A 55830-nucleotide genomic window follows, 5' to 3' on the forward strand; every position below is an offset into this window, starting at 1 on the left:
CGTCATATCCCGCGAAAGCGGGGTATCCAGTACGCCGCGGCTTCTCGGTTCGAAACGAGCTGCTCTGGAATACTGGTTCACCCGCTTTCGCGGGTGATGACAGTGGTGGATGGATCGACGCAGCGCCTGCAAGGGCAGCAACAGGACAACGGCATTGTTCGACAATCTGTCGGAAAAGCTTGGTGGGATACTCGATCGGCTGACGGGCCGCGGTTCGCTGTCGGAAGCCGACGTTGACGCCGCGATGCGCGAGGTGCGCCGCGCGCTCTTGGAAGCCGACGTTGCGCTCGAGGTGGTCAGAAGCTTCACCGAGCGCGTCCGCGAGCAGGCGGTCGGCGCCACCGTCGTCAAGTCGGTCACGCCCGGCCAGATGGTGGTCAAGATCGTCCACGACGAACTGATCGCCACCCTTGGCGCGGACGGTCAGACCATCGATCTCAATGCGGTGCCGCCGGTCGCCATCATGATGGTCGGCCTGCAGGGCTCCGGCAAAACCACCACCACCGCAAAACTCGCCCGCCGCATGACCCAGCGCGACAAGCGCAAGGTGCTGATGGCCTCGCTCGATATCTACCGCCCGGCGGCGATGGAGCAATTGGCCGTGCTGGGGCGTGACCTCGACATTCCGACGCTGCCGATCGTGACGGGGCAAAAGCCGGCGCAAATTGCCAAACGCGCACTCGAAGCCGGCAAGCTCGGCGGCTACGACGTGGTGCTGCTCGACACCGCAGGCCGCACCACGCTCGACGAAGAGATGATGAGCGAGGCAGCCGAGATCAAAGCCACGGCCAATCCGCATGAAGTGCTGCTGGTCGCGGATTCCCTGACCGGCCAGGACGCGGTCAACCTCGCGCGGTCGTTCGATCAGCGCGTCGGCCTGACCGGCATTGTGCTGACGCGCGTCGATGGCGACGGCCGCGGCGGCGCCGCGCTCTCGATGCGCGCGGTGACCGGCAAGCCGATCAAGCTGATCGGCACCGGCGAAAAGACCGATGCACTGGAAGATTTTCACCCGAGCCGCATCGCCGGCCGCATCCTCGGCATGGGCGACGTGGTGTCGCTGGTCGAACGGGCGGCCGCGAACATCGACGCCGAAAAGGCTGCGCGCACCGCCGAACGGATGCGCAAGGGTCAGTTCGACCTCAACGACATGCGCGAGCAGTTGCTGCAGATGGCGAACATGGGCGGCATCAGCGGCTTGATGGGCATGATGCCCGGTATCGCCAAGATGAAGAACCAGATTGCGGCTGCCGGGATCGACGACAAGATCCTCAAGCGCCAGGTCGCGATCATCGATTCGATGACGCGGGCCGAGCGCAAGAACCCGGACATTCTGAAAGCCAGCCGCAAGAAGCGCATCGCCGCCGGCGCCGGCCAGAATGTCGAGCAGGTCAACAAGCTCCTGAAGATGCACCGGAACATGGCCGACATGATGAAGGCGATGGGTTCGGGCAAGCGTGGTCCGCTCGCCGGCATCGCGCAGGCGATGGGTTTTGGCGGCGGCATGAAGCCGCCCTCGCCGGAAGAGATGAAGGCGCTGGCGGACAAGATGCAGGGCGGCGCTGGTCCGGGCGGCCTGCCGAATTTGCCGAAGGATCTTCCCGCCGGCCTGCGTCAGGGATTGCCGAATCTGCCGGGACTTACCGGGCTGAGCGGCAAGCCGACACTGCCGGGCCTCGGCGGCTTTCCAGGAAAGAAGAAATGAGGACACCGTCATTGCGAGCCAACGGGTCCGGCCTTCGGCCGGCCCGATGACAGGCTCCGCGAAGCAATCCATCGATCCGCGAAAAGAAGAATGGATTGCCGCGTCGCTTCGCTCCTCGCAATGACGAACTAAACAACTACCAGGCTTTCAATTAAACCCACACTCAGGAGAACTAAATGTCAGTCGTTATCCGCCTTGCTCGCGCAGGCACCAAGAAGCGCCCGGTCTATCACGTCGTCGTCGCCGACTCGCGCTTTCCCCGCGACGGCCGCTTCATCGAGCGTCTCGGCTATTTCAATCCGCTGCTGCCGAAGGACAATGAATCGCGCCTGAAGCTCGACATGGACAAGGTGAAGTCCTGGCTCGCCAAGGGCGCGCAGCCGTCGGACCGCGTGACGCGCTTCCTGGATGCGGCCGGTGTCGTCAAGCGCGCGCCTCGCAACAACCCGGAAAAGGCCGTGCCGCGCAAGGAGCGCAAGGCCGCCGAAGCCGCCGCGAAGGCGTAAGGCGTAGCGGCGCACGACGGTGAAAACACCGATTTGCGTCGCCCGTATCGGCGCCGCGCATGGCGTGCGCGGCGCGGTGAAACTGTGGACGTTCACCGAGGATCCGCTGGCCGTAAGGCATTACGGCCCGCTGATGACCAAAGACGGCGCGCGCCAGTTCGAGGTGACGCATGTCCGCGAGGCCAAGGATCATCTGGTGGCGACGCTGAAGGGCATCACCACCCGCGAGGACGCCGAACGGCTCAACGGGCTCGAGCTCTATATCGCCCGCGACAAATTGCCTGAGACCGACGAGGACGAGTACTATCACGCCGACCTGATCGGGCTTGCGGCGGTCAACGCCGCCGGCGAGCGGCTCGGCCGCGTGATTGCGATCCATAATTTTGGCGCCGGCGACATTATCGAAATCGCGCCGGACAAGGGCGCGACCATACTGCTGCCGTTCACCAATGCGGTGGTGCCGACAGTCGACCTCGCCAGCAGCCGCGTGGTGATCGAACTGCCGCAGGAAATCGAAGGCGACGACGCCCCGACGCTCACGTGATGGGTTTTGTATGATCTGGCGCGCCACGGTTCTCACGCTCTTCCCCGAGATGTTTCCCGGACCGCTCGGCGTCAGCCTGGCGGGCAAGGCGCTGGGGTCTGGCGTGTGGGCGCTTGAGACGCGCGATATCCGGGCTTCGACGACCGACAAGCATCGCAGCGTCGACGATACACCGGCCGGCGGCGGCCCAGGCATGGTGCTGCGGGCCGACGTGCTGGCCGCGGCGATCGACGCCGCGGAGATCGCTCCCGATCGGCAGCGCCTTCTGATGAGCCCGCGGGGTCGGCCATTGACCCAGTCCATGGTTGCCGAACTGGCAGCGGGGCCTGGCCCCCTGATCGTCTGCGGCCGGTTCGAAGGCGTCGACCAGCGGGTCATCGAGGCCCGGAACCTCGAAGAGGTCTCGGTCGGCGACTACGTGCTGTCAGGGGGTGAGATCGCCGCGATGGCCCTCATTGACGCCTGCGTACGGCTGTTGCCGGGGGTGATGGGCAAGCAGGCCTCGGGCGTAGACGAAAGCTTTTCCGAGGGACTACTGGAATACCCCCAATACACCCGCCCGCAGGAGTTCGAGGGCCGGACGATCCCGGAAGTCCTCGTCTCCGGCGACCACGCCAAAGTGGCGGCCTGGCGGAGGGCCGAGGCCGAAGCCCTGACCCGGGCGCGCCGACCGGATTTGTGGGCGGCGAGGGGCGGCCAAAAAGGCACAAAAAGCACGACAGACGGGTGACAAGCGCGGTCCGATGCCTTATACGGGCGCCAAATCCGCACACGCGCAGGATAGATGGACGTTTGCGCAGCCCCCGAAAGGCTGGGCGCGCCGCCGATGGAGATTTCAATGAACCTCATTCAACAGCTCGAAAAAGAGCAATTCGAAAAACTGTCGGCGACCAAGTCGATCCCGGAATTCGGCCCCGGCGATACCGTGATCGTCAACGTCAAGGTGGTCGAAGGCGAGCGCACCCGCGTGCAGGCCTATGAAGGCGTCTGCATCGGCCGTTCCGGTGGCGGGCTCAACGAGAGCTTCACCGTCCGCAAGATTTCCTACGGTGAAGGCGTCGAGCGCGTGTTCCCGGTGATGTCGCCGATGATCGACTCGATCAAGGTGGTGCGCCGCGGCAAGGTGCGCCGCGCCAAGCTGTATTACCTGCGCAGCCTGCGCGGCAAGTCGGCCCGCATCGTCGAGAAGCAGGATCGCGCCGCCGCCGTCGGCGAGTAATTCGTCCCGGACGGGATGTGACGAAAAGGCGCGGGGTTTGGCCCCGCGCTTTTTTGTTGCGGCCCTCGTCATTGCGAGAAGCCAACGGGTCGCGCCAATGCGCGCCCCGTTGGCTTCTCGCAATGACGGCTGGTTACAAACGCATATCGCGCTTGGATACCTCATGTGCTATGAGGCTGGAATGGTTCTAGATCGTACCAGCGCCGCCTTCGGCACCGCCCCGCGAATCGTCATCGACGATCGCTCGCGCCTGCCCGGCCGCTTTTTCGGACGGTTCGCGACGTCGGCCACGTCCGAGCTTGCGCGCGCGGCTTGACGCTGCGCTGACGTCCGCTGCTTGCGCATTTGCGCTTGACCGCTCACACAGAAATTCTTTTTGGAGCTTACGCTCATGTCCAAACCGACCACGCTGTACGACAAGATCTGGAACGACCATCTGGTGCACGAAGCCGAAGACGGCACCTGCCTGCTCTATATCGACCGCCATCTGGTGCATGAAGTGACCTCGCCGCAGGCGTTCGAAGGCCTGCGCGCGACGGGACGCAAGGTTCACGCGCCGGAGAAGACGCTCGCCGTCGTCGATCACAACGTTCCGACCACCGACCGCACAAAACCCAATCCCGATCCTGAAAGCGCCGAGCAGATCAAGGCGCTGGCTGAGAACGCCAGGGAATTCGGCATCGAATATTACAACGAGTTCGACAAGCGCCAGGGCATCGTGCACGTGATCGGTCCCGAGCAGGGCTTTACCCTGCCCGGCACCACCATCGTCTGCGGCGACAGCCACACCTCGACCCACGGCGCTTTCGGCGCGCTGGCGCACGGCATCGGCACCTCGGAAGTCGAGCACGTGCTGGCGACGCAGACGCTGATCCAGAAGAAGGCGAAGAACATGCGCGCGGTGGTCGACGGCAAGTTACCCGACGGCGTCACCGGCAAGGATATCATCCTGGCAATCATCGGCGAGATCGGCACCGCCGGCGGCACCGGCTACGTGCTGGAATATGCCGGCGATGCGATCCGCGCGCTGACGATGGAAGGCCGCATGACGGTCTGCAACATGTCGATCGAAGGCGGCGCCCGCGCCGGCCTGGTCGCGCCGGACGAGAAGGCGTTCGAGTTCCTGAAAGGCCGCCCGAAATCGCCGACGGGCGCCGATTGGGATGCCGCGATGCGCTATTGGGAAAAGCTGCGTTCCGACGAGAGCGCGCATTTCGATCACGAGATCCGGCTGGATGCGGCGAAGCTGCCGCCGATCGTGACCTGGGGCACCTCGCCCGAGGACGTGGTGTCGATCTCGGGCTTCGTGCCCGATCCCGACAAGATCGAGGACGAGGCCAAGCGGCTTTCGAAACATCGCGCGCTGAAATATATGGGCCTGACCGCGGGCACCAAGATCACCGACATCAAGCTTGACCGCGTCTTCATCGGCTCCTGCACCAACGGCCGCATCGAGGATCTGCGCGCAGCCGCAAAGATCGCCGAGGGCAAGACGGTCAACGCCAACGTCAACGCGATGATCGTGCCGGGCTCCGGCATCGTGAAGGATCAGGCGGAAGCCGAAGGCCTCGACAAGATCTTCATCAAGGCGGGCTTTGAGTGGCGCGAGCCGGGCTGCTCGATGTGTCTTGCCATGAACCCGGACAAGCTGGCGCCGGAAGAGCGCTGCGCCTCGACCTCGAACCGCAATTTCGAGGGCCGCCAGGGTTTCAAGGGCCGCACCCACCTGGTGTCGCCCGCGATGGCCGCGGCTGCGGCGATTGCCGGGCACTTCGTTGACATCAGGGAATGGCGTTAACGCTTCCTTTGTTTAGATAGCGAGACGTTCCGGAAACGCCGCGTTAACAGGCAAAGCGCACACTGGTCCCTTGCGAGGCGCTTCGCGAGGGACTTTGGCCGTGACCGACAAGTCTGAATTCGTCGATATGATCAGCGAGGCCACGCGGCAGGTGAGGCGCCGCACGACGCCGCGCATCGTCGACCTGCAGCCGGTCGCCACCAGGGAAGCTTCGCGCCTCAGCCACTGGCCGCCGGAACACTGGCAGCAATGGCGGATGGAGAAGCTCACGCCGTGGAAGATCAAGCCTTGGGAAGGCAAGGACTGGTAGTCCGCAGCATTCCCTGCCGTTCGAGAATACAGGCACCCGATTGGGGCGCCTGTTTCGCTTTTGCTCTCACCAGTAACCGTAGTAGCCGGCGCGCCAGTAAGGCCGATACCAAGGTCTGCAGATCCTGCGCGGCCCGTAATAGGTCCAAATCACGCGGCAACGGCGCGGATAATAGTAGGCCGGATACGTGTAGTAGGCCGGCGCGTAGTAGAATCGACGATGGAAGTGACGCCGGTGGCCGAAGTGAGGCCGATGGAAGACGTGAGGCCGGTGGAACGCATGACGATGTACGAAGCGGTGTCCGCCGCCATGGAAGACGGGCCCCCTGCGAAACCCGCCGCCATGAAAGGCGGGGCCTGCGCGAAAGCCGCCACCGCGGTGAATTGCCATGCCACCGCCCCTGAACCCACCGCCGTGAAAGGCCGCGCCGCCTCCACGGAAGCCGCCACCATGAAATGCCGCTCCGCCGCCGCGGAAGCCGCCGCCTCCACCGCCGCGAAAGCCGCCGCCGTGGAAACCGCCACCACCGCCGCCGCCGCGAAAGCCGGCGCCGCCCATCCCACCGCGGTGTTGAACCTCGGTCGTCAGTCCGTCCGTTGCGTATTTCGCTGACGGCGCCGTGCCGGGGGTCGCTAGCGAAAGCGCCTCGGCGCGCTGTTGCGAGGCCGCTGCAAGCGCGAATACCGCCGCAGCCGTAACGCCCAGACAGCGGACAAGGCCGCGTCCGGGATCGGATGTTGTCATGGATTTATCCTCCCTAACCGGCGACGGCGCCTCGGGCCGCACTGCGGTTGGCTCCGTCGCATCCCTTTGCGATCGCTCCCAACGTTACGCTAAAGACAGGCACGTGAACGCGCCATGAATGCCCACCTCAAAGATGAATGCGCAGGAACGAGCGCTGAAGAGATCTTGTTTGCGGCGCACGGAAGTTGTGCACGCTCCCTACCAGAACGGCCCGAACCCGATGCCGAAGGTGAACGGCGCCGGCACGTGGTAGGGATATGGCCGATAGTAGACGGGCCGCGCGTAATAATGGGGCCGGTAGTCGTAAGGGCGATAATACGGACGATAATATCCGTAGTGACGATAGTAGCGCCGGTGCGCGCTGAAATCGGTGGAGTCGGATGTGCGGGCACTTTGCGCTCTTGCCTGCGCCGCGGCGCTATCGATCGCTCCTGGCCCGGCGATCGCGAACGCGCTAGCGACGAGGGCCGCAGAGATCAAGCTCCTCATCATGGACTCCCTTGCGGATGCTGATGTCTGAGATAACGGACGGCAATCTCGCCAGTTTCAAGGCGACCGCCGAAGTCGAAACAGGCCCGCGATGAAGCGGGCCTGTTTGGCATCTGCGCCAAGCTGTCGCACTCACCACCGGTGCCAATGACGATGATGGTGGTGATGATGGCGATGATGGTGATGGTGCCAGCGATGCCACCGATGATGATGGTGGTGGTAGCGGTGATGTCGCCAATGCACTTCCGTCGTCGCCAACCTGGCATCGTCCTGAACCGCCGCGGCGGCGCCGGGATTGCTGAGCGACAGCGCATTGGCACGCTCGGCCGGAGCGGCAAGCGCCAGCAAGGCGCCAATGGCGGCAAGCCCAAAAACCTTCACTACCTGCATATCCAGTCTCCTCGGGTCGTCGGATGCACGTCTGCGCCGAATGGCTTGCATCAACTAACGGCATCGCCGCGACACGCGCGCAGACTGAAGCACGTGACTTGAATGAGGTGTGAATGACTGCGCCATCAACATGAAGAATGCGCCACGAACATGAACGGATGCTGCTTGCCGCAATCTCGCGAGCACAGTCTGTTCAGGCCGACGTCTGCAACATCAACAACGTCTGTCCACAGAGCCCGACTCGGCGCCTGTCGCAAAAATGCTCGACAGATAACTCGACAGATAAATAGAGAGGGAACGATCTAGCCCGGCCGCCACCAGCAGTTCATGCGCGGGGTGATTACCGTGCCGCTCGGCCGGTACTCCTGCACGTAATGCGCGGTGCAATCGCGCACGGCGTTGGGGCCGGGGTTGTAGCGCGGATAGACACTGGGAGCCCACGGCTCGCTGCGATAGATCGGCACGCGCCGCAGCGGGCGCCGGCGCTGGGCGGAAACATCCGTGACGATCGGCTGCGGCGCCTGCGCGATCCGCAACGCTGATGATGCCGTCTGCGTCTCCGCAGCCGCCACGTCAGGGAGCAAAAGCCCGGCCAAGGCAGCCGATATGGCGACCGTCACAATCCGCTTCATTGAAGTCCACCCAAAACTGATCCCCCGGCACGGTCACCGATCGGCGCGTCAAAATCAACTCGCAAAACTAGTATGCGCCTAGGCATAACACACGCTAAATACGACGTGATGTGGACCGAAGCAAAAGCCCCCTCGCTCGCCGAAATGGAAGCCATGGCGCATGAGGTATTCGAGCGCCTGCCAAAAACGTTTCGAACCCTGTGCCATGGCGTGATCATCCGCGTCGACGACTTTCCGACCGACGAGGTGCTGGACGAGATGCAGGCGCAGAGCGAGTTCGACCTGCTCGGCCTGTTCCAGGGCGTCGGCCTGCCGCAGCAGAGCAACCAGGACATAGCCCGCCTTCCCAACATGATCTGGCTCTACCGCCGCCCGATCCTCGACTACTGGGCCGAGCATGAGGAAACGCTGGGCCATATCGTCCGCCACGTCCTGATCCACGAGATCGGGCACCATTTCGGGCTGTCGGACGCCGATATGGAGGCGATCGAGGCCGCCGCAGACTAGGTCGGTTCGCGCCAAAACAGGCGGCCTATGCGCAAATTGGCCTTTTGCCGGGGCCATATTCGCGATAAATCACTGGCCGTCCCACCTTTTCAACCGGGAAGTGCGATCGATGGAAAAGTTCTCCACACTGGAAGGCGTCGCGGCGCCCCTGAAGATCATCAATGTCGACACCGACATGATCATCCCGAAACAGTACCTGAAGACCATCAAGCGCACCGGCCTCGGCAAGGGCCTTTTCTCGGAACAGCGCTACAAGGATGATGGCAGCGAGAACCCGGATTTCGTGCTCAACCAGCCGGCCTATCGCAACGCCAAGGTGCTGGTCGCCGGTGACAATTTCGGCTGCGGCTCGAGCCGCGAGCATGCGCCGTGGGCACTGCTCGATTTCGGCATCCGCTGCGTGATCTCGACCTCGTTCGGCGACATCTTCTACAACAACTGCTTCAAGAACGGCATTCTGCCGATCCGCGTCAGCCAGGAAGACCTCGACAAGCTGTTCGACGATGCCGAGCGCGGGGCGAATGCCACGCTGACCATCGATCTCGCCAACCAGGAAATCCGCGGCCCCGACGGCGGCAAGGTGAAATTCGAGATCGATCCGTTCCGCAAGCACTGCCTGATGAACGGCCTCGACGACATCGGCCTGACCATGGAGAAGAAATCGTCGATCGACGATTACGAGGCGAAGCTGAAGAAAGAGCGCGCCTGGGCGTGATCGTGTTACCTGATCCTGTTACGAGAGCCCCGACCAGATCGGGGCTCTTTCGTTGAGCGGAGGCGGCGCGGATGCGGCCTGACGTCGTCACCTTCTGGCACGGCCCGCTCGACGGGCTGCGGCTGACCTGCCTCAGGTCGCAGGTCGCCGCCGGCCACAAGGTCACCGTCTACAGTTTCGATCCGTTGCCCGGCCTGCCCGACGGCGTCGGCAACGCCGAAGCGGAAGCGATCCTGCCACATTCCTTTTCCGAGCGGCTGCGCCCGCCCGAGGCTGACGGAAGCTGGCGCGACTGGACCATTTTGCAATTCAGCGATTTCTTCCGCATGCGGCTGATGGCCGAGCGCGCCGGATTGTGGCTCGACGCCGACGTGCTGCTGCTCAAACCGGTCGAGATCGATCCCGCAAAGCCTTACTTCGCGTGGGAACGCCGACGCCAGCTCGGCAACTCGGTGTTGTACCTGCCTGCGAACGATCCGATCGTGCAGGCGTTCAGGGAACTGATGGAGCAGGAGGACCTGACGCCGGATTGGCTGGCGTTGCGCCATCGCCTCACCTTCATGCTGCGCCAGTTACGCCGCCGATCGAGCCGCCTCTCCGACATCCGCGTCGCCATCTACGGCCCGGCTTCGCTCACCGCGCTCGCGCGCCGCTCGAACGCATTGCAGCACGCGCTGCCGAAGCAGTCGTTCTACGCGGTCCACGCCGAACCAAAGCTGTTTTTTGAGCCGACGGATTTTTCAGGCCTGCTCGCCGACCCCGAAATCGTCGGCCTGCACATCTCGCCCAAAGGCCGCGGCGGTGAGAAGCCGATTCCGGGCAGCCTGTATGCATGGGCGGCGGAGAGGTTCGGGGCGCGATACCCTCCCCTGGAGAGGGAGGGTCGACGCTCATGAAATGAGCGGCGGGGTGGGGTGAGGGTCTCTCCACATCCAACGGTGCCCGAATGGAGAGATCACCCCACCCCGTCTCGCATGTCGCTACGCTCATGCGAGCCGACCCTCCCCCTCCAGGGGAGGGTGAGATCGACGCGCCCCCTCTTTGACCCAGCGCAACGACGCCCGCTTCGGCTTGCCCCATCCTTGGTCATTCGAGCTACCAAGGGAGCCGTGCCATGACCGTTCAGGAAAAGCCCTATCCCACCGTCAACCGCATGGTCGATATCTTCGGCGAATGGCTGAAACACCGGCGCGAGCTGCGGGAAATGCGCGAGTTGGACGCCGCCAATTTCGGCCAGATCGCAAGCGATCTGCGGATGTCGTCCGCCGACCTGGAGGCACTGGTCCGCCAGGGGCCGCATGCCGCCGATGAGCTGCCGAAGATGCTGTCCGCGCTCGGCATCGACCATGAAGCGCTGGCCCGCACAGAGCCTCTGGTGCTCCGCGACATGGAGCGCGTCTGCGCCATGTGCATCCACAAGCGCCAATGCGACCGCGATCTCGCCGCCGGCACGGCCGCGGCGCATTACGAGGACTATTGCGCCAACGCGCCGACGATCGACGGGCTCGGCCCACGGGCAAACCAGTAAAGGCCGGGCACCTTTTCTCCTGCCGCGAGTTGACCAAAATGTCGCGCTTCACTTGGCTGCACGTTTTGGTCGCAGTTCTTTGCGCGCTCGCGATCCTGCTAGTGCTGCGGGTACGTAACGCGGGCGGCGCCACGCTGCCTGCAGACAGTATCTCGGCCGGACATCGTCTCGCCGAGGCGTGGTGCAAGGATTGTCATGCCATCGATGCCAAGACCGCAGGCGCCAAGGGCGGTCCGCCGGATTTCGTCGCGATCGCCAACCGGCCATCGACCACGGCGCTGTCGCTGAAAGTGTTCCTCAGACCAGCCACCAACGGATGCCCAATCTGATCATCGCACCCGAACAGGCCGACAATCTTGCAAACTACATCCTGAGCCTGAAACGCGACTAATGCCCCATGTTCGCGATCGCGTCGGCAATCGCGATCGTCCGCCGCGCCATGTCGGCGTGCAGCCGTTCCACCATCCGTCCGTCGAGCTGGATCGCCCCGCGCGAGGCGTTTTCCGGCTTCTCGAACGCTGCAATGATCTTGCGCGCCTGTTCGACCTCCTCGGCCGGCGGCGTGAAGATGGCGTTGCAGGCCTCGATGTGGCTCGGATGGATCAGCGTCTTGCCGTCGAAGCCGAGATCGCGGCCCTGCGCGCATTCGGTCGCAAAGCCGTCGATGTTGCCGATGTCGCTGTAGGGGCCGTCGAGAATTTCCAGTCCGTGCGCGCGCGTCGCCAGGATGCAGTGTGTGATCATCGGAATCATCGCCGCGCGGCCCGGCTGCATCCGGATCCGCGTCTCCCGCGAGATGTCGTTCGGGCCGAACACGAAGCCTGCAAGCCTGGTTTCGGAATCCCTCGCCGCCGCGGCGAGCTTGTCGGCATCAAGCACCGCGCGCGCGGTTTCGATCATGGCCCAGACCCGGATGGACATGTCGGCGTTGATGTCGCTCAGGCGGTTCGCGATGGCGTTGAGATCGGCGACGCTGGAAATCTTGGGAACCAGGATGCCGTCAGGCCGCGCCTTGCCGGCCATGGTGACGTCGTCGACCCACCAGGACGTATCGAGGCTGTTGACCCGGATCAGCACCTCGCGCTTGCCGAATCCGCCGGCCGCAATCGCCTTGGCGATCTGGTCGCGGGCCATTGCCTTGGCATCCGGCGCCACTGAATCCTCGAGGTCGAGAATAATGCCGTCGGCCGGCAGGTTGCGCGCCTTTTCCAGCGCCCGCGCGTTAGATCCCGGCATGAACAACAGGCTGCGGCGCGGACGGATCATGGCTGGTTCCCGGATGGTTTTTCAGGCCTCCGCGATATCACCTCACGCGTTCGCCTGAAAGCCTTGTTCCCGTCATCGGCTTATGGTTAGGCATGGCACCATGACCTCATTCCCGCAACATCTGCTCGACGGCTACCGGGCCTTCACCTCGCAACGGCTGCCGACCGAACAGACGCGCTACCGGGAACTCTCCGAGCGCGGCCAGTCGCCCGCCGTGATGGTGATCGGCTGCTGCGATTCCCGAGTCTCGCCGGAAGTGATTTTCGACGCCGGCCCCGGCGAGCTGTTCGTGGTGCGCAACGTCGCCAATTTGGTGCCGGTCTATCAGCCCGACGGCGGCGCCCATGGCGTGTCCGCGGCGCTGGAATATGCGGTCAACGTGCTTCGCATCAAGCATATCGTCGTGCTCGGCCATGCCCAGTGCGGCGGCATTCGCGCCTTCATCGACAAGACCGACCCGCTGTCGCCCAGCGACTTCATCGGCCGCTGGATGGCGATGTTCATCAAGCCGGGCGAGGTCGTCGAGCAGCGCGAGCGCGAGACGATGCACGAGTTCACGATCAGGATCGAGAAAGCTGCGATCTTCCGCTCACTGGAAAATCTGATGACGTTCCCGTTCGTCCGCGCCCGCGTCGAGCGCGGCGAGATGGAATTGCACGGCGCCTATTTCGGCGTCGCCGAGGGTTCGCTGTTCGTGCTGGATCAGGTGGCGAAGGAGTTTCGCAGCGTAGTCGCGTAGGGTGGGCAAAGGCGTAACGCGCCGTGCCCACCATCCGTCCTCGATCGCGGCACTAAATGGTGGGCACGCTGCGCTTTGCCCACCCTACAAATCCTACGCCGCCTTCTTCTTCGCGGTGATCAGCTTGCGGTTGATCAGGCATTCGGCGATCTGCACCGCGTTCAGGGCTGCGCCCTTGCGCAGATTGTCGGAGACGCACCACAGCGCGAGGCCGTTCTCCACCGTCGCGTCCTCGCGGATGCGGCTGATATAGGTCGCGTCCTCGCCGGCCGACTCATAGGGCGTGACGTAACCGCCGGGCTCCTGCTTGTCGATGACGAGGCAGCCCGGCGCGTTGCGCAGGATGTTGCGCGCCTCATCGGCGGTGATCGGATTCTCGAACTCGATGTTGACGGCCTCCGAATGGCCGACGAACACCGGCACGCGGACGCAGGTGGCGGAGAGCTTGATCTTTGGATCAAGAATCTTCTTGGTCTCCGCCATCATCTTCCACTCTTCCTTGGTGTAGCCGTCCTCCATGAACACGTCGATATGGGGGATAACGTTGAAGGCGATGCGCTTGGGGAATTTTTTGTTGACCAGTTCGTCATTGGTGTAGACGGCCTTGGTCTGCGAGAACAGTTCGTCCATCGCATCCTTGCCGGCGCCCGAGACCGATTGATAAGTCGCGACCACGACGCGCTTGATGGTGGCCTTGTCGTGCAGCGGCTTCAGCGCCACCACGAGCTGCGCGGTCGAGCAGTTCGGATTGGCGATGATGTTCTTCTTGGCAAAGCCCGCGGCCGCGTCCGCGTTCACTTCCGGCACGATTAGCGGCACGTCCGGGTCCATCCGCCAAGCCGACGAATTGTCGATCACGACCGCACCGGCGGCGCCGATCTTCGGCGACCATTCCTTCGACACCGAGCCGCCCGCCGACATCAGGCAGATGTCGACGTCGGAAAAGTCGTAGTGCTCGAGCGCTTTGACCTTCAGGGTGCGGTCGCCATAGGACACTTCGACGCCGACGCTGCGGCGCGAGGCCAGCACCACGACCTCGTCGGCGGGGAATTTGCGCTCGTCGAGAATATTGAGCATTTCGCGCCCGACATTGCCGGTCGCACCGACGACAGCGACTTTGTAACCCATCGTTCACTCTCCGAGGAAAAATGCCGCCCCGCCGCCTCAAGCGGAAAGGGAGAAGGCAGCGCTTCTATGCGAGAAACGCCGATATGACAACGTTTGGCGGTTGCGTTTGGGCGTTTGATGCATTCGTTTCCGGCCGGTTCGGCCGATTCCCAATATAGGACGAGAATTCACCCGGCGCTGGCAAGCCTCATAGACGAGGTCTGCGGCACGCTGGCCCGGCTCTGCGCCTATCTGATGACGCTGGCGCTGATGACCATCGGCGGTATCGCGCTATGGCAGCATTTGCCCGATATCACTGCGATGGAGACGGCGCCGAAGGCCTGGAGCCAAGCCGGGCGCATGGTACCGGCGTTCGCCGTAAGCCAGTTCATTTTCCCCGGCAAGACAGAGACTTACGAGATCTTCCGGCACCCAGAAGGCGGCCGCAAGGACGTGTTCCACTGGACCGGCACCGGAGGCGTGCCGGTTGCCGAGCTCGAAATCTATCGTCCGGGTGAAGAAATCGACCAGGTCGGCTCGGCGGCCGGCTATCTCGCTGCACGGATGGATCCCGCCGGCGCTCGCGAGTTGGAGGCGGCAGGAATCATCGACAGTAAGTTCGGCGCCGTGACGCTGTTTCGCCGGGTCGGCGGCACTGAGGCAGCCCGCTCCTGCCTCCGATTTTTCAAACACATCGATGAGCCGAAATTCCGTCTATCGGGCTGGTCGTGCCTGGGCGAGGACCTGCCGGCCCGCCGCACCGCGATCGGCTGCCTGCTGAACCGGCTGATTCTGCTATCGGCCGGCAACGATACCAAACTGACGGAATTGTTCGCCCGCGCCGAAGTCAGGCGCAGCGATTGCGCGACATCGGGCGCCCCGGCCTTGTCAGCGGATTGGGTGACGGGCGCCGATAATCCGCGGCTGCGCGGCACACTTTAAGCCCGGCCGCGGCGCGGTTGTTTTCGCCGCCCCTCACAATTGTGGCAACAAGCAGCCAAGACACTGGTTTTCATGAAACTTTTTCGCTTCGCACCGCATTATTCCGGCGCGGTGTGGCTCAATTGACCTAGCGACGACGATCCCACCCTGGCTACAATGCACGTAACCAGATTTGGCGATCAGCCGGCCCGTCGCGGGCGGACAATGACGAGGATGCAATGACCCGAAAATTCCCTGCTGCGAGCAAGCTCGCGATGTTGCTTGCCGCGGCCGCCCTCGTCGCCATCGGCACGACCTCCGCCAGCGCGCAGTCCCGGCAGCAATATGACCGCGACGGCCGGCCCTATTACGGCCCGAACGGTCCCAACCGGTCGTACCAACAGGGCCCGCGCACCCGCGTCTACGTCACCACGCGCTCCTGGCTCGATGCAGGCACGGAAGTGCTGCCGGGCGACCGCAAGTTCCAAGACTACGCCTTCCCGCCGGATCTGGGATATCCGTCATTCGCGCGCGAAAACCTCAACCGGCCGATCGACCGCCAGCCGCTCAACCCGCCGTCGGACATGGGCGGTTATCCGCAGCGCTTCCCGCTGTATTGATTTAGATCGAATAATCACGCCGTCGCCCCTGCAAAACGCAGGGGCCCTTACGCTGCGGCTTCTCGATTCAGGGACGCTGGTCGACGGCTTTCGCTTCACGACCAACGGCTGTGATTATGGGTCCCTGCGTTCCGCAGGGACGACACCGAATTTGTTGCCCGCTCACGCGTGCAACTTCTGCAATTCCTTCAAAATCGCTTCGCCCATCTGCGTGGTTGAAGCTGCCGTCGTGCCCTCGGACTTGATGTCCGCAGTCCGCAGACCGCTGGCGAGCACCGCCGCGATCGCCGCGTCGACCTTGTCGGCCAGCGTGCCCATGTCGAAGGAATAGCGCAGCGCCATCCCGAACGACGAGATCATCGCGATTGGATTCGCGAGGCCCTTTCCGGCGATATCGGGCGCCGAGCCGTGCACCGGCTCGAATAGCGAGCGGCGCTTCCTGGTCTTGGCGTCGATCTCGCCGAGCGACGCCGAGGGGAGCATGCCGAGCGATCCCGTGAGCATCGCCGCGATATCGGACAGCATGTCGCCGAACAGATTGTCGGTGACGATGACGTCGAACTGCTTCGGCGCCTTCACCAACATCATGCCGCCGGAATCGGCGAGCTGATGCTCCAGCGTCACGTCCTTGTATTCGCGCGCATGCACTTGAGTCATGACCTCATTCCAAAGCACGCCCGATTTCATGACGTTGCGCTTTTCCATCGACGTCACCTTGTTGCGGCGCTTGCGCGCCAGGTCGAAGGCGACGCGGCCGATGCGCTCGATCTCATAGGTGTCGTATACCTGGGTATCGATGGCGCGCTTCTGGCCATTGCCGAGATCGGTGATGGTTTTCGGCTCGCCGAAATAGACGCCGCCGGTGAGTTCGCGCACGATCATGATGTCGAGGCCTTCGACCGCCTCGCGCTTCAGGCTGGAGGCATCGGCGAGCGCCGGGTAGCACACTGCGGGGCGCAGATTGGCGAACAGACCGAGATCCTTGCGCAGCCGCAACAGGCCAGCCTCGGGCCGCACCTCGTAGGGGACGCTGTCCCACTTCGGGCCGCCGACTGCGCCGAAGATAATGGCATCGGCCGCCTTGGCCTTGTCCATGTCGCCTTCCGAGATCGACACCTTGTGCGCGTCATAGGCGGAGCCGCCGACCAGCCCCTGCTCGGTCTCGAATTTCGCGATGCCCTGCGCATTGATCCAGTCGATCAGGCGCTGCACCTCCCCCATCACTTCGGGGCCGATACCGTCGCCGGGGAGAAGCAGCAGTTTATGGGTCGCCATGGTCAGGTCCTTCTAGGGTCTCTCGTCGTCATTCCGGACGCCGAGCGCGAGCCGAGGCGATCCGGAATCCATGCCGGCCACGAGCCCACGCGGACGAATGGATTCCGGGCTCGCGGCTTCGCCGCGCCCCGGAATGACCGGTCGGGCGGAGTGCTAGAGCGGCATTGCGCGATTGGCAAGACACCATTGCGGCCGCAGAGCCTGTGCATCCCCCTGCCGGCCTGCCACAATGCCGTTCCGCCGGAGCAAATTCCTTGCACGCCCCCGACCGTCCCGCGAGTTACGCGCATCCCGCACGGCTGATCCTCATTCTGTCGCTGGCGCCGACCGTCGGTCTCGGCATCGGCCGCTTCGCCTATGCGCTGGTGCTGCCTGACATGCGCGACACGCTGGCCTGGAGCTATTCCGCGGCCGGTTTCATGAACACCATCAATGCCGCCGGCTATCTCGCGGGCGCTCTGTTCGCCTCGCGGATGATCCGGCGTTTTGGGCTGGCGGCTTCGGTTCGGTGGGGAACGCTGGCCTGCGTGCTATCGCTGGCGCTCTGCGCCATCACCGGCAACTTCTACGTTCTGAGTTTTGCCCGCCTTCTGGCGGGCGTCGGCGCCGCGGCCGGATTCGTCGGCGGCGGCGCGCTGGCGGCGACGATTGCGCAGTCGCGCCCTGAGCGGGCGAATTTTCTGCTCAGCCTGTTCTATGCCGGCCCCGGGATCGGCATCCTGGCATCGGGACTGGCGGCGCCGTTCGTGCTGCAGGGCTTCGGGCCGGGCTCGTGGTGGATCGTCTGGTGGGCGATGACCGCGCTGGCGGTCGTCATGACGATCCCGGTCCTGCTCGCACCGTTTCACGCCCGTGCAGCCCTGACCGAAACGACGGCAGTCAAATTCGCCGTCGCGCCGGTCGTGATCTATCTCACCGGCTACTTTCTGTTCGGTGCCGGCTACATCGCCTACATGACCTTCATGATCGCCTATATCCGCGACGCCGGTGGCGGCGCCGCGGCGCAGAGCGCGTTCTGGAGCCTGATCGGTGTCAGCGCTTTCGCCACGCCCTGGGTATGGCGTCGCGTACTGGCGCTCGACCGCGGCGGCCTCGCCACCACTATCATTCTCGGCGTCAACGCCATCGGCGCGGCGATGCCGATCTTCGGGCACTCGGTGTGGCTGCTCGCCACATCGGCGCTGGTATTCGGCGTGGCGTTCTTTGCGGTGGTCGGCTCCACCACTGCCTTCGTCCGCTTCAACTACCCGCCGCAGGCCTGGCCCACCGCGATCGCGGCGATGACGATTTCATTCGGCATCGGCCAGACGCTGGGCCCGATCGTGGTCGGCGCGATCACGGATGCGCTGGGCAGCCTGTCGTTTGCGCTGAATGTTTCCGCGGCGATGCTGGCGCTGGGTGCGGTGTTGTCGGCATTTCAGAGGAAGGTGCGAAGTTTTTGAGTGGACGCCTGATGGTAAGGTGTCTGCTCGGCAGCGGGAACTGTGGTATGCTCCATCAAACGCGATGGGGCGATAGCTCTCCCGGGTCTCGAGGAGGACCAACGTCGTGAAGCGGGACTTCGACCTCATCATCTATGGAGCGACGGGTTACACCGGCCGTCTCATCGCCGAATATCTGGCGACGTCCTATCGCGGCGACAATGCCCCGTCCTGGGCGATCGCGGGGCGCTCGACCGACAAGCTCCAGAAGGTTCGTGCTGACATCGGCGCACCGGACGATTTGCCGTTGGTCAAGGCGGATGCCGACGAGCCGGCCAGCCTGCGTTCGATGTGCGAGCGCGCGGCCGTGATCATCTCGACTGTCGGGCCCTATCAGCTCCACGGTCCCGGGCTGGTGGCGGCCTGCGCGGCCACGGGGACGGCCTATGTTGATCTCTGCGGCGAACCGGTTTGGATGCGGCGCATGATCGACGCCCATCACGAAGAGGCGAAACGGACCGGCGCGCGCATCGTCTTCTCCTGCGGCTTCGATTCCATCCCGTTCGACCTCGGCGTGCTCACGCTGCAGGAGAAGGCGCGCGAGAAATTCGGACGTCCGGCGCGGCGGGTCAAAGCCCGCCTGCGCAAGGTGAAAGGCGGCATGTCTGGCGGCACTGCGGCGAGCGCCCAGGCGACGTTGGCCGCCGCCGCGCGCGATCCGGCCCTGATCGGGCTGCTGACCGACCCCTTCGCGTTGACGCCGGGGTTCACCGGGCCGTCTCAGCCGTCGGGCCTCATCCCCGAATACGACCCGCACATGAACGCGTGGCTCGTGCCGTTCCCGATGGCGCCGGTCAACACCAAGAACGTGCACCGCACGAATTTCCTGTTGGGTCATCTCTATGGCAGGGATTTCGTCTACGACGAGATGATGGTCGCGCCGGGATTGGGGGAGATCGCCGGCGTGACGACGGAGACGTTCGCCACGGTGTTTTCGTTGTTCAGGACCGGCGGTCTCAAACCCGGCGCAGGCCCGACCCGGGAAGAGCGCGAGAAGGGCTTCTACGACATTCTCTTCCTGGGCGAGCAGCCGGATGGCGGACGGGTCGAGACGGTCGTCAGGGGCGACCGCGATCCGGGCTACGGCTCCACCAGCAAGATGATCGCCGAGAGCGCTCTCTGCCTCGTGCGCGACGTGCAGGGCGAGGGCGGCATCTGGACGCCGGGCGCGCTGATGGGTCCGGCGTTGCGCAAGCGTCTGACGGGGCACGCCGGTCTCACCTTCAGTGCGCGTTGAGATAACGCTCAGAACTGCAGCGGCGTGATCCAGTGCAGTTCCTTCCGCGCAGCCCCAAACCCGCCGTATGCTCTCGCCTTTGCGCGAGAGGATACCTATGTTGCGGAGTACCTGCAGCGCCCCCAAAGCGACAATGGGAGGTATGCTCATGGACGCGCCGAGCAAGGAATTTGCGCTGGCGGGCCGCCTTGAGGAGCTGAAGCTCAAGGGGCGGCTCGTTGTGCGCGGTGACCATCGTCCGATCCTTGTCATCTACGACCGCGGACGTGCCTTCGCCCTCGACAATCGGTGCCCGCATATGGGCTTCCCGCTCGAGCGCGGCAGCGTCGAGGACGGCATCCTGACCTGTCACTGGCATCACGCGCGCTTCGATCTCGAAAGCGGCTGCACCTTCGACCTGTGGGCGGACGACGTGCCGATCTGCCCGGTCGAGGTGCGCAATGGTGACGTCTGGGTGAAGACCACGTTCACGCATGCCGATCTCGCCGCGCACTGGCATCAGCGGCTTGCGAACGGCCTTGCCCACAATCTTGGCCTCGTCATTGCCAAGGCCATACATGGTCAGCTCGCGGCCGGCGTACCGCAGACCGAAATCGTACGGGAGGTGGCGCTGTTCGGGGCGCAAAATCGCGACGGCTGGGGCGTCGGTCTTACGATCCTTACGGCACTCGCCAATATCCTGCCCTTGCTGCCGGAGAATGAAGCCTATCTCGCTCTATTCCACGGCGCACGCCGCGTGGCGGCGGACTGCGACGGCGAGGCGCCGCGGCGGGAACGCGCGCCGCTTGGAAGCCGGCCGGACCCGGCCACGCTCAAACGCTGGCTGCGGCGTTGGACAAACGTGCGCCATCGCGAGGCCGCGGAGCGCACCCTGCTCTCGGCGATTGCGGCCGGCTTCTCCCCGGCTGAACTCGCCGATGCGCTTTTCGCCGCCGAGACCGAGCGGGCGTTCGCCGACACCGGGCACTCGCTCGACTTCATCAACAAGGCATTCGAGTGCCTCGACCTGATCGGCTGGCAACACGCGGCGGCTCTGCTGCCGACTGTCGTCGGTCAGATGGTAGCGGCCCGTGGCGCCGAGGAATCGACTGCCTGGCGCCAGCCCGTTGACCTCGTTGCATTGTGTGAAGGATCAACCAGCGAACTCGCGGACCTGTTCGCTGCCGGACGCGGTTCGCGTGACTGGTCGAGCCACGCCGCACTTGCTCAAGAGCTGCTCGGTGACGATCCGGCCAGAATCGTTGACGCGCTCAAGGGGGCGATCCGCGCCGGTGCCGCTCCTGCCGACCTTGGCCAATCCCTCGCCTACGCGGCAGCGCTCAGGGTGGCGCGCTTCGGCAATGCCAACGAGCACGCCGATTGGGAGACGGCGCATCACGTCTTCACCTACGCCAACGCAGTCCACCAGATGCTGATGCGCATCGGGACTGCCAACATCGACACGCACGTCACGGCCGTGCGCGGCGTATTGCACGGAGCGATGGCGCTCTACCTTGCTCGCTATCTCAATGTGCCGCCGGCGCGCATCCCGGGCGACGGCGGCGAGCAGCTCGATGATCTGCCCGCGGATCCAGAGACGATCGGCGCCGCCTTGCTCGACGCCTTCGACCGGCAGAGGCAGGTCGATCTCGCCGCAAGCCTGGTGGCACGGCATCTCACGCTCGGCCATTCGCCGCAGGCGCTGATCGTCACGCTCGCGCATGCGGCGCTGCGCGAAGATGCAGGCTTCCATGCGTATCAGATGCTGGAGGCGGGAGTCCGGCAGTTCGGCGCGTGGGGCGACACGGACGAGGGCCGGCACATCCTGATCGCAGTAGCCCGCTATCTGGCGGCCCATTCACCGACAGAACGCGCGTCGCTGCAGACGGCCGACATCGCCCGCCGCTTGATGCGGGGTGGCGAGCTGCATCAAGAGGCTGGATCGTCCTGACGTCACGCGCTGACGGCGAAACGACGAAGCGCGACTAACTCCCGCTAAACGAATTATACCCCTGGTCTTCCCAGAAGCCGCCTTTGTAGTCGTTGGTGACTTCCATCGAGATCACGTATTTCGGGTTCTTGAAGCCGAGCTTGGTCGGCACCCTGATCTTCATCGGGAAACCATAGGCGCGCGGCAGTATCTCGTCGCCGAATTTGAACGTCATCTGGGTCTGCGCATGCATCGCGCTCGGCATGTCGAGCGGCGAATTGTAGCCGTCCTTGTCGGCGCACTGGAACCAGACATATTTCGCGCGCGTATCGGCGCCGATCAGTTTGAGGAAATCGCGCAACGGCGTGCCGGTCCAGCTTCCGATCGCGCTCCAGCCTTCGACGCAGATATGGCGCGTGACCTGCTTGACCTGCGGCAGTTGATAGAGCTCGTCCAGCGTCCAGGACTTCTTGTTCTCGACGAGACCACGCACCTCGAGCTTCCAGGTCTTGCCGTCGACTTCAGGTGCCTCGTCGAGATTATAATAGGCGTTGAACGGGAACGGCTTGGTAATCGCGCTTTCCGGGAAGGTCGGCGCCATCGCATTGGGATTGAACATCAATGCCTGTACGCCGTCATTGAATTTCGAGACCTGCTTGAGCATTTCCTCGGCCGAGAAACTGTCCGTCACATCGCAACCGGTCAGAAGTGTCAGCGCGCCAAGGCTCGCGCCGCCCGAGATGAAGCGCCGGCGCGTGAGATCCGGCATGGACTTGACGGCGTCTCTGACGAGAAGCGCCTTGTCGACACCGGGGATCAGAAGCTTGCGCATGCGGCCCATGGTCGTACTCCGTGTCTATATCTTGCGCATGATCTTAGCGGAAAACCGGTACCCACTTTTCCGGATCATGCTCTAGCGGCCGATGATCATGGCGCGCAGGCTCTTCGGCACCAGGAGGGCGAGCGCGACATGCACCACCATGAAGGCGACAATCGCCGCCATGCAGAAGAAATGGACGTAACGGGCGCCCTCGTAGCCGCCGAACAACGCCGCCAGGTATTGCAGTTGCACCGGCTTCCAGAGCGCCAGACCTGACAGCACGATGAGGATGCCGACGACGATGATGCCGGCGTAGAGCAGCTTCTGCACATAATTGTATTTGCTGAGGTCGTCGTGCGACAGCTTGCCGGTCAGCGCAGCTTTCGTATCTGAAATCACGCCCTCCGGCGTGATTGGCAGCAGCTTCTTGCGGAAGCGGCCGGTAACAAAGCCCATCACCAGGTAGATCAGCCCGTTGACCATCAACAGCCACATCGCGGCGAAATGCCAGAGCAGCCCTCCGGCGAGCCAGCCGCCCAGCGTGATCGAACGGGGGAACGTAAAGCCGAATAGCGGCGAGGCGTTATAGATCTGCCATCCCGACATGATCATCAGGACCATCGCAAACGCGTTGGTCCAGTGCAGCGCCCGCACCCAGGCCGGCTGAATGGTTTTTGCCTTGGTTGACGCGGCGTGTTGGTCGCTGACTGTTACAGCCGACATGGCTCATCCCCGCTTGCAATTCGTTATCGAATATACGCCCGGAACCGGGTTTCGTTACTGCCATGATTCTATCAGAACGATGCATGGCGCGTATCGACTTTCACGAAAAAGCGAGCCGGGTTGCCCCGGCCCGCCAATCCACACGCCCCTGTTTGGGACCCGTCAGGGGCGCGCGGGGAGTTCAGGACGCCGGCATCAGCACGGTGTCGACCACATGGATCACGCCGTTCGACTGATTGACGTTCGAGATCGTGACCATGGAGGTTCCACCCTTCGCGTCGACGATCCAGACCTTGCCCTCCTGAAGCTTGACCGAGAGCTGTTCGCCTTCGGCGGTCTTGAGCTTCATGCCATCCTTCAGGTCGGACGCGGCGAGCTTGCCCGGCACGACGTGGTAGGTAAGGATCTTGGTCAGCGTCCCCTTGTTCTCCGGCTTCACCAGCGTCTCGACCGTGCCGGCCGGCAGCTTGCCGAAGGCGGTGTTGGTCGGCGCGAACACCGTGAACGGGCCCTTGCCTTCGAGGGTCGCGACCAAGCCGGCGGCCTTCACCGCGGCAACCAGCGTGGTGTGGTCCTTCGAATTGACGGCGTTCTGGATGATGTTCTTGGACGGGAACATCGCCGCACCGCCGACCATCACGGTCTTTTCTTCCGCGCTGGCGGGCGCGGTGATGGTGGCGGTGAAAGCCAGCGCGCTGAACACGGCGGCGGACAGAAGTGCAATACGTTTCGACATGAATCTTCTCCCGAGATTGCGATAGCCGGCGGATGCCGGTGCTGAAAACAACGACGCTGGTCGATGGACCGGTTGATTTCGTCGTCGTTGGCCCGAGCTACGGGAGGTTTTTCGGCTGGTTTCGGCGAATAATTTATCGTGATGTTTGAAACTTTTGAGGGCGCAGTCCGTGCGGCAACGGCGCGCGCTCCCGTCGCCCCTGCGAACGCAGGGGCCCATAACCACAGGCGTGAGTTGTTTGGAACGCTGGGGCCGCCGCTGGTGCGCAATACAAACATCAGTGGATATGGGTCCCTGCGTTCGCAGGGACGACAGTTGGAGAGAGCTCGCTTTAATCCCTATTCGCCGGCGTCTGGATAAATCCGCGATTATGCGTCGGGCTGATCAGGATTTCGTTGACGCAGACCCGCGGCGGCAGGCTGGCGACGAAGGCGATGGTGCGGCCGCAATCTTCCGGCTGCAACATTTTCGCCTGCTCTTCCTCCGAAGGCACCACCGGGCGCGATTTCAGGATCGGGGTCGCGACCTCGCCGGGTGAGAGACAGCAGGCGCGCAGCCCGTTGACGCATTCGTCCATGTTGAAGGAATGGGTCAGCGCCAGCACCGCATGTTTTGTGGTAGTGTAGGCCGGTCCCGGCATCTTTGACACGTGACGGCCGGCCCAGGACGCGACGTTGATGATGCAGCCGTCCTTCTGCTTGCGCATCGCCGGCAGCACCGCGCGCATGCAATAGAGCACGCCGTTGAGGTTGATATCGACGACCTTGTCCCAGCCCTCCAGTTCCATGTCGGCCCAGCTTCGCTTCGGCACATTGATGCCGGCGCTGTTGACCAAAAGGTCGATCCGGCCGTGTTTTGCGAGAATCTGATCGGCGGCTTTGTCGACGTCTTCCTTGTTGCTGACGTCGAGCGCGATCGCCTCAGCCTTGCCGCCGTTTTTGGCGATATTGGCCACGACCTCGTCGAGGGCGTCTTTGCGGCGTCCCGAAACCACTACGATCCAGCCATCCGCCGCCAGGAATTCCGCCCCTGACGCGCCAATTCCGCTGCCCCCGCCCGTTACCCAGGCCACGCGTTTCCCGCTATTTGTCATGCAAACTGTCTCCGTTGCTTTTTGAAGGGCGTTCTTGCTATTCCAGCCGACGAAATTCCCGGCCAGCGCCCTTCAGGGAAGTTTGCATGAACACGACTGCCAACGCCAACCTGTTTTCCCGCCTGTTCGACACGCTCGACGATCCGAACCGGCTCGCGATCGAAATGCTCGATGGCACGCGCATCAGCTATGGGGAGCTGATCGCCCGCGCCGGCCAGATGGCGAACGTGCTGGTTGCGCGCGGCGTCAAGCCCGGCGACCGCGTCGCAGCCCAGACCGAAAAATCCGTGCCGGCGCTGGTGCTGTATCTTGCGACCGTGCGCGCGGGCGGCGTCTACCTGCCGCTCAATACCGCCTATACGCTTAACGAACTCGACTACTTCATCTCCGACGCCGAGCCCGCGCTTGTGGTTTGCGACCCGTCGAAGGCCGAAGGCATCGGCGCGATCGCGGCGAAAGTGAAGGCCAAGGTCGAAACGCTCGGGCCCGACGGCAAGGGATCGCTGACGGATGCCGCCGCCAAGGCGGCGGCGGCCTTCGCAACGGTCGCGCGCGTCAATGACGACCTCGCCGCCATCCTCTACACCTCGGGCACCACCGGCCGCTCCAAGGGCGCGATGCTGACGCATGACAATCTCGCGTCAAACTCCTACAGCCTGGTCGACTACTGGCGGTTCACGGACAAGGACGTGCTGATCCACGCGCTGCCGATCTATCACACCCACGGCCTGTTCGTGGCCAGCAACGTCACGCTGTTTGCCCGCGCCTCGATGATCTTCCTGCCGAAGTTCGACCCTGAAACGATCATCAAGCTGATGGGGCGCGCCACCGTACTGATGGGCGTGCCGACCTTCTACACGCGGCTCTTGCAGAGCCCGGCGCTGTCGAAGGAATCGACCAAGCACATGCGGCTGTTCATTTCGGGCTCCGCGCCGTTGCTCGCCGACACCCATCGCGAATGGGCCGCGCGCACCGGCCACGCCGTGCTGGAACGCTACGGCATGACCGAAACCAACATGAACACGTCAAACCCCTATGATGGCGAGCGCGTGCCCGGCGCGGTCGGCCATCCCCTGCCCGGCGTTTCCGTGCGCGTCACCGATCCCGAGACCGGCAAGGAGCTCGCGCGCGAGGAAATCGGCATGATCGAGGTGAAAGGGCCCAACGTGTTCAAGGGCTATTGGCGGATGCCGGAGAAGACCAAAGCCGAATTCCGCGACGACGGCTTCTTCATCACCGGCGATCTCGGCAAGATCGACGACAAGGGCTATGTGCACATCCTCGGCCGCGGCAAGGATCTGGTGATATCAGGCGGCTTCAACGTCTATCCGAAGGAAATCGAGAGCGAGATCGACGCCATGCCCGGCGTGATCGAATCCGCCGTGATCGGCGTGCCGCACGCCGATTTCGGCGAAGGCGTCACCGCGGTGCTGGTCTGCAACAAGGGCGCAGACGTCACCGAGGCGGGCGTGCTGAAAGCGCTCGACGGACGACTTGCCAAATTCAAGATGCCGAAGCGCGTGTTCGTCGTCGACGAACTGCCGCGCAATGCCATGGGCAAGGTGCAGAAAAACATTTTGCGGGATATGTACAAGGATATCTATTCGAAGCATTAGGAGCGCGAGCAGTCGCGACTTGAAATAATGAACCGCGAGCAAGCTGTCCGAATTCAAAAGTACTTCCTCGACGCCGACGTCGCTTTGGATCATGCGAGAATGGCTATCGCGGGCCTCGGAAAAGAGGAGCGGCTGGCCCTCGACGGATTGCTTCGAGAAGTTGTCGACGCTTTGCACTTGGATCTGCTCGCGCAAATCTACGACCAGCATCCAGACTTGGAACCACCTCCTCGCGATGAGGAAATCCCGACCATCAGCAGCAGTCTCACGTGGGATCAAGTTCGCTTGCCGCCATCTGTGACCGAAGCGGACCTCGATGGCATCCTTTTCTCATTGTTGAAGCCGCGATGGCAAAAGACCGCGATGGTGGTCATTCTGGCCGCGAAGCGCTGTGAGGAGCTTGCCCTGCCGATCGGCGGTGAAGAGATCGCCGCACGGCTGCAAGTCCTCAGCGATTCCGATCGCATCGAAGGCATCGGCGATCTCCGCAAATGGCGGCACAGTGAAGTGCGTGTGAAAGACTAGGGGCCGGCGGTCTCTGCTGCGCGCCGCGACGGCTATTGCCCGCTTACCAAACTGACCACGAACCTCCCGCCGACGATGAACAGGTACGTGCCGAACGCCATTTCAAGGGCGCGTTTCGACAGGGCATGCGCCACCTTCACACCGAGCGGCGCAGCAACCAGCGTGGTCGGCATCACCAGCAGCGCTCCGATCAACGACACATAACCGATCGAGAACGGCACCTGCAGCGCGGCGACATCGGGAAAGCGCGCGGCGGCAGGCCAGCCGGCACAGATATAGCCGAGCGCCCCGGGGATCGAGATCAACACCGCCAGCGCCGACGAGGTCGCGACCGCCTGGTGGATCGGCCGGCCATAGAACGTCATCAGCAAATTCGCGAACAGGCCGCCGCCGATCCCCATCAGGGTCGACAGCAGCCCGACAAAGAAGCCGTAGGCGCGCATCAGAAAACCCTTCGGAACGTCATCGCCGAATTTCCAGGTTTCCCGCGCCAGCAACAGCCGCGCTGCCGCCGACCACGCCACCATCACGAACACGATCTTGAACAGCCGCTCCGGCGCGAAGCGCGCGGTGACGCTGCCGGCGATCACGCCGATCACGATCGGCAGCCACCAGCGCTTGAGGATTTCCATGTCGACCGCGCCCCTGTTGTAATGGGCGCGGAACGAGGAGAGCGAGGTCGGGATGATGATCGCAAGCGAGGTGCCGATGCAGAGCGGCATCCGCACCTCGAGCGGCACGCCCGCCAGCCGGAAGCATTCGTAGAACACCGGCACCAGGATGGCGCCGCCGCCGATGCCGAACAATCCGGCCAGAAATCCCGACAGCGCGCCAACCGCGATCAGCAGCAGGGCGAGTTCGATAAGCTCTTTCGGATCGAGGCCGGCGACCATGTCCCAAGCATCCCGTGTTCACCACCTGCGACGCGCGCATCTGCAGGCGGCCGGAGAGACTTAGCTGCTTCCGAAATGCGGGAATATCCATTATCTCCGGCAGCGTCGGATGGCGCTTTGCCGACGGCAGAAAACGGGCCGCAAAATCCGCATATCCGGTCGGCTCTGGATGAATAGCCTCGATGCGCTCGCCGCCACCGCAAGGGAAGGCGCCAACATCGTGCGGTTGCCGTCGTGGCAGGCCGGAGCCGATCTCGCTGCCGGCCCCTGGTTCGCCTGCTCGTCGACTACGAGCCGCAACCCGCCCCGCTGCATCTGGTGCTTCAGCCGTCACGGCTGGCTTCTCTGGAGATCGGAGCCTTCGTCGACTGTCTCGTAGAGCCGTGGCGCGGAACCGACCCTTTGGCGCGCAGCCTCGCTTGCCCTCAATGAATAGAATATATATTCAATTCTTCAACCTTGCCAAATGCCCGTGGTATACCAAGCCGCTGAACAATCGCGCTTCATCGCCACACTAGCAATGAACGGTGGTTCGATTCCAAGCCATTTGGCCGTTGCGCGGACTGTTTCGACTCCGTAAATAGAATTCATCTACCGCGTTCCCCGATGGGCCGGGCCGCGGTCCCACAGCAACGTAAAGCCGCCGCATGACCGCCAGGATCGAACGACCGCTATCGCCCCATTTGCAGACCTATCGCATGACCCTGACGATGGCGCTTTCCGTCATCCACCGTGCGACTGGTATTGCGCTCTATTTCGGCACGCTACTGCTCGCCTGGTGGCTGATTGCGGCGGCATCCGGCCCCGGGGCTTACGCCAATGTCCAGGCCTTTACTGGCAGCATCATCGGCAAGCTGATCGTGTTCGGCTATACTTGGGCGCTGCTGCACCATCTGGTCAGCGGTATCCGCTACTTCTTCTGGGATCTCGGCTACGGCTTCAAGGCCAACGAGCGTGAGGCGCTCACCTGGGGCGCGCTGATCGCGGGCATTTCGCTGACCGTCCTGGTCTGGATCATCGCCTACACAGTCGGAGGCGGGCGATGAGCGGCCGCTCCTCGATGCGCACGCCGCTCGGCCGCGTCCGCAATCTCGGTTCCTCGCATTCCGGCACCACCGATTTCTGGCGCCAGCGCCTCACGGCGGTGGCGATGACGCTCTTGATCGTGCCCGTCATCGTGATCGTACTGATGCTGATCGGCCGCAACCAGGCCGGCGCGGCACAGATCCTCGGCTCGCTTCCGATCGCGATCATCCTGGTGCTCTTCATCATCGCCAGCGTCTGGCACATGAAGATCGGCATGCAGATCATCATCGAGGATTATGTGCACAACGAGATGCTGAAGCTCGCGAGCGTGATGGCCAACAATTTCTTCTGTATCGCAGTGGCACTGGCCTCGATTTACGCGATCGTAAAACTGTCATCGGGAGTGTAGCCCATGGCTGCTGAAGGTAACGGCAAGGCCACGAGCCGCAGTGGCCCGGCCACCAACGGAAAAGCCTATCCGATCGAGGACCACACCTACGATGTCGTGGTGGTGGGCGCCGGCGGCGCGGGTCTGCGCGCGGTGGTCGGCTGCAGCGAGGCCGGCCTGCGCACCGCCTGCATTACAAAGGTATTCCCGACCCGCTCGCACACGGTCGCAGCCCAAGGCGGCATTTCGGCTTCGCTCGGCAACATGCATCCGGACGACTGGCGCTGGCACATGTACGACACCGTCAAGGGGTCGGACTGGCTCGGCGACCAGGACGCGATCGAATACATGGTGCGCAACGCGCCGGAGGCCGTCTACGAGCTCGAACATTGGGGCGTTCCGTTCTCGCGCACCGAGGACGGCAAGATCTACCAGCGTCCGTTCGGCGGCATGACCATGGACTACGGCAAGGGCCAGGCGCAGCGCACCTGCGCCGCCGCCGACCGCACCGGTCACGCCATGCTGCACACGATGTACGGCCAGGCGCTGCGCCATTCGGCCGAGTTCTACATCGAGTTCTTCGCCATCGATTTGATCATGGACGACCAGGGCGCCTGCCGCGGCGTCATCGCGCTCAAGCTCGACGACGGCACGCTGCACCGCTTTCGTGCCCAGACCACGATTCTGGCCACCGGCGGCTACGGCCGCGCCTACGCCTCCTGCACCTCGGCGCATACCTGCACCGGCGACGGCGGCGGCATGGTGTTGCGCGCCGGCCTGCCGCTGCAGGACATGGAGTTCGTCCAGTTCCACCCGACCGGGATTTACGGCGCCGGCTGCCTCGTCACCGAGGGCGCCCGCGGCGAAGGCGGCTACCTCGTCAATTCCGAGGGTGAGCGCTTCATGGAACGCTATGCGCCGTCCGCCAAGGACCTCGCCTCGCGCGACGTGGTTTCCCGCTCGATGACCATCGAGATCCGCGAGGGCCGCGGCGTCGGCAAGAAGAAGGACCACATCTACCTGCACCTCGATCATCTCGATCCGAAGGTGCTGCAGGAACGGCTGCCCGGTATTTCCGAATCGGCGAAGATCTTCGCCAATGTCGACGTCACCCGTGAGCCGATTCCGATCGTGCCGACCGTGCACTATAACATGGGCGGCATTCCCACCAATTATCACGCCGAAGTCCTGACCAAGAAGGACGGCGACGACAATGCTGTGGTGCCGGGCCTGATGGCGATCGGCGAAGCGGCTTGCGTGTCCGTGCATGGCGCCAACCGGCTCGGCTCCAACTCGCTGATCGACCTCGTCGTATTCGGCCGCGCCGCCGCGCTGCGGCTCGCAGAAAAGCTGACGCCGAACGGCAAGCAGCCGGAGTTACCGAAGGATTCCGCCGACATGGCGCTCGGACGGCTCGATCATTACCGCCACGCTTCCGGCGGCACGCCGACCGCGAAGCTGCGGGACAGCATGCAGCACGTGATGCAGAACAATTGCGCGGTGTTCCGCACCGGCGAAATCCTTCACGAAGGCCAGAACCTGATCCACAAGGTGCATGGCGGCATCGGCGACATCGCAACCACCGACCGCTCGCTGGTCTGGAATTCGGATCTGGTCGAGACGCTGGAATTCGACAATCTGATCGTGCAAGCGGTGGTCACCATGGATTCGGCGGCGAACCGCACCGAAAGCCGCGGCGCCCACGCGCGCGAGGATTTTGCCGAGCGCGACGACAAGAACTGGATGAAGCATACGCTGGCGTGGATCGACCCGAACGGCAAGACCACGATCGATTACCGCCCGGTGCACGACTACACGATGACGAACGACGTTCAGTACATCCCGCCGAAGGCGCGGGTGTATTGATGACGACAGCGAAGGCTTGCAGGTATGGCTGAATTCACGCTTCCGAAAAATTCGAAGATCACCGGCGGCAAGACCTGGCCGAAGCCGGCCGGCGCGACCGAGACGCGCGAGTTCCGGGTCTATCGCTGGAATCCGGACGACGCCAAGAATCCGAGCGTCGACACCTATCATGTCGACATCAACGATTGCGGCCCGATGGTGCTGGATGGCCTGATCTGGATCAAGAACAACATCGACCCGACGCTGACCTTCCGCCGCTCCTGCCGCGAAGGCGTCTGCGGCTCCTGCGCCATGAACATCGACGGCCAGAACACGCTGGCCTGCACCAAGTCGATGCACGATGTCGCTGCAGGCGGCGCGGTGAAGGTCAATCCGCTGCCGCACCAGCCTGTCGTGAAGGACCTGGTGCCCGATCTGACCAACTTCTACGCGCAATATGCCTCGATCGAGCCCTGGCTGAAGACCACGACGCCGACGCCGCAGAAGGAATGGAAGCAAAGCCACGAGGACCGCGAAAAACTCGACGGCCTTTACGAGTGCATCCTGTGCGCCTGCTGCTCGACTTCCTGCCCGAGCTACTGGTGGAACAGCGAACGCTTTCTCGGGCCCGCTGCTCTGCTGCAGGCGACGCGCTGGGTGAAGGATTCCCGCGATGAAGCCACCGGCGAGCGGCTCGACAATCTCGAGGACCCGTTCCGGCTCTACCGCTGCCACACCATCATGAACTGCGCCAAGGCATGCCCGAAGGGCCTGAACCCATCGGAAGCCATCGCCGAACTCAAGCTGAAGATGGTCGAACGGCAGATCTAGGCACTGTTCTGTAGCCCGGATGGAGCCAACTGCTGGATTTGAATCAACTACCATCAATCCGGCTCAACGCTCTCCGAGAAAAGTTCCCTTCCCCGCTGCGCTTTATTCTCCGCACTACTTTGCGTTATGCTCGGCGCGGAGCCGGAGCGAGCGTGCAGACCGCGCAACCTAATTCGCTGAGACTGCTGCAATGGATGATGGTCGCCTCGTTGGCGCTTCCGTTGGCGCTCTTTGTATTTGCATCCGCGGTTTCCTGGGTCTCGATCCGCGAAACCGCCGACCGTGAAATCGAGCGTACGCTGGATGTCGCGCATGAGCATGCGCTGAAAGTATTCGAGACCATCGACCGCAGCCTGTCGGAGATCGCCGAGATCATCCGCGATCTTCCGGATGCCGACATCGTTGCCCGCGAGCAAGCGGTGCATTTGCGGCTGAAGCAACTGGTCGCTTCCCTGCCGCACGTGAAGTCGGTCTGGATCTTCGACGCCAAGGGCCACGCGCTCGTCAACAGCCTCGTCGTCCCGGCGCCCGAGATCGATTTTTCCGACCGGGACTATTTCAAGGCCCACGTCGCCGGCGATATCGGAACCTATATTGGCGAGGCGCTCACGCCGCGGCCGCCCTATCAGGGCGCCGCGTTCTTCGGCGTCAGCAGACGGCGCCCGAGCGAGAACGGCAGCTTCGCAGGTGTGATCCACACCTCCGTGCTGCCGGAATATTTCGAAAATTACTACGCCCGGATCGGCCGCGAGCCGGGCAGCTTCTTCGCGGTCGGTCGCACGGACGGCACCGTGCTCGCTCGTTTTCCCGCCGCAAGCCGAGACATCCTCGACCGCAACGGCGCGCTCGGAAAACTGATCGGGGCCGATCCCAAGTCCGAGACCAAGTCCGAGACCAAGGCCGGGCTCATCACCCTGACCTCGCCGACTGACGGCATCGAACGGCGGCTCGGATACCAGCGGCTCGCCAAATACCCGATCTATGTCAGTGCGGGCCTCGAGACATCGGCGATCCGGGCACGCTGGCTGTCCACCATGAGCCAGCACCTGATTTTCGGCGCACCGGCCACCGCGCTGCTGTTTGCCCTGCTGGGGCTGGCCTTGCGCCGGACGCGTCACCTTCATTTCGAGGCCGAGAAGCGCCGGTTGGCCGAGGAAGCGCTGAAGCACGGCCAACGGCTGGAGGCGCTGGGCCAGTTGACCGGCGGCGTTGCGCACGACTTCAATAATCTGCTGACGGTGATCCGCGCTTCCGTGGACCTGTTGCGGCGGCCCGACCTGCCGGAGGCGCGGCGGCTGCGCTATATCGATGCGATCTCGGACACGGTGACCCGCGCCGCCAAGCTGACCGGACAATTGCTGGCCTTCGCGCGGCGGCAGACGTTGAAGCCGGAGGTGTTCGACGTCGGACGGACCGTGCAGATGCTGAGCGAAATGATCGGCACTCTGATCGGTTCGCGCATCGAAATTGTCATCCTTGGGCCGGAGGAGCCGTGCTTCGTCAACGCCGACGCCGGCCAGTTCGAAACCGCCATCATCAACATGGCCGTCAACGCGCGGGACGCCATGGCAGGCCGCGGACGGCTGACGATTGCGGTCGGAATGGCGGCCAGCCTGCCCAACGCCGCCCCGCTGCCGCTACATCCATATGGCTATGTGGCCGTATCGGTCGCCGATACCGGCAGCGGCATTCCGCCGGATCAGTTCGAACGCATTTTCGAACCCTTCTTTACGACCAAGCAGGCCGGCCATGGCACCGGGCTCGGCCTGTCGCAGGTATTCGGTTTCGCCAGGCAATCCGGCGGCGAGGTGGCCGTGGCCAGCGAAATGGGCAAGGGCAGCATTTTCACGCTGTATCTGCCACGCACCGCCGGCAGCGGGAAATCGCGACAGATGCCGACAGCAGATGCCGCGGCGATCGACGGCAGCGGGATGTCGGTGCTCGTGGTCGAGGACAATGCCGAGGTCGGACGCTTCGCCACCGACGCGCTGACCGAACTCGGCTACACCACCAGACTCGTCGGCAACGCCGTGCATGCGCTCGAAGAGCTTGCCAGCAGCGCGGAGCATTTCGATGCCGTGTTCACCGACGTCGTGATGCCCGGCATGACCGGCCTTGAACTCGCCCAGGAAATCCGCCGTCGCCATCCCGACCTGCCGGTCGTGCTGACCAGCGGTTACAGCCACGTGCTGTCGGAGCACGGCAGCTACGGTTTCGAGCTGCTGCAGAAGCCCTATTCGATCGAGCATCTTTCCCATGTGCTGCACCGGGTTGGTCGGCGGGAGGTGAAGCCCAGCGTGGAAACGCGGGCGTGACCTAGGCGCCGCAAGTGCCGATGATTGGCTTCGACATTTCCACGTCATTGCGAGCGAAGCGAGCCAATCCATCTCTCCGCGGAAAGCTGGATTGCTTCGTCGCGGAGCCTGTCATCGGGCGCGCTTTCGCACGACCCGTTGGCTCCTTCGCCAATGACGGCGGAGGGAAGAGCCAGCAGGGAACCATCTGATTTTCCTGGCGTTGTCGGGCCATGGCCAGATCCGATACCAAGGCAAAGCCACCCCGCAAAAAATCCAACGCGAAGAACACCCCTGAGTCCGAAGAAAAATCAGAGTTCGTCGACGTCACCGCCGAGGACGGAGATCGTGTCGAACCGCCGCCGCCGGAGGTCGTCGAGCCCGATCCGGAAATGTCTCCGGAAGAGACCGAGCAGGCTCGCAAGGATTATCTGCTGACGCGGTTCTGGATCAGCGCGCGCGGCTATTGGGGCAGAGGCGGCGATCGGCTGGCTTGGCTGTTCTCGATCGGCCTGCTGCTCCTGATCGTCAGCCATGTCGCCTTTCAATACGGCATCAATGTCTGGAATCGCGCAATCTTCGACGCCATCGAAAAGCGCGATGCCGCCACCGTGTCTTATCTCGCTGCGGTATTCTTTCCGCTCGCCATCGGCAGCGTCTTGCTCGGCGTGGCGCAGGTGTTCGCCCGCATGGGCATCCAGCGCCGCTGGCGCGCCTGGCTGACGAACGCGGTGATATCGCGCTGGCTGGCCAACGGCCGCTACTATCAACTCAACCTTGTCGGCGGCGATCATCAGAATCCGGAGTATCGCATCGCCGACGATTTGAGGATCGCCACCGACTCGCCGGTGGACTTCGTCGCCGGCGTAACGTCGGCATTTCTCTCGGCCGCCACCTTCATCGTCGTGCTCTGGACCATCGGCGGTGCGCTCACGATCCCGCTTGCGGGATCGACCATCACCATCCCCGGCTTCCTCGTGATCGCCGCGGTCGTCTATGCCACGATCGCCTCGGGCTCGATCACGGCGATCGGACGAAGCTTCGTGCAGGTGTCCGAAGACAAGAACCAGGCCGAGGCCGAATATCGCTATGTCCTGACCCGCGTGCGCGAGAACGGCGAGAGCATCGCGCTGCTCGGCGGCGAAGAGGAGGAGCGCGGCGGCATCAACAAGACTTTTTCAAAAGTGCTGCGGCAATGGGCGCGGCTCGCCGGCCAGCACATGCGCACCACGTTTGTGTCGCAGGGATCGGGCCTGATCGCTCCCGTGGTTCCGCTATTGTTGTGCGCGCCCAAATATCTCGACGGCAGCATGACGCTTGGACAGGTGATGCAGGCGGCGTCCGCCTTTACCATCGTGCAAACCGCGTTCGGCTGGCTGGTCGACAATTATCCACGGCTTGCCGACTGGAATGCCTGTGCGCGCCGCATCGCTTCGCTGATGATGTCGCTCGACGGTCTGGAGCGCGCCGAACGTGGCGCTGGCATCGGACGCATCAAGCGCGGCGAGACCAAAGGTGACGCCATGCTGAGCCTCAACGATCTCTCGGTGTCACTCGACGATGGCACCGCGGTGGTTGACGAAACCGAAGTTGTGATCGATCCCGGCGAGCGCGTGCTGGTGGCCGGGGATTCCGGCACCGGCAAGAGCACGCTGGTCCGCGCGCTGGCGGGGCTGTGGCCATGGGGCGGCGGCAGCGTCAATTTTCATCCCGATCGCCGACTCTTCATGCTGCCGCAGAAATCCTACATCCCCACGGGCACGCTGCGCCGCGCGATTACCTATCCCGGCGCTGCCGAGGACTGGCTCATCGAACAGATCTGCGACGCCCTGCACAAGGTCGGCCTCGATCACCTCAAGGACAAGATTGAGGAAGAGGGACCGTGGGACCAGACGCTATCGGGCGGCGAAAAGCAGCGGCTGGCGTTTGCGCGGCTGTTGCTGCACAACCCCGACATCGTGGTGCTGGACGAGGCGACGTCGGCGCTTGACGAGAAGAGCCAGGACAAGATGATGGAGCTCGTCATCAAGGAACTGCCGAACGCCACCATCGTCAGCGTCGCCCATCGCGCCGAACTGGAGGCGTTCCACAGCCGCAAGATCGTGCTGGAACGACGCAAGGGCGGCGCCAAGTTGGTCAGCGACGTCGACTTGATTCCGCGCAAGGGCAGACAGCGCCTGCTCGGCCGTTTCCTGCGCCATCGGAAAGCGGCGAAGAAGGCGGCGTGAGACGACAAAAGATCCCCGTCGTCCCTGCGAACCGCAGGGACCCATAACCACCAGCCTTGATTATGCGGAGTATCAACTCCGACCGCCCCAAATCGCGAAGCCGCGGCGTATGGGCCCCTGCTTCGCAGGGGCGACGGTGTCGTTGGAGTTGGCCGCAAAACCGGCTATGCATGCGCCGCTTCTGCCCGAGGACCTCTGTTTGACGCCCGACAACGATCCGTCTCCCGCGCCGTTCGGCGCATTCGCCCCGAATGCCGCACAGGCCGCCATTATCTCGCTCGCCCACCGCTCGCGGCTGAAACGCGGTGCATTCCGGCCTATGCTGTCGCGGCTGGTAAATCTGCTCCGCGCAGGGCCCGTCGACGTGCAATACCAGGGCGCCTCGTTCCGCTTCTATCATCAGGCCAGCGCCACCGAGCGCGGCGCGCTGTTCAATCCCGACTACAATCTCGAAGAACTGAATTTTCTGCGCGCGCATGTGCCCGCCGGCGGCGTGTTCGTCGATGTCGGCGCCAATGTCGGTACCTATGCGCTTGCGCTGGCGCGCCATGTCGGCGCCGGCGGCAAGGTGATCGCAATCGAGCCGCACCCGGTCACCCATGCGCGGCTTTCCTTCAACAATGCCGCCTCCGGCTGCAGGCAGGTGCGGCTGGTCGCGGCCGCCGCCGGTCCCGCCGATGGCGAGTTGATGATCGAGACCGATGGCGACAATCTCGGCGCCAGCCACATCGTGTCGGGCGCGGCCTCCGGCAAGGCGATCAAGGTGCCGTCCCTGCGGCTGCAGCGCATCCTCGAAGAAGGAGGCGTCTCGCACGTCGATGCGCTCAAGATCGACGTCGAAGGGTTTGAGGATCGCGTGCTGACCGGCTTCTTCGCCGACGCACCGCAGGCCTTGTGGCCCTGCGCGATCGTGATCGAGCATCTGTCGAAACACGAATGGCAGCAGGACTGCATCGCCGACATGCGGGCGCGGGGTTATGCCGAGACCGGCAAGACCCGCAGCAACACGTTATTGGCGCGAGGCTGAATTTGCGTTGCGAACCCATCTCTCAAACCGCAGGAGAGTTTCATGATCGACCACGTCGGATTTCCGGTTTCGGATTATGAACGCTCCAAGGCCTTCTATCTGAAAGCCCTGGCGCCGCTCGACTACACCCTCGTGATGGAAGTCACGCAGGAGCAACACAGCCACGAACCCGCCGCCGGTTTCGGCGCCAACGGAAAGCCCGACTTCTGGATCGGCGGCGAGGGCGGGTTGGACAAGCCGCTGCATGTCGCGATCGTGGCAAAGGATCGCGCCACGGTTGACGCCTTCTACAAGGCGGCGATGGCCGCGGGCGGACGCGATAACGGGCCGCCCGGGATCCGCGCGATCTATCATCCGAATTATTATGGCGCGTTCGTGCTGGATCCTGATGGCCACAACATCGAGGCCGTCTGCCACGCACCCGACTAACCGGGCTCCATCGGTTCCATTATTGGATCGCGCGGGAACTTGCGGCCGCCATCGCCGTTGTCGCTCCCGGAACTGTAGCCCCGGAGATGTGATGCCGACTGAACCGCCGGAAGTGCCACCGGCGACACCGGGACAACCGACCGAGCCGCCGCGCGAAGAGCCGCCGGGCCGTCCGCGTCCGGAAGTGCCGCCACCGGTACGCGAGCCGGGCCAGCCACCGCAGCCGCGGGAATTGCCGGGCAAGATGCCAGACGAGCTACCGGTGCGCGGGCCGAATGGCCCGCGAACGCCTAACCCAGCCACCGATCCGGGGACCGAATGAAACAAACTTTGAAAGCACCGTCTGAACGCTCAATGAATGAGGGTGCATGCAACCCCTTGCTTTCATGAAATAAAAAGCTAGGGGCGATTTGTAAGCCGCCACAATCCGGCCTAATGATGAGCGGCTGATCGACCAACTGATACCTCAATACAGCACTTCCGTTACTGCCAGGCCTTTTCCGGGAACCAAGGACATCATGACAAATCTTCGCATCGTGCTGCTTGCCACAACTGCTTTGACAGTGACGCAGCTCGCGATCTCCGCATCGCAGGCGCAGACCGCTCCGCTAGTCGTGGCGCAAGCCAAGGAAGAGGAAGGCAGAGGCAAGGGACAGCAGCCGCCGCCGAAGGGCGCACCGCCGCCGGCCGCTGCCCCCAGCCGACCGACGCCTACTCCACCGCCTCCCGCCGCGGCGCCGCCGCCGCGCCCGACGCCTCCGTCACCGCCTCCGGCGGCTGCCCCACCGCCACGCCAGGCACCGCCGCCCCCGCCGCCGGCGGCAGCTCCGCCACCACGCCCGACCCCGCCGCCGCCTCCCCCGGCAGCCGCTCCGCCGCGTCCAACACCGCCTCCGCCGCCGCCTCCTGCGGCCGCACCCGCACGTCCGACTCCGACACCGCCACCTCCTGCGGCGGCGCCTGCGCGTCCGACCCCACCGCCGCCTCCGCCGCCGGCGGCAGCTCCCGCTGCGCCGAAACAGCCGGCGGCACCCACGCCGACGCCTCCACCGCCTTCCGCTCAGAAGGGGACGCCGTCTCCCGTGCCGCCACCCCCGCCGTCCGGTGCAAGGCAACCGCCGGCGCCGACTGCCACGCCGGCTCCAGCCGCGTCGCCGACGACCGCTCCATCGCCCGGCACGGCCACGCCACCAGCGCGTCCCGGCGCGCCGCCCGCGACGCCACCAGCCGCGGGTACTCCGACGACGCCTCCGGCTGCGGGCGCTCCGACGGCCGCGCCAACTACACCGCAGGGACGCCCCGGCACACCGCCTCCGGCCGCGGGTGCGCCAACGCCGGCGCCAACACCACCAACGGCCCGCCCCGGCGCGCCGGCTCCCGGAGCCCCCGCTGGAATGGCGCCGACACCTGCGCCGACGGCGCCCCCGGCCGCTGGCACTCCGGCTGCGCCGGGCACCACGACAGCTCCCGCGGCGCCAACTGCCGTGCCCGGTGCTCCGGCCGCCACGCCGCCGGCCGGCCGGGTCCAGAACGCGCCGCCGACCGTCGCGCCGGCCTTCCAGCGTGCGCCTCAGGTCACAGCACCATTGCCGGCACCTCCCCCGACTCAAGAGGGGCTCAGGGTGATCGCCCCGGGTACTCAGGCTACGGGGCCGCAGCGCCTTGACGACTTCCGCGGCCAGCGCCGCGAGGTTCAGCAAGGCGGCCGCACGGTCATCACCGAGCCCGGACGAATCATCGTTCGCGATCCCGGCGGACAGGCATATGTCCGTCACAACGAGGTCGAGCGCTTCCGCTACGGCGCACGCGACATCCAGACCCGGACCGTCGGCGGCGAGACGCGTACGGTCGTCATCAGGCCCGACGGCACCCAGGTCATCACCGTGATGGGCCGCGACGGCCAGTTGCTGCGCCGTATCCGCCGCGATGAGCGGGGCCGCGAGATCATCATCATCGACAACAGCTACCGCGATCCCCGCGCGGTCGGCGGCTTCTTCGTCGCGCTGCCGCCGCCGACGGTCCGGATCCCCTACAACCGCTACATCGTCGACGCTCAGGAAGCAGAGCCGGAGGTGATCTACGACACCTTGATGGCCCCGCCGGTGGACCGGATCGAACGGCGTTACACGCTGGACGAAATCCGTTACAGCCCGACCGTGCGGCAGCGCATGCCGAGCATCGACGTCAACACCATCAACTTCGAAACCGGGTCGTGGGAAATTCCGCCCGATCAGGCGGCGAAGCTGCAGGTGATCGCCGACGGCCTCAACCGCGCAATCCAGCAAAACCCGCGCGCGGTATTCCTGATCGAGGGCCACACCGATGCGGTCGGAAACGACGTCGACAATCTGTCGCTGTCGGATCGCCGCGCGGAATCCGCAGCCACTCTGCTGACGCAGCACTTCAACGTGCCGGCGGAAAACCTGACCTCGCAGGGCTATGGCGAGCAGTACCTGAAGGAGCAGACCGACGGGCCGAGCCCGATCAACCGGCGCGTCACCATCCGCAACATTACGCCGCTGCTCAACGGCGGGCAGGCCTCGCTGCCGCCGCCTCCGCCCGGCACAGCCCCGCCGCGCTGAACTGACGGTCGATCAGAATGAAAATGGCCGGGAGCAATCCCGGCCATTTTGTTGCCTTACGCGCTGAGTGCCCGCGGGGGCTCGCACGCCTCGCAAATGGCGGCGGCGTGCCGGTGATCGGTGCCGCAGCAGCCGCCGAGAATCCGCATCGTCGGAAACGCGTTCCTGAGCGCAACATAACGCCGCCCGAGATCGGCCGGATCACCCGCATCGAGCGTTTCGGATTCGTCGAGTTCGGCATGGCTTTTCGTCGAGGCATTGGCCCTGATGCCATGGATACGTTCCGTCCAGGCTTCGCCCGCCTTCAAGGCGTCTTCGAAATGCGTTGGATGCGCACAGTTGATCAGGAAGTATTCGGGCGCACCATCGGTTTCGCGATCCACGGCCTCGATCGCTTCACGTAGCGTTTCTCCCTTCACCAGGCGGCCATTGGTCTCCACGGTGAACGAGATGGCTGCAGGTATCCCCAGCGATTTCGCGGCGCGCGCGATGCCGATCGCTTCATTGATGCTGGCAAGCGTAAAGGCGGTGACCATGTCGGCGCCGCCCTCGACAAAGGCTGCGATCTGCGCCCGATGATAGGCCTCGGCTTCCACAGCATCCATGTTGCCCGCCTTGTACCCGTCGCCGCGCGGTCCGATGGCGCCGCTGATGACGCAGGGCGCGCCGGGTCGATCCCAGCCCGAGCGCAATTCTTTGAGAAATTCAATCGAACGGACGTTGATCGCCTTGAGCGCAGACGCGTCATACCCGAGCTTCGCACCCCAATCCGGATTGGCGCGCCATGTCGGACTGTCGAGCACAAAGCCCGTGCCATGGTCACGCGCGACCTCCAGATAGGCGGAGTAATACTGCTTCAGCTTCTCCCGTCCTTCGGCACTGTCGAGCAGCACAAAGGCGGCAAAGTGCGGCAGATCCACGCCTTCGTGAAAGATCAGCGTGGTTTCCATCCCGCCATCGGTCAGGAAAATGCCGCCGCGGCGCTGCGGCAGGGCATGTCGGTACTTGGCCATTTCAATTTCTCCGCGAATTGAGGACATCGATACGTCTCGGCAGCATTGGCTTGGTCCGGCGATGTTGGTGCCTCATAGTGTCGCGGCGGCCTAGGCGGCTCATGGTGCGGATGAACCAGAAGCCGCAAATTGATACGAAATCAGATGGTTATAGGATTGGTCGGCAGCCCGCTTGCGCTGACTGCCACGGAGAAACCGCACCATGGGTACAGTTCTGGAACCCCGGATGAGCAAGGGCGAAGCGACGCGTGAGCGGATTCTCGAAATCGCGGAGGCGGCCGTTCTCGCCAAGGGATTTGGCGCCACCTCGATCGAGGAAGTGATTGTCGAGGCAGGCCTCACCAAGAGCGGCTTCTTCTATCACTTCAAGGATAAGAACGCGCTCGCCCGCGAAATGCTCCGCAGATATGTCGCGACCAACGATCGGCTCTTCGATGATATTTTCGCACGCGGTCGCCAGCTTTCCGACGATCCGCTGCAGGCGTTCCTGATTTCGCTGAAGCTGCTGGCCGAAACGATGGCCGATCTGCCGAACGGCCATCCCGGCTGCCTGATCGCCAGCATCTGCTATCAGGAACGGCTGTTCGATCGTGAGATCCGCGATCTCACCGCGCAATCCGTACGAGACTGGAATGCGCGCTTCCGCACGATCCTCGACGGCATCGCGTCGGTTTATCCTCCGAGGGAGCCGGTCGATCTCGACGATGTCGCCGATATGCTGTCCTGCATCGTCGACGGCGCCATCATCATGTCCAAGACGCTGAACGATCCGAGCCGCCTCGAACGGCAGATCATGACCTTTCGAAGCTGCGTCAAACTGATGTTTGCACCGCCGCTCTCCTGACGCGAGGACGTCGCTCGCGAAACTATTGTCCCGCGGCCGCGAGGCCGAGCGCGTCCGCCATGATGCGGAATACGTCGGTGTTGTCCATCGAGCCGGCAATCCGTTCGCTGCCCGGTCCAGTCCCCGTCAGGATGACATCCTCTCCCGAATGCACGCTGGCGCCCATCATCGCCGGCAGGTTGCCCAAGCGCAGCACCGCCCCCGGGACGTCCTTGTATTTCTCGTTGATCTTGAACGCGCCCGGCGCATCTCCCTTGACGCTCGGCTCGTTGGGATTGTCGAGCTTGGGGCGGAAGGTTTCGTAATGGTCCGGAAGGCTCGCAGAGAAGAGCGCTAGCCGCCGGCTGACGTCCACGCGCGACGGATAGCCATCGGCATCGGGAGCCGGATAGTTAGGAAATCCGGCTTTGTCGTAGGTGCCGACGCGCTCGCGCAGTGGCAAGTTGGGCGTCGTGCTCATGTCGTCATTGATGGTGCCGACAAGACTGTTGGGATGGTTGTGGTCGGCGAGCACAAGGATCAGGGTGTCGTCGCGGCGCGCCCGCGCCCATTTGCGCGCCAGGGCGACCGCGTTGTCGAGCATGATGGTGTCGTAGACCGCGCGCTCCATATCCAGCGCATGCGCGTATTTGTCGATCATGCCGGATTCGACCATCAGGAAGAAGCCCGCATCGTTCCTGGACAGGATGTTCAGCGCGGCCTGCATCTGTTCGGTCAGATCCGGCTGTTCCGGGAATTTCGCCACGCCGCCGCCTTTGAGAAACTTGCGGTCCAGCGCGCCGTCCATATTTCGCTCGGCGAACAGGCCGAGCAACTGGCGCGTGTCGGGCTTGGCCGCAAGCGCATTGAGTTCGCCTGCCGTCGCCGCAATCGAATAGCCGGCATCGCGGAATCGGGCGAGGTAATCGACGGCGTCCTTCCGCCTGGAGCCGGGCGCGCCCTGCGGCAGGAAATTCGCAGCTCCGCCGCCCATCAGCACATCGGGTCTGGCGGCGAACAATTGCTCGACGATCTGGTCATAAGCGGCGCGACGGCGGGTGTGCGCCACCATTGCCGCCGGCGTCGCATCCTCGACTTCGGTATTGGTGACAATGCCGATACCCATGCCGTGCCGCCGCTTCGCCAGGCTCGCAATGGTCTCGACCTTTGGATCATCGAACGGGCTTGCCGTACGGTCCGCATAGACGCCCATGGCGTTGACCGCGGTCTTGTGACCGGTGGCAAAGGCGCTCGCAGCATTCGCGGAATCGGTGATGATGGAATCCGAGCCTGCAGTCGCCACCAGCGCCATATGCGGCATGTCGTCGATCGCAAGCTTGCCGAGGCTCTTGCCTTCCGCGATGCCCTTGGAGAGCAGACGGGCGGCGACGCGATGCGCAGGTGACAGCCCGTCACCAATGAACAGGATGACATTCTTCGCCTTGCGCGGGCCGGTATCGTAGACTGTCCACGTCACAGTTCGGCTTCGCGTGCCATCGCTGACTTCGACCGTGACATTGCCCGGCCTGGTCAGGGTGACGCCGCGCAGCATCAATGCCGACTGGTCCTTGCCGTCCTCGCGCTCGACGAATGTTCCATCCTGACCGAACACAGCGGCATGATCTTCGCCGTTCACGGTCACTTTCAGCTTTGAGGGATCGACGCGATCCGGAAACTCGACTTTGAAATCGAAGCGAGCGCCGGCAAGAATCGACGCGCGGTCGATCGGGTAGATGGTTTGGGCAACCGTCGAGGATCCCGTAAGCAGCACAATGAGGGCGGCAGCGAAGGGTTTGACCATGAGCGTGCACCGGATCGGATTCGGATTAGTCTGGGTAGAGCCAAGCGACAGCCAACGGCCCCGAGCCTTAGGCATGGGCCTACCTATCCTTATCGAACCCGAATGACGTTCCCGTTACAATGCCTGCGCGGTTCAGCCCTTGTCGCTCTCGAGCTTGAAGATGTCGGAGCCTTCGCTGCCGGACAGCAACCCCGTATCCGAATAAAGCTTCAGCTTGGCCCTGGTATCGGCGATGTCGAGGTTGCGCATGGTGAGCTGGCCGATACGGTCGGCCGGCGAGAACGCGGCATCTTCGACCTTCTCCATGCTCAGCCGCTCCGGATGATAGGTCAGATTGGGACTCTCGGTGTTCACGATCGAGTAGTCGTTGCCGCGGCGCAGCTCGAGCGTCACCTCGCCGGTGACGGCGCGTGCCACCCAGCGCTGCGCGGTTTCGCGCAGCATGAGGGCCTGGGAATCGAACCACCGCCCCTGATAGAGCAATCGGCCGAGGCGCATGCCGCTGATCCGGTATTGCTCGATGGTGTCCTCGTTGTGGATGCCCGTGACCAGGCGTTCATAGGCGATGTGCAGCAGCGCCATACCGGGCGCTTCGTAAATGCCGCGGCTCTTGGCCTCGATGATCCGGTTCTCGATCTGGTCGCTCATGCCGAGGCCATGCCGGCCGCCGATGGCGTTGGCATCGAGGAACAGCGCGACCGGATCGGTGAACGTCCGGCCATTTAGCGCGACAGGCTGACCCTCCTCAAAACGCACCACGACCTGTTCGGCCTTGACGGCGCAGTCGTCGCGCCAGAACGGCACGCCCATGATCGGGTTGACGATCTTGATGCCGCTGTCCAGACGCTCGAGATCCTTGGCCTCGTGGGTTGCGCCGAGGATGTTGCTGTCGGTCGAATAGGCCTTTTCGGCGCTCATCTTGTAGGCGAATCCGTTGGCGGCCATGAAATCAGACATTTCCGCGCGCCCACCCAGCTCGTCGATGAACTGCTGGTCGAGCCAGGGCTTGTAGATCCGCAAGCTCGGATTGGTCAAAAGCCCGTAGCGATAGAACCGTTCGATATCGTTACCCTTGAAGGTAGAGCCGTCACCCCAGATGTTGACGCCGTCCTCCTTCATGGCCGAGACCAGCATCGTGCCGGTCACCGCGCGCCCGAGCGGCGTGGTGTTGAAATAGGCGATGCCGCCGGTAGAGACGTGGAAGGCGCCGGACTGGATGGCGGCAATCCCTTCGTGGACCAATTGGGTACGGCAATCCACGAGCCGGGCTTTCTCTCCGCCGAACTCCAGCGCTTTACGCGGAATCTCGTCGTAGTCCGCTTCGTCAGGCTGGCCAAGGTTCGCGGTATAGGCAAAGACGCGCGCGCCTTTTTGCTTCATCCAGAGCAGCGCCGCGCTGGTGTCGAGACCGCCGGAGAAGGCGATGCCGACTTTTTCCCCCTTGGGCAGGCTTTTCAGGATCGTACTCATAGATCTTCCAATCGGTCGAAATGGCGGATGCCGTTATAGCGTTTTCGAGCGAAGTGGATACCGGTTCGCGTGAAGAAAACGCGTCAAAACAAGAATCTAGAGCTTCGGTTCTGATCCCATCAGAACCGATAATGCTCTAACGGCTTGAGGGCCGCGAATATCAAATTTCGCAGCCATGGGCACGCGTTTAATGGCGCTGGCGGCTGACGGACTACCCCGCCTCGCGCCCGCGCCAGCGCTGCCACAGGCGGTAGCCGGGCCGGCCCCAGCGCGCCAAAGCGGCCTCAATCTGCGCATCCGTCCGCCTCGTCGACGGCCAGCGGTAAATCCAGGCATAGGCCAGCCAGATCACGAAAAAGCTGACGAGACCCGCGGCGGCTACGTCTGTAAAGAAGTGCCCGCCGAATGCCATTCGCAGCACGCTGGTCGCAACACCGAACAAGGTCGCTGCCGCGTAGGCCAACGGCCGCCATGCCGGCGGCGTCAGGGCTGCGGGGGCGTAAGTCCAGAACGCGGTGGCGCCCTCGCCCGAGAAGAACGAGCAGTTGCGCCCGCAGGCGCCGCGCGGATCCCACCACGGCACAAACTGCCAAGGTCCGTTGAACTCCGTCACCACCACCGGCCGCGGCCGGCCCCAATGGCTCTTGAAGGTAAGATTGGTCAGCACGACCGCGGAGAGCAGGATCGTGACCAGCAGGAACACCGCCGCGCGTCCCGGAACCAGCATCGGCCGGTCCGGCCGCAGCAGCTTCGCGACAATCGCGATCAGCGCCGGCAGCGCCAGCGCCCACGCGATCCACATCGCGGCATCGCGCGCAAAAGCATAAAGTCGGTTCTGTTTCGACGGAAACGACGCGCTTGCCGCATCGTAAAACAACGCCGCCAGCTTCAGGTCGAGTTCGGGGTAGATCCCGAACAGCAGTCCGATGACGAGCGACAAGCCCAGCGCGATAATAAGTCCGGTACGGTTCATGGCGCGGGGTTTAGCCGAGAGAATTGGTGATGAAAAGGCTCACGCCTCCTCCCCTTGTGGGAGAAGAAAGAAGTTGCACGTTGCATCAGGAGAATGGCCGTGATTGCGACGGCAATGGCGGCGGCGGCCGCAAGGGAGGCTGCGGTTCGCGCCAGGCTCCGGCGGATCGGCCGGCGATCATCCAATAGACCAGGCCAGCGACGATGCCGGCGCCGGTCATGATTTCGAGATGACGGTGCACGATTCCATCGAAAGTCAGCGTCTCGGGATCGAAGGGAACGAGGCCGAGATAGCAGGCTGCGCCGACGATGGCGCCGCCGACTGCGTAAGCGAGCACGCTGCGGATGTAGAACGCTTCGGTGATGAGCACGACCACCAGCGCCGGCAGCAGCGCAAAACCGGACAGGAAGATGAAGCCGAAGCCGAGCACGACATTCAGCGCATCCTGGTCGATCGGCCCGCCGCCGAGATCGCTGAACTCCGGATACAGCACCGCGCCGACCACGATCATTCCCGCCACAAAGCATGCGGCGAGGAAGGCGAACAGGATGACGAAGATGCGGCCGATCAAGGACATGGTCGACGCACCGTCATTGCGAGCGACGCGAAGCAATCCATCTTTCCGCTTGCTGCGAGATAGATTGCTTCGTCGCTCTGCTCCTCGCAATGACGGGATTGCATGCAACGTTCCTTCATTCAATCCGTCATCGCCATGGCGCGCAGCGCCTGGCGCTCGCGCGCGGATAGTTTCTCGGTCTCCGACTTCAACTGGCCGCAGGCGGCGAGGATGTCGCGGCCACGCGGGGTGCGCACCGGCGAGGAATAGCCGGCGTTGAAGATGTATTCGGAGAATTTTTCGATCTGCTCCCAATCCGAGCACTCGTAACGCGAACCCGGCCACGGGTTGAACGGAATCAGGTTGATCTTGGCCGGAATGCCCTTGAGCAGTTTGACCAGCAGCTTGGCGTCGTCGAGGGAATCGTTGACGCCCTTGAGCATCACATATTCGAAGGTGATGCGGCGTGCGTTCGACGAGCCCGGATAGTCTCGGCAAGCCTGCAGCAATTCGGCGATCGGATATTTGCGGTTCAACGGGACCAGCTCGTTGCGCAGGTCGTCGCGCACCGCATGCAGCGAGATCGCGAGCATGACGCCGATTTCCTCGCCGGTGCGGATGATGTTCGGCACCACGCCCGAGGTCGACAGCGTGATGCGGCGGCGGGAAATGCCGATGCCTTCGTTGTCGGCCGTGATCAGCAGCGCATCGCGCACCGCGTCGAAATTATAGAGCGGCTCGCCCATGCCCATCATGACGATGTTGGTGACGAGGCGGCTGCCGGTCGGCGTCTCGCGATCGGCCCAGTCGCTGAGACGGTCGCGCGCCACCATGATCTGGCCGACGATTTCGCCCGCGGTGAGGTTGCGCACCAGCCGTTGCGTACCGGTGTGGCAGAACGAGCAATTCAACGTGCAGCCGACCTGCGAGGAGACGCAGAGCGTGCCGCGATCGGTTTCGGGAATGTAGACGCATTCGACCTCATGCGCCTTCTGGAACGCGTCGCCGCTCGGCAGGCGCAACAGCCATTTGCGGGTGCCGTCGTTGGAAATCTGCTCGGCCACCATCTCGGGACGATCGACGGTGAAATGCTGCTCGAGCTCGGCGCGCATGTCCTTGGAGACGCTGGTCATCTCGGCGAAGGATTTGGCGCCGCGAAAATACATCCAGTGCCAGAGCTGCTGCGTGCGCATCTTGCGCTGCGCAGGCGCAACGCCGATCTCGCCGAGCCGGTCGGCGATCTCGGCGCGCGACAGGCCGATCAGCGAGGGTTTTGCCGGCGGCACGTAGGTTTCGAGTGGAACCTTCTCCAGCGGCGCCACGGAAGATGAAAGCGTCATTAAATCCCACACGGACAGAAGATTGGAAACGGGCGACAATTGTAGGGTGGCGCAGCGTGCCCACCACTAGTGCCAATGGTGGGCACGGCGCTTTGCGCCCTTGCCCACCCTACTGAGCCCCTCAAATAGGCTTTCCAACGTCCGTAAACAACGTCAATTTGGGCTTAAAGGCGGTCTAGCGCTTGCAATCCTGCGCCAGCCGGTCGAGCGCCTGGGACAACCCCTTCAGCGAGAAGACGTCCGTGGTCTCGGTACCCTTGGCAGAGGTGCCCTTGACGGTGACCTCGGCGGATTTGCGCATGGCATTGACCATCTGCTCTTCCTCCGCGGCGTTCTTGATCCAGAGCCCGTCGCCCTGGGTATACATCGCATAGGAAGAGCCGCCGACCTCGAGAGAGGATTCCGAGCCCGGCTTCAGCGCGTAGCCGATCATGATCGAAACTTCGTTGAAGACCTTCTCCGCCGGACGCGTCGAGACGAAAGCGTAGGCGGGATCGCGCGGACGATTCGGCGGGTTGGTTTTCGATGACGAGGGCTTCGCCAGAGCGAAGCAAACCTTCTTGCCATTGGGCGTCGCCGTGTAGGCGCCCCACATACCGTACTGGCCAATCAAGGTAGGCTCGGCGCCGCCCGCGGCCGCAGCCGGTTCCTGCTTAGAAGGCTTGGCCGTGGTTGGCTTTGCCGCCGGTGCAGGCGCAGCCTTGGGCGCATCCTTGGCCGTTTCCTTGGCGCCCTTCGAAGCAGCGCCCTGTGCCTGTGCGAGGGAGGTCATCCCACACAACGCCGAAATCGCAACCAGAAATGTCAGTATTCGCAACACGGACAACTGGTTCCCTCATTATTGTGACTGGAAGATGGCCCGCGGGCGCGTCGCGCCGCCGGGGATGGATAGCCGGGAAATGCTTTTTTGGGAAGGCAGTTACGGTATTACTCACCGCCGTGGCGACCCTTCGTGCCGGGACCGTTCGCGTTCAGAGCGCGGGTCTCGACTTCAGTCCGTGGAACGACGCTCGCGCTGCTTCCGCCACTGCGCATCGGTCCATTGCAGCAGATCCTCGGCGCCGGAACTGCGCAAATGCGCGCCGCCATCCTGCACGACCATCTCGCCATTGATGTAACCGGCCTGGTCGGAAATCAGAAAGCTCGCCAGATTGGCAAGTTCACCATGCTCGCCGGCGCGGCCAAGCGGATTGCGTTGCGCCCAGCTTTCATCGCGGCCCTCGGGGCGGAGCTGACCTGACGCGCCGGGCGTCGGAAACGCGCCGGGCGCGATCGCAACCGTGCGCACACCCTTGGGTCCCCACTCCACCGCAAGGCTCCTGGTCATCGCGAGCACGGCGGATTTCGCCATCGCCGACGGCACCGTGAACGCGCGGCCGGTGATCGTCGAGGTCGAGAGTATGCTCAACACCACGCCCTTGTGCCTGCCGTCGATCCAGCGCCTGCCCGCTGCGAGCGTACAGTACATCGTGCCGTGCAGCGTCGGCGCCAGGATCGCATCCGCCGCGCGAAACGACAGATGTTCGGTCTGCGCGATAAAGGTCGCGGCAGCATTGTTGACCAGCACGTCGATCGGCGCCTCCCGCCAGATCTGGTCCATCATCACATCGACGGCCGCGCCGTCGCGAATATCGCATCGGACTACAGTAACCTTGCCGCCGAGTTCCGCGCGCATCTGCGCGGCAGTCGCCTCCAGCAATTCGAGCCGTCGGCCGCAGATGACCAGCTCCGCGCCAAGCTCGACGAAGCGGCGTCCCATCGCGGCTCCAAGGCCCGAGCCGCCACCGGTGACCAATATCCGTTTTCCGGCCAACAGGCTGTTTTCAAACATCGTTTGAACCCCCTTCACCCGCGCGGGTCATGCGTCCGAATCGGATTGTAGCCCGGCTTCAAATCCGGCATGAAGCAGTCAGCTCCTTGTCGGTCCGAAAATCAGGTGTGTCCATGAAAGCCATTCTCTGCTCGCAATATTGCCAACCCGACGATCTCGTGCTGGCCGACGTACCCGATCCGGTGGCTGAACCGGGCCAGGCGGTGATCGCGATCAAGGCCGCGGCGCTGAATTTCTTCGACATCCTGATGATCCAGGGCAAGTACCAGATCAAGCCGCCGTTCCCGTTTTCGCCGGCCGCCGAAGTTGCCGGCGTGATCGAAAGCGTCGGCGCCGGCGTCACCGACCTGAAGGTCGGCGACCGCGTGGTGGCCTCCTGCGGCCACAACGGCGCACGCGAAAAGATCGCGCTGCCGGCAAATTCGATCGTGAAGATTCCCGACAATCTGGATTTCGATCGCGCCGCCGGAATCATCATTATCTACGGCACGGCACTGCACGCCCTGGAAGATCGTGCCAGCCCGAAGCCCGGCGAGACGCTCGCCGTGCTGGGCGCTGCCGGCGGCACCGGCCTTGCCGCCTGCGAGCTCGGCAAGCTGATGGGCCTGAAGGTGATCGCCTGCGCGTCGTCGGACGAGAAGCTCGAATTTGCCAAGGCACATGGCGCCGAGCTGACGCTGAACTACAGCAAGGAAGATCTGAAGGAGGGCTTGCGTCGGCTCACCGGGGGCAAGGGCGTCGACATCATCTTCGATCCGGTCGGCGGCACGTACGCTGAAGCGGCATTGCGCTCGATCGCCTGGGAAGGTCGCTTCCTGGTGATCGGCTTCGCGGCAGGCGACATTCCGAAGATGCCGCTCAACCTCGCGCTGCTCAAGGGCTGCGATATCCGCGGCGTGTTCTGGGGCGCCTGGACCCGGGTCAATCCCGAGAAGAACCGCGCCAACCTGGAAAAGCTCGTGAAGTGGACGGCGGAAGGCAAGATCTCCTCGCATGTCGACCGCACCTTTCCGCTGGCGCAAACCGCCGAAGCGCTGAAGGTGCTCGCCGGCCGCAAGGCGATGGGCAAGGTGATCCTGCATCCCTGAGATGCGGGATCATCTGTCGAACCTGGTCGTCCACTCAGAAGCAGGGGAGGCGGTCCGTGCGGTGCAGCGACGCACGTCTTTTCGCATCAGCAGCATGAATTTCATCTCACCGATATCATTTCTCGGTAACAATGCGTGTTTTCAAACGGCAGGATGCCGCTTGTTCGCCTCAATCATACCAAAATATCTCCCCATTCACCCCAGCCGCCGTCGTTTTTTGAACCCATTCCGTGTGCGATTTTAACCATCGGTAAAGGGGCTCCTGTACGTCAACAAGAGCAAGAAGTAGGTGCAGGGGGACGCCCGTCGTTGCGTTCGGTAGTGGGGAGCATCACCATGGCGGAGAACACCAGGCCGGTTCAGACGAGAGATCCGTTCGATCGATTCGACGAAGCCATCAGCGATCCTCGGTTGTATGAGGCCGATCAATCTCGATACGAACAGCTTCGATACGAGCCCCCCCGATACGAACAGCCTCAATACGAACAGTCCCGATACGAGCAGCCGCAATACGAGCAGCCGCAATATGCGCCGTCCTTTGCGCCATCGTTTGAGCGGGCAGATGTGCTGCCGGAGGAGCACTCGCCACACGAGCCTGTGCCGCTTTTCCTCTCCAACTACGAGGAGGAGTCACATCAGCAGCTTTCCGAATATATGTTCGGCAGCGGAAGGTTCGGCAGCGGCGGGCTGAAGAAGGCGCGCGCGGGGCGCATTGTAACCGGCGTCGTGATCGTGTCGGCGATAGCCGCTGTCCTCGCGCTGTTTTCGATCGACTCGACCCGGGCCGTCATCTTCAACGCCTCGCTCGGCGGCGGTGGTGGCGGCAGCGTGCCGCCAGCCGACCAGCTCGCCGCGGCAGTGCCGGAGCCCGCGGCGCAGCCGCAGCGCGTTGCCGCGCCGCCGCTGGCCGCCGAACCGTCCGGCGCGGAGATGGCAGCCGCTCGCCGTTCGCCACCCACCGCGCTGGCATCCGCGTCGCCGACGCGTGACGAAATTGCCGCCGCCTATCAGAGCGCATTGAAGGGCAAGGTCGCAGTGCCCGAGCCTGTGGCGCGCGAGGCTGCCCGTGACGCATCTCCGGCAACCCCGGTGGCTGCGGTCGCTCCGACGGCGCAGGAGCCCGTTCCGGTAACGCGTGAGACGGCTCCGGCCAGACGCATCGACCCGGAGGAGCTTGCGACGTTGCTGAACCGGGCGAAGAGCCTGCTCTCTATCGGCGACATTACGTCCGCCCGACTGCTGCTCGAACGCGCTGCAGACGCGCAGGAGGCCGAGGCGGCGCTAATGCTGGCCGGGACGTATGATCCGCAAGTGCTGGGCGGCCAGGATTTGCGGAGCGTCACGCCCGATCCGGCGCAGGCGAAGCTCTGGTACCAGAAGGCCGCCCAACTCGGTTCAGCCGATGCGAGACGGCGTCTCGGCCAGTTGCAGAACTAGGCAATTTCTCGAGAAATTACTTTTAGACCAGCGCAGAGGAACCCATGCGACAGTTACTGGGAATGGTATTGCTTGCCATGACGGTGGCATGCAGCAGTACGGCGGCCAAGGCCGCTGAGACGGAATACGATCCGGCCAAGGTCAGCGAAAGTCTGAAAGCGATTTTCCAGTTTGGTTCGGTCTCCACCAAGCAGGCGCTGAACGCGAACACGGTCACACTGATCTCGGGCACGATCGGCGGCACCTATGTGCAGTTCGGTGCCGACCTCGCTTCCGTGCTCGACGACGGAAACAAGTTGCGCGTACTTCCGATCGTCGGGCGCGGCTCCGTGCAGAGCGTGGCCGACATCCTGTTCCTGCAGGGCGTCGACCTCGGCATCGTGCGCGCCGACACGCTCGACTATCTCGAAAAGAAGGGCTTTGCGAAGGACATCAAGAAGCAGTTCACCTATGTGACCAAGCTTTTCAATGAGGAGATGTACGTCCTCGCGCCGAAATCGGTGACCAACATCAGCCAGCTCAGCGGCAAGAGGGTCAGTGTCGACCTTCCCAATGGCGGCACCTTCGTGACCGCGGCGATCGTGTTCGAACGGCTCGGCCTCAAGCCTAACTTCCACTACATCGAACAGCGCATAGCGATGGAGAAATTGAAAAACGGCGAACTCGATGCCGTGATCGTCTGCGGCGGCAAGCCGTACAAGTCCGTCAGCAACTTCAAGGACGACCGCTTCCATCTGGTTCCGGTCGAATATGCAAAGCCGCTGCAGGGCGACTATTTGCCGGCCACCCTGACCTCGAAGGACTATCCCAACCTGATCGCCGAAGGCGCGAAGGTCGATACCATTGCCGTGCCTGCGGTGCTCGCGGCCTACAACTGGGCGCCCAATACCGACCGCTACCGCAAGCTGGCCCAGTTCGTGGACGCCTTCTTCACGAAGTTTCCGAAATTCCAGAACCCGCCGTTCCATCCGAAGTGGAAGGAGGTCTCGCTCTCGGCGCCGCTCCCTGATTGGCAGCGTCTGCCGGTTGCCGAGCAATGGCTCAAGACCCATAACGTCGAGGCCGTGTCGCGCGCCAGGTTCGATGAATTCCTGAAGCAGAGTCCGACGACCGCGGCGAGTGTCAAGACCGACGCGGACAAGGAGGCGCTCTTCAAGCAATTCCAGGCGTGGGAAGCGGAGCGAAGCACAAGGGCGCAGGTTCACTCGCGCTAGCTGAGCGTCGCTATTCCGTCATTTCGGCAGCGTCGATCCCGCGCTTCAGCGCAGCGCGGGCGGCAGCGCGATGCTCCTCGGTGATGTGGCTCGCGACCATGCGGATGGCAGCGGCGAGCACCGCGGCATCATCGGTAAAGCCGAGCAATGGTAGTACGTCGGGCATGAAATCGAACGGCAGGATGAAATAGGCGACGGCACCGAGCAGGGACGCCTGCACGTGACGCGGCGTCTCCTTGTCGAATGCACAATAGTAAGCGGCGAGCAAATCCTCGGCGAAGGGAAGCTGCGCCACCACCTGCTTGAGTTTGATCCAGAAGCGCCGGCGCACGCTCTCGCGGTCCTGCGCCAGCCGGTCGGCTGGCTCAAAACCCACGGTGTGATCGGACGATGCCATCGCGGGGCTCCCCTTGCATCCGGCGCGGCAGATCGCCGCGGCCAACATGTATGAATGAAGAATTGGTGATGTCCGCCCCACCCCGCAAGATCGCGGCGAGGCGACCTCAGGCGACGCCCAATTGCCCGGCGATGGCGTTCATGGCCTTGGCCAGATCGATATCACGCCTGGTGACGCCGCCGGCGTCATGGGTGGCCAGCACCACTTCCACCGTCTTGTAGACGTTCTTCCATTCCGGGTGATGGTCGTTCTTTTCGGCCACGAGGGCAGCGCGGGACATGAAACCGAAGGCTTCGTTGAAGTCCTTGAAAGTGAAGGTGCGCGCAATCGCCTCACGGCCGGCCGTTTCCGACCATCCAGGCAGTTCCACCAGCGCCGATTTTCGCGCTTCCGCCGACAGTCGTTCCGCCATGATCGCCTCCGCACTTGAATCTGCATGTCTACCCTAACACCCAAGCTAACACTCATGGCCGCTTCGGGGATCCCATGCCCATGATAGGCAAGCAAAGCGCGTCCGACGACGGCCCGGACGCCGGTAACCATGACAGAGATGTAACAAAGGTTCCCCCGGAAAATTTGCTAGAATGCGCACCGAAGCGTGCCGGCTGCGTGAAGATTCCACTCAAACGTACGGGGATTGATGACCGACGGCCCCCATTCGGCGGAAACGCCGGCCGCACCCTCGCCCCGCTCTGCGAAACGACGGCTGACATTCGTGACGCTGGCCGGCGTGCTGGCCGTCGTCGGCGCGCTGGCGGCCGGGTATTACTTTGCGATGAGGCCAGTGACGCTGCGGATCGCGGTCGGCCCTGCCAACAGCGACGATCTCAAGGTCGTTCAGAATCTGGCGCAGGCCTTCAATAATCCTCAAAACAGCCAGGTCCGGCTGCGTCCGGTGCAAACTGACGGCGCACTCACGAGCGCCAATCTGCTCGGCGAAGGCAAAGCTGATCTCGCCATCATCCGCGGCGATCTCGATGTGCCGAAGAACGCGCAAGCCGTGGCAACGCTGCGCAAGAACGTCGCGGTGCTATGGGTGCCGTCAGCCGGCAAGGCCAGGGCTGGGAAGGACAAGAAGGCCGCGCCCGAAATCACGAAGATTACACAGCTCGCCGGCCGTCGCATCGGCGTGGTCGGCCGCACCCAGGCCAATGTCAATTTGCTCAAGGTGATCCTGCGGCAATACGGC

At 63.6% G+C, this 55830-nt stretch carries 58 protein-coding genes (1 of these 58 cut by a window edge); 38 read left to right on the forward strand and 20 right to left on the reverse strand.

Translation table 11 applies throughout. The features are described 5' to 3' along the window. Window positions 1-154 precede the first annotated feature (154 nt). The 9 genes from ffh to LMTR13_RS43480 all read left to right on the forward strand — a co-directional run bounded on the left by ffh (window position 155) and on the right by LMTR13_RS43480 (window position 6694). Window positions 155-1705 carry a signal recognition particle protein gene (ffh, locus tag LMTR13_RS37825; RefSeq protein ID WP_065733310.1) on the forward strand — a complete coding sequence of 517 codons (1551 nt, stop codon included), beginning with the start codon at window positions 155-157 and terminating at the stop codon, window positions 1703-1705. Window positions 1706-1881: 176 nt separating this feature from the next. After that, complete coding sequence (gene rpsP, locus LMTR13_RS37830; protein WP_065732178.1) at window positions 1882-2211, forward strand: 30S ribosomal protein S16; 330 nt, start codon at window positions 1882-1884, stop codon at window positions 2209-2211. A 19-nt stretch (window positions 2212-2230) separates the two neighbouring features. Continuing rightward, window positions 2231-2755 carry a ribosome maturation factor RimM gene (rimM, locus tag LMTR13_RS37835; RefSeq protein WP_065732179.1) on the forward strand — a complete coding sequence of 175 codons (525 nt, stop codon included), beginning with the start codon at window positions 2231-2233 and terminating at the stop codon, window positions 2753-2755. 10 nt (window positions 2756-2765) lie between these two features. After that, a complete protein-coding gene (trmD, locus tag LMTR13_RS37840; protein ID WP_197520977.1) occupies window positions 2766-3485 on the forward strand; it encodes a tRNA (guanosine(37)-N1)-methyltransferase TrmD in 720 nt (239 codons plus the stop codon). 108 nt (window positions 3486-3593) lie between these two features. Then, entirely contained in the window at window positions 3594-3974 is a 381-nt protein-coding gene (gene rplS / locus LMTR13_RS37845; RefSeq protein WP_028348467.1) for a 50S ribosomal protein L19, read from the forward strand. A 181-nt stretch (window positions 3975-4155) separates the two neighbouring features. Beyond that, window positions 4156-4290: a hypothetical protein gene (locus LMTR13_RS43210; protein ID WP_257784723.1), complete on the forward strand. Its 135-nt coding sequence runs from the start codon at window positions 4156-4158 to the stop codon at window positions 4288-4290. A 75-nt stretch (window positions 4291-4365) separates the two neighbouring features. After that, complete coding sequence (gene leuC, locus LMTR13_RS37850; RefSeq protein ID WP_065732180.1) at window positions 4366-5772, forward strand: 3-isopropylmalate dehydratase large subunit; 1407 nt, start codon at window positions 4366-4368, stop codon at window positions 5770-5772. Window positions 5773-5872: 100 nt separating this feature from the next. After that, window positions 5873-6082 (forward strand): hypothetical protein, encoded by a 210-nt coding sequence (locus LMTR13_RS37855; protein ID WP_065733312.1) that lies wholly within the window; start codon window positions 5873-5875, stop codon window positions 6080-6082. A 219-nt stretch (window positions 6083-6301) separates the two neighbouring features. Then, the gene (locus tag LMTR13_RS43480; protein ID WP_065732181.1) at window positions 6302-6694 is read left to right on the forward strand and encodes a hypothetical protein; all 393 of its coding nucleotides are present in this window, start codon (window positions 6302-6304) and stop codon (window positions 6692-6694) included. Between the two features lie 330 nt (window positions 6695-7024). Here LMTR13_RS43480 and LMTR13_RS37865 read toward each other — a convergent pair whose 3' ends face one another. Then, on the reverse strand, window positions 7025-7315 hold the full coding sequence (locus tag LMTR13_RS37865; protein ID WP_156795937.1) for a hypothetical protein: 291 nt from the start codon (window positions 7313-7315) through the stop codon (window positions 7025-7027). 147 nt (window positions 7316-7462) lie between these two features. Between LMTR13_RS37865 and LMTR13_RS43485 the strand changes: the two genes are divergently transcribed. Then, window positions 7463-7807: a hypothetical protein gene (locus LMTR13_RS43485; protein ID WP_065732183.1), complete on the forward strand. Its 345-nt coding sequence runs from the start codon at window positions 7463-7465 to the stop codon at window positions 7805-7807. Window positions 7808-8007: 200 nt separating this feature from the next. Here the strand turns inward: LMTR13_RS43485 and LMTR13_RS37875 are convergent, their stop codons facing one another. Next, window positions 8008-8337: a hypothetical protein gene (locus LMTR13_RS37875; RefSeq protein WP_065732184.1), complete on the reverse strand. Its 330-nt coding sequence runs from the start codon at window positions 8335-8337 to the stop codon at window positions 8008-8010. A 108-nt stretch (window positions 8338-8445) separates the two neighbouring features. Here LMTR13_RS37875 and LMTR13_RS37880 point away from each other — a divergent pair, with 108 nt between their 5' ends. The 5 genes from LMTR13_RS37880 to LMTR13_RS37900 all read left to right on the forward strand — a co-directional run bounded on the left by LMTR13_RS37880 (window position 8446) and on the right by LMTR13_RS37900 (window position 11416). Beyond that, on the forward strand, window positions 8446-8844 hold the full coding sequence (locus tag LMTR13_RS37880) for a metallopeptidase family protein (protein WP_065732185.1): 399 nt from the start codon (window positions 8446-8448) through the stop codon (window positions 8842-8844). A 109-nt stretch (window positions 8845-8953) separates the two neighbouring features. Beyond that, on the forward strand, window positions 8954-9559 hold the full coding sequence (gene leuD, locus LMTR13_RS37885; protein ID WP_065732186.1) for a 3-isopropylmalate dehydratase small subunit: 606 nt from the start codon (window positions 8954-8956) through the stop codon (window positions 9557-9559). Window positions 9560-9630: 71 nt separating this feature from the next. Next, window positions 9631-10455, forward strand: coding sequence for a hypothetical protein (locus LMTR13_RS37890; RefSeq protein ID WP_065732187.1), 825 nt, complete (start codon window positions 9631-9633; stop codon window positions 10453-10455). A gap of 218 nt (window positions 10456-10673) precedes the next feature. Then, complete coding sequence (locus tag LMTR13_RS37895) at window positions 10674-11087, forward strand: hypothetical protein (RefSeq protein ID WP_065732188.1); 414 nt, start codon at window positions 10674-10676, stop codon at window positions 11085-11087. A gap of 38 nt (window positions 11088-11125) precedes the next feature. Continuing rightward, a complete protein-coding gene (locus LMTR13_RS37900; RefSeq protein ID WP_335622059.1) occupies window positions 11126-11416 on the forward strand; it encodes a cytochrome c in 291 nt (96 codons plus the stop codon). A 58-nt stretch (window positions 11417-11474) separates the two neighbouring features. Here the strand turns inward: LMTR13_RS37900 and LMTR13_RS37905 are convergent, their stop codons facing one another. Beyond that, window positions 11475-12353 carry an HpcH/HpaI aldolase/citrate lyase family protein gene (locus LMTR13_RS37905; RefSeq protein WP_065732189.1) on the reverse strand — a complete coding sequence of 293 codons (879 nt, stop codon included), beginning with the start codon at window positions 12351-12353 and terminating at the stop codon, window positions 11475-11477. Between the two features lie 100 nt (window positions 12354-12453). Between LMTR13_RS37905 and LMTR13_RS37910 the strand changes: the two genes are divergently transcribed. Next, window positions 12454-13092, forward strand: coding sequence for a carbonic anhydrase (locus tag LMTR13_RS37910; protein WP_065732190.1), 639 nt, complete (start codon window positions 12454-12456; stop codon window positions 13090-13092). A 93-nt stretch (window positions 13093-13185) separates the two neighbouring features. Here LMTR13_RS37910 and LMTR13_RS37915 read toward each other — a convergent pair whose 3' ends face one another. After that, window positions 13186-14220, reverse strand: coding sequence for an aspartate-semialdehyde dehydrogenase (locus LMTR13_RS37915; RefSeq protein ID WP_065732191.1), 1035 nt, complete (start codon window positions 14218-14220; stop codon window positions 13186-13188). Between the two features lie 117 nt (window positions 14221-14337). Here LMTR13_RS37915 and LMTR13_RS37920 point away from each other — a divergent pair, with 117 nt between their 5' ends. Together LMTR13_RS37920 and LMTR13_RS37925 are read left to right on the forward strand one after the other, a co-directional pair. Next, window positions 14338-15141 carry a hypothetical protein gene (locus LMTR13_RS37920; protein WP_065732192.1) on the forward strand — a complete coding sequence of 268 codons (804 nt, stop codon included), beginning with the start codon at window positions 14338-14340 and terminating at the stop codon, window positions 15139-15141. 218 nt (window positions 15142-15359) lie between these two features. Beyond that, window positions 15360-15740 carry a hypothetical protein gene (locus LMTR13_RS37925; protein WP_065732193.1) on the forward strand — a complete coding sequence of 127 codons (381 nt, stop codon included), beginning with the start codon at window positions 15360-15362 and terminating at the stop codon, window positions 15738-15740. A 162-nt stretch (window positions 15741-15902) separates the two neighbouring features. On the opposite strand, the gene leuB is transcribed toward LMTR13_RS37925, so the two are convergent. Further along, window positions 15903-17015 carry a 3-isopropylmalate dehydrogenase gene (leuB, locus tag LMTR13_RS37930; RefSeq protein WP_065732194.1) on the reverse strand — a complete coding sequence of 371 codons (1113 nt, stop codon included), beginning with the start codon at window positions 17013-17015 and terminating at the stop codon, window positions 15903-15905. A 254-nt stretch (window positions 17016-17269) separates the two neighbouring features. On the opposite strand from leuB, the gene LMTR13_RS37935 reads away from it, so the two are divergent. From LMTR13_RS37935 to LMTR13_RS37945, 3 genes are all read left to right on the forward strand, one after another. Next, complete coding sequence (locus LMTR13_RS37935) at window positions 17270-18457, forward strand: YbfB/YjiJ family MFS transporter (RefSeq protein ID WP_065732195.1); 1188 nt, start codon at window positions 17270-17272, stop codon at window positions 18455-18457. 106 nt (window positions 18458-18563) lie between these two features. Beyond that, the gene (locus tag LMTR13_RS37940; protein WP_065732196.1) at window positions 18564-19733 is read left to right on the forward strand and encodes a saccharopine dehydrogenase family protein; all 1170 of its coding nucleotides are present in this window, start codon (window positions 18564-18566) and stop codon (window positions 19731-19733) included. Window positions 19734-19881: 148 nt separating this feature from the next. Continuing rightward, a complete protein-coding gene (locus LMTR13_RS37945) occupies window positions 19882-21663 on the forward strand; it encodes a Rieske (2Fe-2S) protein (RefSeq protein ID WP_236843250.1) in 1782 nt (593 codons plus the stop codon). 34 nt (window positions 21664-21697) lie between these two features. Here LMTR13_RS37945 and LMTR13_RS37950 read toward each other — a convergent pair whose 3' ends face one another. The 4 genes from LMTR13_RS37950 to LMTR13_RS37965 all read right to left on the reverse strand — a co-directional run bounded on the left by LMTR13_RS37950 (window position 21698) and on the right by LMTR13_RS37965 (window position 25014). Further along, window positions 21698-22483, reverse strand: a complete 786-nt coding sequence (locus LMTR13_RS37950; RefSeq protein WP_065732198.1) for a molybdopterin-dependent oxidoreductase — start codon at window positions 22481-22483, stop codon at window positions 21698-21700. Window positions 22484-22555: 72 nt separating this feature from the next. After that, a complete protein-coding gene (locus tag LMTR13_RS37955; RefSeq protein WP_065732199.1) occupies window positions 22556-23185 on the reverse strand; it encodes a cytochrome b/b6 domain-containing protein in 630 nt (209 codons plus the stop codon). Window positions 23186-23366: 181 nt separating this feature from the next. After that, entirely contained in the window at window positions 23367-23921 is a 555-nt protein-coding gene (locus LMTR13_RS37960; protein ID WP_065732200.1) for a fasciclin domain-containing protein, read from the reverse strand. A gap of 331 nt (window positions 23922-24252) precedes the next feature. Then, a complete protein-coding gene (locus LMTR13_RS37965) occupies window positions 24253-25014 on the reverse strand; it encodes an SDR family oxidoreductase (RefSeq protein ID WP_065732201.1) in 762 nt (253 codons plus the stop codon). An 86-nt stretch (window positions 25015-25100) separates the two neighbouring features. Here LMTR13_RS37965 and LMTR13_RS37970 point away from each other — a divergent pair, with 86 nt between their 5' ends. Both LMTR13_RS37970 and LMTR13_RS37975 read left to right on the forward strand, forming a co-directional pair. After that, a complete protein-coding gene (locus LMTR13_RS37970; protein WP_065732202.1) occupies window positions 25101-26630 on the forward strand; it encodes a malonate--CoA ligase in 1530 nt (509 codons plus the stop codon). 27 nt (window positions 26631-26657) lie between these two features. Then, window positions 26658-27155: a hypothetical protein gene (locus LMTR13_RS37975; protein WP_065732203.1), complete on the forward strand. Its 498-nt coding sequence runs from the start codon at window positions 26658-26660 to the stop codon at window positions 27153-27155. Between the two features lie 32 nt (window positions 27156-27187). Here LMTR13_RS37975 and LMTR13_RS37980 read toward each other — a convergent pair whose 3' ends face one another. Next, window positions 27188-28048: a sulfite exporter TauE/SafE family protein gene (locus tag LMTR13_RS37980; protein ID WP_065732204.1), complete on the reverse strand. Its 861-nt coding sequence runs from the start codon at window positions 28046-28048 to the stop codon at window positions 27188-27190. Between the two features lie 647 nt (window positions 28049-28695). Between LMTR13_RS37980 and sdhC the strand changes: the two genes are divergently transcribed. The 10 genes from sdhC (at window position 28696) to LMTR13_RS40145 (ending at window position 40698) form a co-directional block, all read left to right on the forward strand. Continuing rightward, window positions 28696-29094 carry a succinate dehydrogenase, cytochrome b556 subunit gene (gene sdhC, locus LMTR13_RS37990; protein WP_065732206.1) on the forward strand — a complete coding sequence of 133 codons (399 nt, stop codon included), beginning with the start codon at window positions 28696-28698 and terminating at the stop codon, window positions 29092-29094. 14 nt (window positions 29095-29108) lie between these two features. Next, on the forward strand, window positions 29109-29483 hold the full coding sequence (gene sdhD / locus LMTR13_RS37995) for a succinate dehydrogenase, hydrophobic membrane anchor protein (RefSeq protein ID WP_083219542.1): 375 nt from the start codon (window positions 29109-29111) through the stop codon (window positions 29481-29483). A 3-nt stretch (window positions 29484-29486) separates the two neighbouring features. Further along, entirely contained in the window at window positions 29487-31328 is a 1842-nt protein-coding gene (gene sdhA / locus LMTR13_RS38000) for a succinate dehydrogenase flavoprotein subunit (protein WP_065732208.1), read from the forward strand. A gap of 24 nt (window positions 31329-31352) precedes the next feature. After that, the gene (locus LMTR13_RS38005) at window positions 31353-32138 is read left to right on the forward strand and encodes a succinate dehydrogenase iron-sulfur subunit (protein WP_065732209.1); all 786 of its coding nucleotides are present in this window, start codon (window positions 31353-31355) and stop codon (window positions 32136-32138) included. Between the two features lie 152 nt (window positions 32139-32290). Further along, the gene (locus LMTR13_RS38010) at window positions 32291-34453 is read left to right on the forward strand and encodes a hybrid sensor histidine kinase/response regulator (protein WP_065732210.1); all 2163 of its coding nucleotides are present in this window, start codon (window positions 32291-32293) and stop codon (window positions 34451-34453) included. A gap of 212 nt (window positions 34454-34665) precedes the next feature. Beyond that, complete coding sequence (locus tag LMTR13_RS38015) at window positions 34666-36660, forward strand: ABC transporter ATP-binding protein/permease (protein ID WP_065732211.1); 1995 nt, start codon at window positions 34666-34668, stop codon at window positions 36658-36660. Window positions 36661-36859: 199 nt separating this feature from the next. Continuing rightward, the gene (locus LMTR13_RS38020) at window positions 36860-37687 is read left to right on the forward strand and encodes an FkbM family methyltransferase (RefSeq protein WP_065733313.1); all 828 of its coding nucleotides are present in this window, start codon (window positions 36860-36862) and stop codon (window positions 37685-37687) included. 42 nt (window positions 37688-37729) lie between these two features. Further along, on the forward strand, window positions 37730-38116 hold the full coding sequence (locus tag LMTR13_RS38025) for a VOC family protein (protein ID WP_065732212.1): 387 nt from the start codon (window positions 37730-37732) through the stop codon (window positions 38114-38116). A 91-nt stretch (window positions 38117-38207) separates the two neighbouring features. Further along, entirely contained in the window at window positions 38208-38438 is a 231-nt protein-coding gene (locus LMTR13_RS40140; protein ID WP_083219390.1) for a hypothetical protein, read from the forward strand. A 196-nt stretch (window positions 38439-38634) separates the two neighbouring features. Then, window positions 38635-40698, forward strand: a complete 2064-nt coding sequence (locus LMTR13_RS40145; RefSeq protein ID WP_083219391.1) for an OmpA family protein — start codon at window positions 38635-38637, stop codon at window positions 40696-40698. Window positions 40699-40754: 56 nt separating this feature from the next. Here the strand turns inward: LMTR13_RS40145 and LMTR13_RS38040 are convergent, their stop codons facing one another. Further along, window positions 40755-41711, reverse strand: coding sequence for a homocysteine S-methyltransferase family protein (locus LMTR13_RS38040; RefSeq protein WP_065732214.1), 957 nt, complete (start codon window positions 41709-41711; stop codon window positions 40755-40757). Between the two features lie 226 nt (window positions 41712-41937). Between LMTR13_RS38040 and LMTR13_RS38045 the strand changes: the two genes are divergently transcribed. Beyond that, the gene (locus LMTR13_RS38045) at window positions 41938-42555 is read left to right on the forward strand and encodes a TetR/AcrR family transcriptional regulator (protein WP_065732215.1); all 618 of its coding nucleotides are present in this window, start codon (window positions 41938-41940) and stop codon (window positions 42553-42555) included. Between the two features lie 22 nt (window positions 42556-42577). Here LMTR13_RS38045 and LMTR13_RS38050 read toward each other — a convergent pair whose 3' ends face one another. From LMTR13_RS38050 to LMTR13_RS38080, 7 genes are all read right to left on the reverse strand, one after another. Next, window positions 42578-44335, reverse strand: coding sequence for an alkaline phosphatase (locus LMTR13_RS38050; RefSeq protein WP_065732216.1), 1758 nt, complete (start codon window positions 44333-44335; stop codon window positions 42578-42580). 132 nt (window positions 44336-44467) lie between these two features. Further along, complete coding sequence (gene argG, locus LMTR13_RS38055) at window positions 44468-45805, reverse strand: argininosuccinate synthase (RefSeq protein ID WP_065732217.1); 1338 nt, start codon at window positions 45803-45805, stop codon at window positions 44468-44470. A 211-nt stretch (window positions 45806-46016) separates the two neighbouring features. After that, window positions 46017-46778: a phosphatase PAP2 family protein gene (locus LMTR13_RS38060; protein ID WP_065732218.1), complete on the reverse strand. Its 762-nt coding sequence runs from the start codon at window positions 46776-46778 to the stop codon at window positions 46017-46019. Window positions 46779-46863: 85 nt separating this feature from the next. Continuing rightward, entirely contained in the window at window positions 46864-47355 is a 492-nt protein-coding gene (locus LMTR13_RS38065; RefSeq protein ID WP_065732219.1) for a hypothetical protein, read from the reverse strand. 119 nt (window positions 47356-47474) lie between these two features. Next, entirely contained in the window at window positions 47475-48674 is a 1200-nt protein-coding gene (gene rlmN, locus LMTR13_RS38070; RefSeq protein WP_065732220.1) for a dual-specificity RNA methyltransferase RlmN, read from the reverse strand. 175 nt (window positions 48675-48849) lie between these two features. Next, window positions 48850-49446 (reverse strand): invasion associated locus B family protein, encoded by a 597-nt coding sequence (locus LMTR13_RS38075; protein ID WP_065732221.1) that lies wholly within the window; start codon window positions 49444-49446, stop codon window positions 48850-48852. 219 nt (window positions 49447-49665) lie between these two features. Beyond that, the gene (locus LMTR13_RS38080; RefSeq protein ID WP_065733315.1) at window positions 49666-50505 is read right to left on the reverse strand and encodes an SDR family oxidoreductase; all 840 of its coding nucleotides are present in this window, start codon (window positions 50503-50505) and stop codon (window positions 49666-49668) included. Window positions 50506-50618: 113 nt separating this feature from the next. Between LMTR13_RS38080 and LMTR13_RS38085 the strand changes: the two genes are divergently transcribed. From LMTR13_RS38085 to LMTR13_RS38095, 3 genes are all read left to right on the forward strand, one after another. Beyond that, window positions 50619-51593: an NADPH:quinone oxidoreductase family protein gene (locus LMTR13_RS38085; protein WP_057854574.1), complete on the forward strand. Its 975-nt coding sequence runs from the start codon at window positions 50619-50621 to the stop codon at window positions 51591-51593. Between the two features lie 336 nt (window positions 51594-51929). Next, window positions 51930-53030, forward strand: coding sequence for a hypothetical protein (locus tag LMTR13_RS38090; RefSeq protein ID WP_065732222.1), 1101 nt, complete (start codon window positions 51930-51932; stop codon window positions 53028-53030). Between the two features lie 44 nt (window positions 53031-53074). Further along, window positions 53075-54244, forward strand: coding sequence for a TAXI family TRAP transporter solute-binding subunit (locus tag LMTR13_RS38095; RefSeq protein WP_065732223.1), 1170 nt, complete (start codon window positions 53075-53077; stop codon window positions 54242-54244). A 10-nt stretch (window positions 54245-54254) separates the two neighbouring features. Here the strand turns inward: LMTR13_RS38095 and LMTR13_RS38100 are convergent, their stop codons facing one another. Further along, on the reverse strand, window positions 54255-54641 hold the full coding sequence (locus LMTR13_RS38100) for a YkvA family protein (RefSeq protein WP_065733316.1): 387 nt from the start codon (window positions 54639-54641) through the stop codon (window positions 54255-54257). A 106-nt stretch (window positions 54642-54747) separates the two neighbouring features. Continuing rightward, window positions 54748-55053, reverse strand: a complete 306-nt coding sequence (locus LMTR13_RS38105) for a 4a-hydroxytetrahydrobiopterin dehydratase (RefSeq protein ID WP_065732224.1) — start codon at window positions 55051-55053, stop codon at window positions 54748-54750. 228 nt (window positions 55054-55281) lie between these two features. On the opposite strand from LMTR13_RS38105, the gene LMTR13_RS38110 reads away from it, so the two are divergent. Next, on the forward strand, window positions 55282-55830 hold the beginning of the coding sequence (locus LMTR13_RS38110; protein ID WP_083219392.1) for a TAXI family TRAP transporter solute-binding subunit. The gene runs 882 nt beyond the window's last position; only the first 549 of its 1431 coding nucleotides appear in the window; the start codon lies at window positions 55282-55284; its stop codon lies off the right edge, out of view.

The organism is Bradyrhizobium icense, from assembly GCF_001693385.1.
GTDB lineage: Bacteria > Pseudomonadota > Alphaproteobacteria > Rhizobiales > Xanthobacteraceae > Bradyrhizobium > Bradyrhizobium icense.

What these genes read in the sequence shown, in the direction of transcription:
- LMTR13_RS37905 (WP_065732189.1), bottom strand. Translation starts at nt 12,353, where the DNA reads ATGATCCGTCCGCGCCGCAGCCTGTTGTTCATGCCGGGATCTAACGCG.
- LMTR13_RS37960 (WP_065732200.1), bottom strand. Translation starts at nt 23,921, where the DNA reads ATGTCGAAACGTATTGCACTTCTGTCCGCCGCCGTGTTCAGCGCGCTG.
- sdhA (WP_065732208.1), top strand. Translation starts at nt 29,487, where the DNA reads ATGGCTGCTGAAGGTAACGGCAAGGCCACGAGCCGCAGTGGCCCGGCC.
- LMTR13_RS40145 (WP_083219391.1), top strand. Translation starts at nt 38,635, where the DNA reads ATGACAAATCTTCGCATCGTGCTGCTTGCCACAACTGCTTTGACAGTG.
- LMTR13_RS37970 (WP_065732202.1), top strand. Translation starts at nt 25,101, where the DNA reads ATGAACACGACTGCCAACGCCAACCTGTTTTCCCGCCTGTTCGACACG.
- LMTR13_RS38015 (WP_065732211.1), top strand. Translation starts at nt 34,666, where the DNA reads ATGGCCAGATCCGATACCAAGGCAAAGCCACCCCGCAAAAAATCCAAC.
- LMTR13_RS43210 (WP_257784723.1), top strand. Translation starts at nt 4,156, where the DNA reads ATGGTTCTAGATCGTACCAGCGCCGCCTTCGGCACCGCCCCGCGAATC.
- sdhC (WP_065732206.1), top strand. Translation starts at nt 28,696, where the DNA reads ATGACCGCCAGGATCGAACGACCGCTATCGCCCCATTTGCAGACCTAT.
- LMTR13_RS37950 (WP_065732198.1), bottom strand. Translation starts at nt 22,483, where the DNA reads ATGGGCCGCATGCGCAAGCTTCTGATCCCCGGTGTCGACAAGGCGCTT.
- LMTR13_RS37965 (WP_065732201.1), bottom strand. Translation starts at nt 25,014, where the DNA reads ATGACAAATAGCGGGAAACGCGTGGCCTGGGTAACGGGCGGGGGCAGC.
- LMTR13_RS38040 (WP_065732214.1), bottom strand. Translation starts at nt 41,711, where the DNA reads ATGGCCAAGTACCGACATGCCCTGCCGCAGCGCCGCGGCGGCATTTTC.
- rpsP (WP_065732178.1), top strand. Translation starts at nt 1,882, where the DNA reads ATGTCAGTCGTTATCCGCCTTGCTCGCGCAGGCACCAAGAAGCGCCCG.
- LMTR13_RS38085 (WP_057854574.1), top strand. Translation starts at nt 50,619, where the DNA reads ATGAAAGCCATTCTCTGCTCGCAATATTGCCAACCCGACGATCTCGTG.
- LMTR13_RS37915 (WP_065732191.1), bottom strand. Translation starts at nt 14,220, where the DNA reads ATGGGTTACAAAGTCGCTGTCGTCGGTGCGACCGGCAATGTCGGGCGC.
- LMTR13_RS37945 (WP_236843250.1), top strand. Translation starts at nt 19,882, where the DNA reads ATGGACGCGCCGAGCAAGGAATTTGCGCTGGCGGGCCGCCTTGAGGAG.
- LMTR13_RS37890 (WP_065732187.1), top strand. Translation starts at nt 9,631, where the DNA reads ATGCGGCCTGACGTCGTCACCTTCTGGCACGGCCCGCTCGACGGGCTG.
- LMTR13_RS38065 (WP_065732219.1), bottom strand. Translation starts at nt 47,355, where the DNA reads ATGTCCTTGATCGGCCGCATCTTCGTCATCCTGTTCGCCTTCCTCGCC.
- LMTR13_RS38050 (WP_065732216.1), bottom strand. Translation starts at nt 44,335, where the DNA reads ATGGTCAAACCCTTCGCTGCCGCCCTCATTGTGCTGCTTACGGGATCC.
- rplS (WP_028348467.1), top strand. Translation starts at nt 3,594, where the DNA reads ATGAACCTCATTCAACAGCTCGAAAAAGAGCAATTCGAAAAACTGTCG.
- leuB (WP_065732194.1), bottom strand. Translation starts at nt 17,015, where the DNA reads ATGGCGACCCATAAACTGCTGCTTCTCCCCGGCGACGGTATCGGCCCC.
- LMTR13_RS38025 (WP_065732212.1), top strand. Translation starts at nt 37,730, where the DNA reads ATGATCGACCACGTCGGATTTCCGGTTTCGGATTATGAACGCTCCAAG.
- sdhD (WP_083219542.1), top strand. Translation starts at nt 29,109, where the DNA reads ATGCGCACGCCGCTCGGCCGCGTCCGCAATCTCGGTTCCTCGCATTCC.
- leuC (WP_065732180.1), top strand. Translation starts at nt 4,366, where the DNA reads ATGTCCAAACCGACCACGCTGTACGACAAGATCTGGAACGACCATCTG.
- LMTR13_RS38080 (WP_065733315.1), bottom strand. Translation starts at nt 50,505, where the DNA reads ATGTTTGAAAACAGCCTGTTGGCCGGAAAACGGATATTGGTCACCGGT.
- rlmN (WP_065732220.1), bottom strand. Translation starts at nt 48,674, where the DNA reads ATGACGCTTTCATCTTCCGTGGCGCCGCTGGAGAAGGTTCCACTCGAA.
- LMTR13_RS38005 (WP_065732209.1), top strand. Translation starts at nt 31,353, where the DNA reads ATGGCTGAATTCACGCTTCCGAAAAATTCGAAGATCACCGGCGGCAAG.
- LMTR13_RS37880 (WP_065732185.1), top strand. Translation starts at nt 8,446, where the DNA reads ATGTGGACCGAAGCAAAAGCCCCCTCGCTCGCCGAAATGGAAGCCATG.
- leuD (WP_065732186.1), top strand. Translation starts at nt 8,954, where the DNA reads ATGGAAAAGTTCTCCACACTGGAAGGCGTCGCGGCGCCCCTGAAGATC.
- LMTR13_RS37975 (WP_065732203.1), top strand. Translation starts at nt 26,658, where the DNA reads ATGAACCGCGAGCAAGCTGTCCGAATTCAAAAGTACTTCCTCGACGCC.
- argG (WP_065732217.1), bottom strand. Translation starts at nt 45,805, where the DNA reads ATGAGTACGATCCTGAAAAGCCTGCCCAAGGGGGAAAAAGTCGGCATC.
- LMTR13_RS38075 (WP_065732221.1), bottom strand. Translation starts at nt 49,446, where the DNA reads ATGACCTCCCTCGCACAGGCACAGGGCGCTGCTTCGAAGGGCGCCAAG.
- LMTR13_RS38060 (WP_065732218.1), bottom strand. Translation starts at nt 46,778, where the DNA reads ATGAACCGTACCGGACTTATTATCGCGCTGGGCTTGTCGCTCGTCATC.
- trmD (WP_197520977.1), top strand. Translation starts at nt 2,766, where the DNA reads ATGATCTGGCGCGCCACGGTTCTCACGCTCTTCCCCGAGATGTTTCCC.
- LMTR13_RS37910 (WP_065732190.1), top strand. Translation starts at nt 12,454, where the DNA reads ATGACCTCATTCCCGCAACATCTGCTCGACGGCTACCGGGCCTTCACC.
- LMTR13_RS43485 (WP_065732183.1), top strand. Translation starts at nt 7,463, where the DNA reads ATGACGATGATGGTGGTGATGATGGCGATGATGGTGATGGTGCCAGCG.
- LMTR13_RS38100 (WP_065733316.1), bottom strand. Translation starts at nt 54,641, where the DNA reads ATGGCATCGTCCGATCACACCGTGGGTTTTGAGCCAGCCGACCGGCTG.
- LMTR13_RS38045 (WP_065732215.1), top strand. Translation starts at nt 41,938, where the DNA reads ATGAGCAAGGGCGAAGCGACGCGTGAGCGGATTCTCGAAATCGCGGAG.
- LMTR13_RS37980 (WP_065732204.1), bottom strand. Translation starts at nt 28,048, where the DNA reads ATGGTCGCCGGCCTCGATCCGAAAGAGCTTATCGAACTCGCCCTGCTG.
- LMTR13_RS38095 (WP_065732223.1), top strand. Translation starts at nt 53,075, where the DNA reads ATGCGACAGTTACTGGGAATGGTATTGCTTGCCATGACGGTGGCATGC.
- LMTR13_RS38105 (WP_065732224.1), bottom strand. Translation starts at nt 55,053, where the DNA reads ATGGCGGAACGACTGTCGGCGGAAGCGCGAAAATCGGCGCTGGTGGAA.
- LMTR13_RS43480 (WP_065732181.1), top strand. Translation starts at nt 6,302, where the DNA reads ATGGAAGTGACGCCGGTGGCCGAAGTGAGGCCGATGGAAGACGTGAGG.
- LMTR13_RS37955 (WP_065732199.1), bottom strand. Translation starts at nt 23,185, where the DNA reads ATGTCGGCTGTAACAGTCAGCGACCAACACGCCGCGTCAACCAAGGCA.
- LMTR13_RS37900 (WP_335622059.1), top strand. Translation starts at nt 11,126, where the DNA reads ATGTCGCGCTTCACTTGGCTGCACGTTTTGGTCGCAGTTCTTTGCGCG.
- LMTR13_RS40140 (WP_083219390.1), top strand. Translation starts at nt 38,208, where the DNA reads ATGCCGACTGAACCGCCGGAAGTGCCACCGGCGACACCGGGACAACCG.
- LMTR13_RS37875 (WP_065732184.1), bottom strand. Translation starts at nt 8,337, where the DNA reads ATGAAGCGGATTGTGACGGTCGCCATATCGGCTGCCTTGGCCGGGCTT.
- LMTR13_RS38090 (WP_065732222.1), top strand. Translation starts at nt 51,930, where the DNA reads ATGGCGGAGAACACCAGGCCGGTTCAGACGAGAGATCCGTTCGATCGA.
- LMTR13_RS37895 (WP_065732188.1), top strand. Translation starts at nt 10,674, where the DNA reads ATGACCGTTCAGGAAAAGCCCTATCCCACCGTCAACCGCATGGTCGAT.
- LMTR13_RS37925 (WP_065732193.1), top strand. Translation starts at nt 15,360, where the DNA reads ATGACCCGAAAATTCCCTGCTGCGAGCAAGCTCGCGATGTTGCTTGCC.
- LMTR13_RS37920 (WP_065732192.1), top strand. Translation starts at nt 14,338, where the DNA reads ATGCATTCGTTTCCGGCCGGTTCGGCCGATTCCCAATATAGGACGAGA.
- LMTR13_RS37865 (WP_156795937.1), bottom strand. Translation starts at nt 7,315, where the DNA reads ATGAGGAGCTTGATCTCTGCGGCCCTCGTCGCTAGCGCGTTCGCGATC.